This window comes from Plastoroseomonas hellenica (assembly GCF_018129085.1).
GTDB classification, from domain to species: domain Bacteria; phylum Pseudomonadota; class Alphaproteobacteria; order Acetobacterales; family Acetobacteraceae; genus Plastoroseomonas; species Plastoroseomonas hellenica.
The window spans coordinates 1-57,671 of record NZ_JAAGBB010000031.1; the positions used below are offsets into that span (position 1 = coordinate 1).

General features: G+C 66.6%; 46 protein-coding genes and 2 pseudogenes. 32 read left to right on the plus strand and 16 right to left on the minus strand.

The window, feature by feature from the left end; genetic code table 11:
- The 4 genes from GXW71_RS22570 to GXW71_RS22585 all read right to left on the minus strand — a co-directional run.
- On the minus strand, positions 1–6,369 hold a 6,369-nt coding region (locus tag GXW71_RS22570), incomplete at its 3' end, for a non-ribosomal peptide synthetase (RefSeq protein WP_211854947.1).
- Between the two features lie 85 nt (positions 6,370–6,454).
- On the minus strand, positions 6,455–7,432 hold the full coding sequence (locus tag GXW71_RS22575) for a TauD/TfdA family dioxygenase (RefSeq protein ID WP_211854948.1): 978 nt from the start codon (positions 7,430–7,432) through the stop codon (positions 6,455–6,457).
- Positions 7,433–7,500: 68 nt separating this feature from the next.
- The gene (locus GXW71_RS22580) at positions 7,501–8,241 is read right to left on the minus strand and encodes a thioesterase II family protein (protein ID WP_211854949.1); all 741 of its coding nucleotides are present in this window, start codon (positions 8,239–8,241) and stop codon (positions 7,501–7,503) included.
- Between the two features lie 4 nt (positions 8,242–8,245).
- On the minus strand, positions 8,246–8,479 hold the full coding sequence (locus tag GXW71_RS22585; RefSeq protein WP_211854950.1) for an MbtH family protein: 234 nt from the start codon (positions 8,477–8,479) through the stop codon (positions 8,246–8,248).
- Positions 8,480–8,899: 420 nt separating this feature from the next.
- On the opposite strand from GXW71_RS22585, the gene GXW71_RS22590 reads away from it, so the two are divergent.
- The gene (locus tag GXW71_RS22590; protein ID WP_246526792.1) at positions 8,900–9,994 is read left to right on the plus strand and encodes a GNAT family N-acetyltransferase; all 1,095 of its coding nucleotides are present in this window, start codon (positions 8,900–8,902) and stop codon (positions 9,992–9,994) included.
- Between the two features lie 15 nt (positions 9,995–10,009).
- Positions 10,010–11,374, plus strand: a complete 1,365-nt coding sequence (locus tag GXW71_RS22595) for a lysine N(6)-hydroxylase/L-ornithine N(5)-oxygenase family protein (RefSeq protein WP_211854951.1) — start codon at positions 10,010–10,012, stop codon at positions 11,372–11,374.
- 2,510 nt (positions 11,375–13,884) lie between these two features.
- On the opposite strand, the gene GXW71_RS22600 is transcribed toward GXW71_RS22595, so the two are convergent.
- Positions 13,885–14,112, minus strand: a complete 228-nt coding sequence (locus GXW71_RS22600) for a hypothetical protein (protein ID WP_211854952.1) — start codon at positions 14,110–14,112, stop codon at positions 13,885–13,887.
- Positions 14,113–14,669: 557 nt separating this feature from the next.
- On the opposite strand from GXW71_RS22600, the gene GXW71_RS22605 reads away from it, so the two are divergent.
- The gene (locus tag GXW71_RS22605; RefSeq protein ID WP_246526793.1) at positions 14,670–15,740 is read left to right on the plus strand and encodes a nucleotidyltransferase family protein; all 1,071 of its coding nucleotides are present in this window, start codon (positions 14,670–14,672) and stop codon (positions 15,738–15,740) included.
- Between the two features lie 370 nt (positions 15,741–16,110).
- A pseudogene (locus GXW71_RS34930) lies at positions 16,111–16,329 on the plus strand (DNA-binding protein); the annotation flags it as partial.
- Between the two features lie 120 nt (positions 16,330–16,449).
- Here GXW71_RS34930 and GXW71_RS22610 read toward each other — a convergent pair.
- Positions 16,450–17,343, minus strand: coding sequence for a LysR substrate-binding domain-containing protein (locus tag GXW71_RS22610; RefSeq protein ID WP_211854953.1), 894 nt, complete (start codon positions 17,341–17,343; stop codon positions 16,450–16,452).
- A 129-nt stretch (positions 17,344–17,472) separates the two neighbouring features.
- On the opposite strand from GXW71_RS22610, the gene GXW71_RS22615 reads away from it, so the two are divergent.
- The 5 genes from GXW71_RS22615 to GXW71_RS22635 all read left to right on the plus strand — a co-directional run bounded on the left by GXW71_RS22615 (position 17,473) and on the right by GXW71_RS22635 (position 23,712).
- Positions 17,473–18,489: a M14 family metallopeptidase gene (locus GXW71_RS22615; protein WP_211854954.1), complete on the plus strand. Its 1,017-nt coding sequence runs from the start codon at positions 17,473–17,475 to the stop codon at positions 18,487–18,489.
- A gap of 13 nt (positions 18,490–18,502) precedes the next feature.
- Complete coding sequence (locus GXW71_RS22620) at positions 18,503–19,486, plus strand: Bug family tripartite tricarboxylate transporter substrate binding protein (protein WP_211854955.1); 984 nt, start codon at positions 18,503–18,505, stop codon at positions 19,484–19,486.
- Between the two features lie 23 nt (positions 19,487–19,509).
- On the plus strand, positions 19,510–20,865 hold the full coding sequence (locus GXW71_RS22625; protein WP_211854956.1) for an MmgE/PrpD family protein: 1,356 nt from the start codon (positions 19,510–19,512) through the stop codon (positions 20,863–20,865).
- A gap of 925 nt (positions 20,866–21,790) precedes the next feature.
- Complete coding sequence (locus GXW71_RS22630) at positions 21,791–22,684, plus strand: class I SAM-dependent methyltransferase (protein WP_211854957.1); 894 nt, start codon at positions 21,791–21,793, stop codon at positions 22,682–22,684.
- Positions 22,685–22,809: 125 nt separating this feature from the next.
- Entirely contained in the window at positions 22,810–23,712 is a 903-nt protein-coding gene (locus tag GXW71_RS22635; RefSeq protein WP_211854958.1) for a WcbI family polysaccharide biosynthesis putative acetyltransferase, read from the plus strand.
- Here GXW71_RS22635 and GXW71_RS22640 read toward each other — a convergent pair.
- Positions 23,706–24,509 carry a TylF/MycF/NovP-related O-methyltransferase gene (locus tag GXW71_RS22640; RefSeq protein WP_211854959.1) on the minus strand — a complete coding sequence of 268 codons (804 nt, stop codon included), beginning with the start codon at positions 24,507–24,509 and terminating at the stop codon, positions 23,706–23,708. The two genes, GXW71_RS22635 and GXW71_RS22640, sit on opposite strands and share 7 nt — an antisense overlap.
- 76 nt (positions 24,510–24,585) lie before the next feature.
- Here GXW71_RS22640 and GXW71_RS22645 point away from each other — a divergent pair, with 76 nt between their 5' ends.
- From GXW71_RS22645 to GXW71_RS22655, 3 genes are read left to right on the plus strand one after another with little or no spacing between them, the layout of a single operon-like run.
- Positions 24,586–24,783 (plus strand): hypothetical protein, encoded by a 198-nt coding sequence (locus GXW71_RS22645; RefSeq protein ID WP_211854960.1) that lies wholly within the window; start codon positions 24,586–24,588, stop codon positions 24,781–24,783.
- On the plus strand, positions 24,770–26,611 hold the full coding sequence (locus tag GXW71_RS22650; RefSeq protein WP_211854961.1) for an HAD-IIIC family phosphatase: 1,842 nt from the start codon (positions 24,770–24,772) through the stop codon (positions 26,609–26,611). Before GXW71_RS22645 ends, GXW71_RS22650 begins: the two co-directional genes overlap by 14 nt.
- 4 nt (positions 26,612–26,615) lie before the next feature.
- Positions 26,616–27,404 carry a class I SAM-dependent methyltransferase gene (locus tag GXW71_RS22655; RefSeq protein WP_211854962.1) on the plus strand — a complete coding sequence of 263 codons (789 nt, stop codon included), beginning with the start codon at positions 26,616–26,618 and terminating at the stop codon, positions 27,402–27,404.
- A 104-nt stretch (positions 27,405–27,508) separates the two neighbouring features.
- Here GXW71_RS22655 and GXW71_RS22660 read toward each other — a convergent pair whose 3' ends face one another.
- On the minus strand, positions 27,509–31,486 hold the full coding sequence (locus tag GXW71_RS22660) for a glycosyltransferase (RefSeq protein WP_211854963.1): 3,978 nt from the start codon (positions 31,484–31,486) through the stop codon (positions 27,509–27,511).
- 374 nt (positions 31,487–31,860) lie between these two features.
- On the opposite strand from GXW71_RS22660, the gene GXW71_RS22665 reads away from it, so the two are divergent.
- Together GXW71_RS22665 and GXW71_RS22670 are read left to right on the plus strand one after the other, a co-directional pair.
- Entirely contained in the window at positions 31,861–32,706 is an 846-nt protein-coding gene (locus GXW71_RS22665; RefSeq protein ID WP_211854964.1) for a TylF/MycF family methyltransferase, read from the plus strand.
- Positions 32,655–33,386, plus strand: coding sequence for a CmcI family methyltransferase (locus GXW71_RS22670; RefSeq protein ID WP_211854965.1), 732 nt, complete (start codon positions 32,655–32,657; stop codon positions 33,384–33,386). Before GXW71_RS22665 ends, GXW71_RS22670 begins: the two co-directional genes overlap by 52 nt.
- 18 nt (positions 33,387–33,404) lie before the next feature.
- Here GXW71_RS22670 and GXW71_RS22675 read toward each other — a convergent pair whose 3' ends face one another.
- A complete protein-coding gene (locus GXW71_RS22675) occupies positions 33,405–34,271 on the minus strand; it encodes a class I SAM-dependent methyltransferase (protein ID WP_246526794.1) in 867 nt (288 codons plus the stop codon).
- Positions 34,272–34,894: 623 nt separating this feature from the next.
- Between GXW71_RS22675 and GXW71_RS22680 the strand changes: the two genes are divergently transcribed.
- The 5 genes from GXW71_RS22680 (at position 34,895) to GXW71_RS22700 (ending at position 39,584) form a co-directional block, all read left to right on the plus strand.
- Complete coding sequence (locus GXW71_RS22680) at positions 34,895–36,214, plus strand: FAD-binding oxidoreductase (RefSeq protein WP_211854966.1); 1,320 nt, start codon at positions 34,895–34,897, stop codon at positions 36,212–36,214.
- Entirely contained in the window at positions 36,211–36,960 is a 750-nt protein-coding gene (locus GXW71_RS22685) for an SDR family NAD(P)-dependent oxidoreductase (RefSeq protein WP_211854967.1), read from the plus strand. Before GXW71_RS22680 ends, GXW71_RS22685 begins: the two co-directional genes overlap by 4 nt.
- Positions 36,961–37,112: 152 nt before the next feature.
- Positions 37,113–38,543, plus strand: coding sequence for a hypothetical protein (locus tag GXW71_RS22690; RefSeq protein ID WP_211854968.1), 1,431 nt, complete (start codon positions 37,113–37,115; stop codon positions 38,541–38,543).
- A gap of 326 nt (positions 38,544–38,869) precedes the next feature.
- Positions 38,870–39,088, plus strand: coding sequence for a hypothetical protein (locus tag GXW71_RS22695; RefSeq protein WP_211854969.1), 219 nt, complete (start codon positions 38,870–38,872; stop codon positions 39,086–39,088).
- A 187-nt stretch (positions 39,089–39,275) separates the two neighbouring features.
- Complete coding sequence (locus GXW71_RS22700) at positions 39,276–39,584, plus strand: hypothetical protein (protein WP_211854970.1); 309 nt, start codon at positions 39,276–39,278, stop codon at positions 39,582–39,584.
- A gap of 182 nt (positions 39,585–39,766) precedes the next feature.
- Here the strand turns inward: GXW71_RS22700 and GXW71_RS22705 are convergent, their stop codons facing one another.
- Positions 39,767–40,690, minus strand: coding sequence for a putative bifunctional diguanylate cyclase/phosphodiesterase (locus GXW71_RS22705; protein ID WP_211855009.1), 924 nt, complete (start codon positions 40,688–40,690; stop codon positions 39,767–39,769).
- A 714-nt stretch (positions 40,691–41,404) separates the two neighbouring features.
- Positions 41,405–41,653 (minus strand): hypothetical protein, encoded by a 249-nt coding sequence (locus tag GXW71_RS22710; RefSeq protein ID WP_211854971.1) that lies wholly within the window; start codon positions 41,651–41,653, stop codon positions 41,405–41,407.
- On the opposite strand from GXW71_RS22710, the gene GXW71_RS22715 reads away from it, so the two are divergent.
- Positions 41,646–42,278 carry an exopolysaccharide biosynthesis protein gene (locus GXW71_RS22715; RefSeq protein WP_246526795.1) on the plus strand — a complete coding sequence of 211 codons (633 nt, stop codon included), beginning with the start codon at positions 41,646–41,648 and terminating at the stop codon, positions 42,276–42,278. The two genes, GXW71_RS22710 and GXW71_RS22715, sit on opposite strands and share 8 nt — an antisense overlap.
- 59 nt (positions 42,279–42,337) lie before the next feature.
- On the opposite strand, the pseudogene GXW71_RS35515 reads toward GXW71_RS22715, so the two are convergent.
- Positions 42,338–42,508 (minus strand): annotated as a pseudogene (locus GXW71_RS35515) (hypothetical protein); the annotation flags it as partial.
- 359 nt (positions 42,509–42,867) lie between these two features.
- Here GXW71_RS35515 and GXW71_RS22725 point away from each other — a divergent pair.
- Together GXW71_RS22725 and GXW71_RS22730 are read left to right on the plus strand one after the other, a co-directional pair.
- Positions 42,868–43,071 (plus strand): hypothetical protein, encoded by a 204-nt coding sequence (locus GXW71_RS22725; protein WP_211854972.1) that lies wholly within the window; start codon positions 42,868–42,870, stop codon positions 43,069–43,071.
- Between the two features lie 398 nt (positions 43,072–43,469).
- Entirely contained in the window at positions 43,470–43,892 is a 423-nt protein-coding gene (locus GXW71_RS22730; protein WP_211854973.1) for a hypothetical protein, read from the plus strand.
- Between the two features lie 119 nt (positions 43,893–44,011).
- On the opposite strand, the gene GXW71_RS22735 is transcribed toward GXW71_RS22730, so the two are convergent.
- Complete coding sequence (locus GXW71_RS22735) at positions 44,012–44,179, minus strand: hypothetical protein (RefSeq protein WP_211854974.1); 168 nt, start codon at positions 44,177–44,179, stop codon at positions 44,012–44,014.
- 427 nt (positions 44,180–44,606) lie between these two features.
- Between GXW71_RS22735 and GXW71_RS22740 the strand changes: the two genes are divergently transcribed.
- Positions 44,607–44,942, plus strand: a complete 336-nt coding sequence (locus tag GXW71_RS22740; RefSeq protein ID WP_211854975.1) for an FtsB/FtsL family cell division protein — start codon at positions 44,607–44,609, stop codon at positions 44,940–44,942.
- A 717-nt stretch (positions 44,943–45,659) separates the two neighbouring features.
- Here the strand turns inward: GXW71_RS22740 and GXW71_RS22745 are convergent.
- A complete protein-coding gene (locus GXW71_RS22745) occupies positions 45,660–46,235 on the minus strand; it encodes a DUF1349 domain-containing protein (protein WP_211854976.1) in 576 nt (191 codons plus the stop codon).
- Between the two features lie 209 nt (positions 46,236–46,444).
- Here GXW71_RS22745 and GXW71_RS22750 point away from each other — a divergent pair, with 209 nt between their 5' ends.
- The 4 genes from GXW71_RS22750 (at position 46,445) to GXW71_RS22765 (ending at position 50,564) form a co-directional block, all read left to right on the plus strand.
- Entirely contained in the window at positions 46,445–47,452 is a 1,008-nt protein-coding gene (locus tag GXW71_RS22750; protein WP_211854977.1) for a serpin family protein, read from the plus strand.
- 97 nt (positions 47,453–47,549) lie between these two features.
- Positions 47,550–47,861, plus strand: coding sequence for a hypothetical protein (locus GXW71_RS22755; protein WP_211854978.1), 312 nt, complete (start codon positions 47,550–47,552; stop codon positions 47,859–47,861).
- 592 nt (positions 47,862–48,453) lie between these two features.
- Positions 48,454–49,560, plus strand: a complete 1,107-nt coding sequence (ald, locus tag GXW71_RS22760; protein WP_211854979.1) for an alanine dehydrogenase — start codon at positions 48,454–48,456, stop codon at positions 49,558–49,560.
- A complete protein-coding gene (locus GXW71_RS22765; protein ID WP_211854980.1) occupies positions 49,557–50,564 on the plus strand; it encodes a Bug family tripartite tricarboxylate transporter substrate binding protein in 1,008 nt (335 codons plus the stop codon). Before ald ends, GXW71_RS22765 begins: the two co-directional genes overlap by 4 nt.
- A 1,058-nt stretch (positions 50,565–51,622) precedes the next feature.
- On the opposite strand, the gene GXW71_RS22770 is transcribed toward GXW71_RS22765, so the two are convergent.
- Entirely contained in the window at positions 51,623–51,982 is a 360-nt protein-coding gene (locus GXW71_RS22770; RefSeq protein WP_211854981.1) for a hypothetical protein, read from the minus strand.
- Positions 51,983–52,548: 566 nt separating this feature from the next.
- Here GXW71_RS22770 and GXW71_RS22775 point away from each other — a divergent pair.
- From GXW71_RS22775 to GXW71_RS22795, 5 genes are all read left to right on the plus strand, one after another.
- On the plus strand, positions 52,549–52,965 hold the full coding sequence (locus GXW71_RS22775; protein WP_211854982.1) for a response regulator: 417 nt from the start codon (positions 52,549–52,551) through the stop codon (positions 52,963–52,965).
- Between the two features lie 169 nt (positions 52,966–53,134).
- Entirely contained in the window at positions 53,135–53,425 is a 291-nt protein-coding gene (locus GXW71_RS22780) for an autotransporter outer membrane beta-barrel domain-containing protein (RefSeq protein ID WP_211854983.1), read from the plus strand.
- Between the two features lie 188 nt (positions 53,426–53,613).
- The gene (locus GXW71_RS22785; protein ID WP_211854984.1) at positions 53,614–53,883 is read left to right on the plus strand and encodes a hypothetical protein; all 270 of its coding nucleotides are present in this window, start codon (positions 53,614–53,616) and stop codon (positions 53,881–53,883) included.
- A 23-nt stretch (positions 53,884–53,906) separates the two neighbouring features.
- Complete coding sequence (locus tag GXW71_RS22790; protein ID WP_211854985.1) at positions 53,907–54,098, plus strand: hypothetical protein; 192 nt, start codon at positions 53,907–53,909, stop codon at positions 54,096–54,098.
- A gap of 603 nt (positions 54,099–54,701) precedes the next feature.
- Positions 54,702–56,063 (plus strand): MFS transporter, encoded by a 1,362-nt coding sequence (locus GXW71_RS22795; RefSeq protein ID WP_211854986.1) that lies wholly within the window; start codon positions 54,702–54,704, stop codon positions 56,061–56,063.
- 913 nt (positions 56,064–56,976) lie between these two features.
- Here GXW71_RS22795 and GXW71_RS22800 read toward each other — a convergent pair.
- Positions 56,977–57,591, minus strand: coding sequence for a chemotaxis protein CheB (locus GXW71_RS22800; RefSeq protein WP_211854987.1), 615 nt, complete (start codon positions 57,589–57,591; stop codon positions 56,977–56,979).
- Positions 57,592–57,671: the final 80 nt, after the last annotated feature.

Genomic DNA, 57,671 nt, shown 5'->3' on the forward strand with positions numbered 1-57,671 from the left:
GTCCAGACCCAGCCCGTCCAGCTGCGCCTGATCCAGACCCGACAGCGGCACATCCGACGGCGTCAGACCCCGCGGCGCAGTCCCGCAATGCGCCACGATCTCCTGCAGCGCCGCCCCGAACCCCGCCGCCAGCCGCTCCACCGTCGCCCGGTCATGCCGCCTGCGGCTGTAGCTCCACCCCAGCCGCAGCCGGCCCTCGCGCACCATCCCATCCACCGTAAGCCAGGGCCCGAGCGGTGCCATGGGGCTGCGGGATGCGCCGATATCCTCGTCCGCAAGGGCGAAGCGCCCGCCGTGGCCGAAGCTGCCGTCGAACTGGCCGAGATAGTTGAAGCGCAGCCGCGGCGCCGGCAGTGCTGCGAGCGTCGCCCGATCCTCAGCGCTGCCGAGCTCGCGCAGCACGCCATAGCCCAGGCCGCGCCGCGGCACGCTGCGCAGCTGCTCCTTCACCTGCCGGATCAGGGCGCCCGTGTCCGACGCGACCGGGAGCCGCAGCGGGAAGGTTGTGGTGAACCAGCCGACACTGCGGGAGAGGTCCACAGCCGCGAACAGATCCTCGCGGCCATGTCCCTCCAGCTCCATCAGCACCGCGTCCTGCCCGCTCCAGGCACTCACCGACCGCGCCAGCGCCGCCAGCAGCAGGTCGTTCACCTGCGTCCGGTACGCCGCCGGTGCCTCCCGCAGCAGCGCGGCGGTCAGCGCTGGATCGAGCTCCAGCACCACCTCTTCGGCATCGGCCAGACGATCGGGGCCTTCCGGGACGCGGTCGCTAGGCAACCCCTCCGCCACCCGCTGCGCCTGCCACCAGGCAAGCTCGCTGTCGCATTGCCCGGCCAGGGCACGCAGCCGCGACGACCAGGCGGCATGGCTCTCCGTCCGTGCCGGGAGGGCTGCGCCGTCGATGGTGGTCTGCAGATCTTCCAGCAGCACCCGCCACGACACGCCGTCCACGACCAGGTGATGGATCACCAGCAGCAGCCGCTGACTGCCATCGGCCAGATCGAAGCCCACCGCCCGCAGCAGCGGCCCCGCGGACAGGTCCAGGCTGCGCTGCGCCGCCTCGGCCACCGCCGTCATCGCCGCGCCGTCGGTGATCGCGCGCCGCCAGAGCAGCGCCGCTCCCTCCGGCACCGGCCCAGGCTCCGCCACCCAGCTGCCACCGTCCTGCCGGAAGCGCAGTTGCAGCGCCTCGTGATGCGCCACCAGCGCCAGCAGCGCCGCCTCCACCGCGGCCCATTCGAGCCGGGCCCGCGGCCGCAGCAGCATCGCCTGGTTCCAGTGGTGCCGATCCTCCGCGACCTCGGCGAAGAAGCGTTGCTGGATCGGCAGCAAGGGCAGCGGCCCGGCCGCGACCGGCGCCGCCGCCGCGCCGCGCACCGCGGTGGCCACCGGTGCCAGCTGCCGGATCGTCTGCTTCTCGAAGATCTGCTTCGGCGTCAGCCGGATCCCGCGTTTGCGCAGCCGCGCAATCACCTGCAGGCTCAGGATCGAATCCCCGCCCAACTCGAAGAAATTGTCGTCGCGCCCGACGCGATCCAGCCGCAGCACCTGCTGCCAGACCGCCGCCAGCGCCTCCTCCACCGGCCCCGGCGGGGCGGCGAAGGCCCGGTCCGGCCCGGTGGCGGGCGCAGGCAAGGCGCGCCGGTCCACCTTGCCGTTCGCGGTCAGCGGCAGCCGCTCCAGCACGACGAGCCGCGCCGGCACCATGTAGTCCGGCAGCGCCGCCGCCAACGCCACCTGCAGCGCCGCACCATCCACCTGGCCCGCCACATAGCCGACGAGCTGCTGGCCCGAGGCACCGTCCTGCGCCAGCACCACAGCATCTTGCACGCCCGGCTGCTGGCGGATCACCCGCGCGACCTCGCCCGGCTCCACCCGGTAGCCGCGGATCTTCACCTGCTCGTCCACCCGGCCGAGGAAGCGGATCAGCCCGTCGGCACCGCGGACCACCCGATCCCCCGTGCGGTACAGCCGCTCGCCCGGCTCCCCATAGGCGTCCGGCACGAAGCGCTCCGCCGTCAGACCGGGCTGGCCCAGATAGCCACGCGCCAGCTGCGGCCCGCCGAGGTAGAGTTCCCCCGCCACACCTGGCGGCACCGGGTTCAAGCCCGCATCCAGCACATGCGCCCGCAGATTGGCCAATGGCCGCCCCACCGGGATCACCCCCTCCGGCGCCGTCAGAACCTCGTGCGTCAGCACGCCCACCGTCGTCTCGGTCGGCCCATAGTGGTTGACGATCCGGCACTCCGGACGCCGCCGCCGCACCTCCGCCACCAACGCCGGATCGCAGGCCTCGCCGCCCAGGATCAGCAGCCCGCGCGGCAGCACATCCGCGCCTTCATGCGCCTGCAGCAGCCCGCGCAGATGGCTCGGCACGATCTTCAGCACATCCACCGCGCCCTCGCGCATCCGCCGTGCGAAGGCCTCCGCATCGCCGGTGGTGGCGGCATCGAGCAGATGCAGCGTCGCACCCGAGGCCAGGGCGCCGAACAGCACCGTATGGCCGAGATCCGCCGCCGGGGTGGAGACCATCGCCATCGCCCCCGCCGACGGCTGCAGGCGGTCCAGCATCGCCTGCACGTAGTTGGCCAGCGCGCCATGCGAGACCGCGACACCCTTCGGCTGGCCGGTCGAACCCGAGGTGTAGATCACATAGGCCGTCTGCCCCGGATGCGGGTCGACCGCCGGCGGCGCCTCCGGCTGCCCGGCCAGCAGCGCGGGATCCGCGAGCGCCGTCGCGGGGATGCCCGCCGCCTGCAACGCAGCCAGCCCGGCGCCATCGGCCAGCACCTGCGCAAGCCCGGCAGCCGCCGCGACCTGCGCCAGCCGCGCCGCCGGCCAGGACGCATCCAGCGGCACATAGGCCGCGCCCGCCTTCAGCACACCGAGCAGCGCCGTCACGAAGCCGGCGTTGCGATCGGCGCAAATGCCGATGCGCGCCTCGGCAGCGATGCCACGCGCCGCCAGCCAGCCCGCGATCGCGTCGGAACGCGCCCAGAGCGCGCCATGGCTCAGCCGCACCTGCCCGTCATCCACCGCCGGCAGCGGCGCGCGGCCGGCCGCAGCCGCCGCCAGCAGCGGCAGCAGCGTCGCCTGCGGGAAGGCCTGCGCCTCCACCGGTACTGGCGCCGTGTCCGGCCAGGGCAGCGCCTGCAGCGGCAGATCGGCCTCCGCCGCCACCGCGTGCAGAAGGGCGGCGAGATCCGCCGCCATGCGCCCGACCGTCCTGGGGCCGAGGATGTCCACCGCGTACTGGAAGGCCAGGTCGAGGCCGGCCTCATCCTGCGTGACATCCAGCGCGAGATCGAAATGCGCGCCGCCCTGGCCGGGCTGCTGCATCTCCGCGCGCAGCCCGGCCGCCAGATCGATCGCGGCGGGTGCCGCCATGTAGTTGAACTTCGCCTGGAACAGCGGGTTATGCGCCAGGCTGCGAGGCACCTGCAGGGCATCGACCAGCGCGTCGAAAGGCAGGTCCTGATGTGCCAGGGCATCGAGCATCAGCCGGCGGCTGCGGGCGAGCAGACCGGTGAAGCGCGCGGCACCATCCAGCCGGCCCGGGAAGACAAGCGTGTTGACGAAGCAGCCGATCAGTCGCGCGGCCGCGGCGTGCTGGCGATTCGCCACGGGGATGCCGATCCGCACCTCCGCCTGCCCGGAATAGCGATGCAGGAGCAGCTGATAGGCGCTGAGCAGCAGCATCGGCAGCGTCGCCTGGTGCTGCGCCGCCACCCGGCCCAGCGCAGCGGTCAGCACCGGGTCAAGCCTGTGGCGCAGCACCGCGCTACGATGGCTCTGTGTCGCGGGGCGCGCCCGGTCCAGCGGCAGCGTCAGCACCGGATGCTCATCGCCCAGCGTCGCGCGCCAATAGGCGAGCTGGCGGTCCTGTTCGCCCGCGCGCAGCCAGTCGCGCTGCCAGGCCGCGTGGTCGCCGAACTGGATCGGCAGCGGCGGGTTCTCCGCCTCCGGCGCGCGATAGAACGCCGCCAGATCGTCCAGCAGCACCTCCATCGACAGGCCGTCGACCACGATGTGATGCGCGGCCAGCAGCAGCGCATGGTCGTCCGCGGCGAAGCGCAGCAGCTCCGCCCGCAGCAGCGGCCCGGCGGACAGATCGAACGGCACCGCCAGCTCCGCCTCGATCTGCGCGGCGAGCGCCGGGGCGCGATCCTCCACCGCGAATGGCAGCTCCCGTCGCCGCAAGATCAGCGCGGCATCGTCCCGCACCTGCTGCCGCGGGCGATCCTCGCCGGCGTGGAAGGTGGTGCGCAGCACCGCATGCCGTTGCATGACCTGCACCAGCGCGCCCTGCAGGCGGGCTGGGTCGAGATCGCCCGTGAGGCGGATGGCGGCGGCGACGTTGTAGGCGGTGCCCGCCGGCTCCATCTGCCAGAGGAACCAGAGCCGCTCCTGCGCATGCGAGAGCGGCAGCGCCGTGCCCGGCGGAACCGCTGCCGGCGCGCTGGCAGGCGGGCCGGCGGCGGCCAGCAGTGATGCCAGCTTCGCGGCGAAATCGCCGAGTCGCGGCAGCTCGAAGAGCAGCCGCGCATCGATCGCGATGCCGAACCGGTCCTGGATGGCCGCCGCCACCTCGGCCACGCCGATCGAGCTGCCGCCGAGCATGAAGAAATCATCCTCGGGCGCCACCTGGTCACGCTCCAACGCCTGGCACCACATCGCCGCCACGACATCCAGCACCGCGGTCCCCGGCATGGTGGCAGGCGGCTCGCGCAACTTCCCGCTCTCCAGCACCGCGAAGGCGTCGAGCGTGCCATCCGCCAGGCCGGCGGCGCAGGCAGAGCGCTGCAGCTTGCCGCTGGTGGTCATCGGCATGGCGTGCGGCGGCAGCAACGCCACCAAGGCGGGGAATTCGTCGCAATGCCGCAGAACGATGCGGCCGATCGCCTCGGCCAGCGCTGCCGGGCCGGTCTTGCGTCGTGCCAGCGGGCCGATTTCAACGGCAACGCCGATGGCCTCGCGCCCCTGGGCTTCCACGGGGAAGACGGCGATGCGGCCGCGCCGCGCCGGTTCGAACGCCTCCTCGATCACCTGCTCGACATCCTGTGGGTAGATGTTCTGCCCGCGGATGATCAGGATGTCCTTCCGGCGGCCGGTGACATGCAATGCGCCGTCGCTCAGGAAACCCAAATCGCCAGTGCGCAGCCAGCGCCGGCCCGCTTCCTCGAAGAAGGCGGCCTGGCTCGCGGCTTCGTTGTGCCAATAGCCCTGTGCCAGGCTTGGGCCGGCAACCTGGATGTCGCCGATGACGCCATCGGCAACCGGCACGTCGTCGATGACGATCCGGAGCGCATGGTCTGTCCGGACTTCGCCGCATCCCACCGAGCGCAGGCCGTCTTCCGTCGGCAATGCCTCTCCCCGCCCGAGAGCGGCGGGATCGAGACTGATGATGCGCGCCCCGGTCATCGCCCTGCCGCCGGTGACGAAGAGCGTCGCCTCGGCCAGGCCGTAGCAGGGGTTCAATGCGCGAGCATCGAATCCCGTCGGCGCGAAGCGCTGCGCGAACCGGTCCAGCGTCGCGGCACGCACCGGTTCGGAGCCCGAGAAGGCCACGCGCCAGCGGTGCAGATCGAGATTGCCGAGCGCTGCGTCCGGAACCCGCTCGGCGGCCAGGCGGAATGCGAAATCCGGGCCACCGCTGATAGTGGCACCCGCATGGCTGATCGCCTCCAGCCAACGGCGCGGCCGCTCCAGGAATCGCTGGGGCGACATCAGGGTCACGGAGAAGCCGACATAGAGCGGCAGCAGCAGGCCGCCGATCAGTCCCATGTCATGATAGAAGGGCAGCCAGCTAACGCTGACATCCTCCGGCGTCGCGCCAAAGGCCGCCGCCATCGCAGCCTCGTTGGCCAGCAGATTGGCATGCGTGACGCAGACACCTTTGGGCCGGGCCGTCGAGCCGGAGGTGTATTGCAGGAAGGCGATCGCCGCCGGATCAGCCATGACGGGACGCCAGCCGGAAGGCGCGACGGGAGCCACATCCTCCACCGCCAGCAGCGGTGCATCCCCGGCGGCGCCCCAGGCTTCGATCGCCGGGAAAAGCAGACGCGTCGTGAGGATCACCGCCGGTCGCGCATCCAGCATCATGCCACGCAGCCGCTGGTCCTGGCTGACCCGGCTGCTGCCCGGCGGGTAGGCCGGTACGGCGATCACGCCGGCGTAAAGGCAGGCGTAGAAGGCCACAGCATAGTCGATGCCGCTCGGGAGCAGCAGCATGGCGCGACCGCCTCGCGGCACCAGCCCATGCAGTCGGGCCGCCAGAGCGCGGCTGCGTGCATCCAGCGCCGCATAGGCGATGTCGACCGGCGCCGCATCGCCATCGAGGAAGCGGATCGCCAGGGATGTCGGCCGCATGGCCGCGTGGCCGGCAAGCCGACCTGCCAGAGAATGATCAGACATGGAGCCGATGACCTGTGCCTGCGGCAAGCCGCGCTGCGGTTCAGTGCTGGCCGTGCGCTTCCGCCATGGCCACGATGACCTTGCGCGGCCCCTTGAACGGGGCGCGCGCATGCGCCGTCAGCATGTTGTCGAGCATCATCACGTCGCCCGCCTGCCACGGAAAGCTGATCAGATGCGCGTCCAGCACGGCGCGCACTTCGGACAGCACGCCATCGCCGATCGGCGTGCCGTCGCCATAGAGAACATTGCGCGGCAGATCTTCCTCATCGACGATCTCCAGCAGCGCCTCGCGCGTTTCCGGTTCGAGGTTCGAGACATGGAAGAGATGCGCCTGGTTGAACCAGACCATGTCCTGCGTCGCCGGATGACGAGCGACGCCCTGGCAGATCTGCCGTGTCCGCAGCTCGCCATCCTCCTTCCATTCGCATGCAATGGCGTGGCGGCGGCAATAGGCCTCGACCTCGGCATGGTCCTCGGTGCCAAAGACCTGTTGCCAGGGTAGGTCGAGCCCATTGCCGAAATTGCGCACATACATCAGGCCGCGCTCGGCGAAGCGCTCGCGGATGGCGGGGGGCATCTGGCGGTAGATGGCGCGGCTGTCGGCGATCGGGGTCTCGCCTCCCTCCGGCGCCGGCTGCATGCAGTAGAACCAGATCTTCATCGGCCAGTCGCGGGTGTAGGCCTGCTCGTTGTGCAGCGGGATGTGCTGGTGCGGTGGGTACTCCGTGGAGGTGTAGACGCCCTGCGTCACCTTGCTGCGCGGCGTCGAGCCGAATTCATAGGTCAGCAGCGGATGGCCGAAGCCGGCCGCAAAGCCCCGGAAGCCATCAGCGCCGTCGAGCGCCAGGCCGCGGAATATCAACCCGCCATAGCGGGACAGGTCGCGGTCGGCGATCTCGCGCGCCAGCGGCAGCGCCTGCTCCGTTGGCAGGCCAGGCGGCACCTCGACCAGCATCGGCAGCGGTTGCGCCTCGGCCAGGGGACGCAGGACAAAGGCATCCGGCTTCACCGTGTGCATCGCGAAGTCCCTCGCATTCGGCGGCCGCGTCGCGGCCGGACAGTGATGTCAGGAGGCCGTCCCGCCGATCAGGTCGGGACCAGCCCGGCCAGGGCGGGCGCGTGCTGCATCTCCCGCTCCAGGCTGGATTGGATGGCCTGCAGCACCGAGGCGCGCTGGTCGTGGATGAAGAAATGGCCGCCTTCGAAAATGTCGATCGTGCAGCTCGTCCCCTCACGCCCCCACGCCTCGAGCGCAACACGGCTGGCCCTGTCCTGCCGACCACCCAGCACGTGCAGGCGGCAGGGCAGCGGCGGGCGCGGTCGATAGGCGTAGTGGCCGCACATGAGGAAATCCGCCCGCAACACTGGCAAGGTCAGCCGCATGAGATCGGCATCGGCCAGCACTTCTTCAGGCGTACCCTGCAAGTCGCGCAACTCGGCCTTCAGAGCCTCGTCGCTGCGTGGCTGGCGTGAAGCGGTATCGTCGCGCACGGCCGGCGCTTCCGTACCCGAGGCGAAAAGCAGCAGTGGTGCGGGCACACCCCGCTCCATCAGCGCATGCGCCAGCTCGAAGGCGAGCAGCGCGCCGAGGCTGTGGCCGAACAGCGCATACGGCGCGCTCAGCGTCGGCGCGATCTCCGCCGCCAGGAAGGCGGCAAGCCCGTGCGGATCGGTCCAGAGCGGCTCGTCGGAGCGCTCACCCCGGCCCGGCAATTCGATCGGCTTGACCGTCACCCAATCCGGCAGGCTGCGCCGCCAGCGCGCGTAGACCGTCGCGCTGGCGCCCGAATAGGGAAGGCACAGAAGCGGGAGGCGCGTCGGCGCCATGACCCTAAGCCTCGGTCGACGATCGGGAGGCCTGCTGGTCCATATGCAGACGCAAGCTCAACGGACGCATATCGGTCCAACGCTGATCGATATGCGCCAGACACTCCTGCTTGGTGCCGGCGACACCCACCGCGGTCCACCCCGCAGGGATCTCCTTGAAGCCCGGCCAGATCGAGAACTGCTCCTCGTGATTCACCACGACCTGGAAGGTCACGTCATCGCTGTCGAAAACTGACATGGCTGTCCCTTACTGCGCACCCGCGACGGCCCGCACGGGCCCTTCGATCGGTCGAGCGTCGATCGGCAGTCACATGATAATGACTCGCACTTGCATGTCTAAGCACGGCGTCGTGATGGGCACAATCTTCGATTAGGGAATCACACGGAAGCGAGAGCTTCGCGGCCACCGTGCCAAATCCAAGGGACTGCAGGCACAGCATCGGGGCACCTGTCGCGATCGCTCTGGTGCTCTTTTCCATAGGCGGTCGCATGCACCATTGCAGAACGATGGCAGCGCGAGGGCTGTGTTCTGTTCTGAACACGGATACGGGAGCACTCCGTCCTCGACTTGACAATGCGAGTCATTCGCAGAAATGTCTGGCCGCCCTCTCGTTGTCTGTCGATGGCGTCACCCCAAGGCCCGGGAATGAAGGTCGCAATGACTGCAGAAGCGCACGTCCGTCCCCAGGACCAAGGCAACCGCTTCCTCGCAGGGCCAGGCCTTTCGCTGACCGTTGCTGTCGACGCGGGCTACCTGCAGGTGCAGCGGCGCGATGCCCCGCCTGCGGCATTCCGGCTGGACACGACGATCGGCCGCCTGTCGCCGCTCGCCTTGCCGGATGGGTTGGATGACGCCGCCATCATGACGATGGCGGCGATCGAGGCGGTGCTTGCTCGGCAACCGGCGATGCAGCGGCTGCTGCTTGATGTCGCGACGCCTCCACAGCTGCTCCAGCGGCTCGGTGAGGACGGCGTCGTGACCTTCCAGGATGATTTCCCGCTGATCCTGCCGGAGATGTTCATGCAGCAGCCCGGCCCATGGATCGGTCGGACACGGTCACCCTTCGCGCAGCGCTACGTCATGACCGGCGACAGGCGTCATCCGCAGCGCCCGCCGAAGCCATCCGGCGTGGTCTATGCGCGCTTCATTCCCTGGCTGGCCCAGACGATCCGCTTCCACGCCGCGACGCTCGAGGATCATCTGCCGCTGCTGCACCGATGGATGAATGACCCGCGCGTCGATGCCTTCTGGAATGAAGCCGGGTCGCTGGAGCATCACCGGCAATACCTGTCGACGCTGATCGCCGACCCTCACATGCTGCCGCTCGTCGGCAGCTTCGACGATGCGCCCTTCGGCTATTTCGAACTGTACTGGGCGAAAGAGAACCGCCTGGCCCCCTTCTACGACGCGGCCGACTACGATCGCGGGTGGCATGTCGTGGTGGGCGAGGATGCTTTCCGCGGGCGCGATTTCATCAGCGCCTGGCTGCCATCCTTGATGCACTACATGTTTCTCGACGACTGCCGGACCCAACGGATCGTCGGCGAGCCGGCGGCGGCCCATCATCAGCAGCTCCGCAACCTCGAACGATCGGGCTTCGCCCGGATCAAGAATTTCTCCTTCCCGCACAAGCGCGCCACACTCGTGATGCTGCTGCGGGAGCGCTTCTTCGAGGATCGACTCTGGCTGCCGGCAGAGAGCCCGCAGGCCGCTTCGAGCGGCCTCTCAGCCCGCGCCGACGCGGTGCTCTGACCCCAGGAGAATTCCATGCCCGGCGGCTCTGCCCACCGGCCGGTCTTCGATGTCATCGGAATCGGCTTCGGTCCGTCCAACCTCGCGCTGGCGATCGCGCTCGATGCCATCGCACAGCGCGGGATGCCTGCGCCCAAAGCCCATTTCATCGAGAAGCAGGAGAGCTTCTGCTGGCATCGCGGCATGCTGCTGCCGGACAGCGACATGCAGGTGTCCTTCCTCAAGGACCTCGTCACCCTGCGCGACCCGACCAGCCGCTTCACCTTCACCAACTATCTGCATCAGAAGGGTCGACTGGAAGCCTTCATCAACCAGCGCAGTTTCTTTCCAAGCCGGATCGAGTTCAACGACTATCTCGGCTGGGCAGCCACGCAGTTCGACGCGTCCTGCTTCTACGGCGAGGAAGTCGTCGCCATCGACCTGGATCGCGGCGACGGATCGCCCGCCCTGCTCCGCATCGCGTCGCAGGACGCCGCGGGGCGCATGATCACGCGGCACGCCCGCGACGCGGTCATCGCATTGGGTGGCTCGCCGTCCATTCCGCCGGTCTTCGCCTCTTTGCGGAAGGACCCACGCATCACCCACTCGTCGCGCTACCTGGACAACATCGCACCGTTCGAAGCGCGGCGATCGGCCGAACTGCGCCTGGCGGTGATCGGTGGCGGGCAGAGCGCGGCGGAGATCACCCTCGACCTGCATGGGCGCTTCCCGGAGGCCAGAATCGACCTGCTCTTCCGTGGGCAGGCCTTGAAACCCGCGGATGACACGCCGTTCGTCAACGAGATCTTCAATCCCGACTTCACCGACTTCGTCTTTGCCCAGGCGGCGGAACGTCGCCGCGACATCCTGCAGGAGTTCCGCAGCACCAACTACGCTGTGGTCGATACGGCGCTGATCGAGCGGCTCTACGCCATCTTGTATCAGCAGACGGTCACCGGTCGTCGCCATCTCGCCTTGTGCCCCCGGCGCGAAGTCTGTGCCGCGGCACCCAGCCCGCAGGGCATCGTGCTCGATATCCGCAATCTGACGACAGGAGGGTCGGAATCGACACGCTACGACGCCGTCATCCTGGCAACAGGCTATGAGCGCAATATCCGGCACACCATGCTCGCAGGTCTAGAGGACCAGGTGAAGGAGTTCGCCGTTCTCCGTGACTACCGTCTGCGCATGCAGCCGGACTTCCACCCACGCATCTTCGTGCAGGGTGCGTCTGAAAGCTCGCACGGGTTGAGCGACACCTTGCTGTCCGTTCTGGCCACCCGCGCGTGGGAGATCGCGACAGCTTTGGCCCGGCTTGCCCCCCCTCCTCCCGACATGCCCTCGCTGCCTTCGCTCTGCACGTCCCTTGCGACATATGACATCCGCCACCGGGGTGTTTGAGCAGCCTTCAGCGAGACACGGATCGCAGCCGACGGGGAGATTGCAAGCCCTGCAGGCGGTCCCGCCGCCATGCCGCGGCCGGCATACGACGTTCCGGCAGGACCGCCTCCGACTGCCGTCGAAGACAGATGACCGCGTCCGCTAGATGAGGATGCCGAAAAATGCTGCCGAGGCAGGTGGTGAATCCGCCACCCTGGAGACCGTCGCGACCGGGGCAGAGCGGACCTGATGACGCCAGGAGCAGCAACGCCGATCACGACACTCCGAGGCATTCCGGCTGGCATGTGAGCCCGCGGTTTGGTCTCCATGCTGAATTCCGGTCGCAGTGAAGGAGCCGAACGACCGAAGGAGCTACGCCGTGTGCGCTTGATGCTTGGCACCGCGTGCTGGATCGCGAGGAGCCCGACTGCGTCGGTTGGTGTCGGGGTGGTCCACGCGGGCGGGAAATCGGCGCCGGGCTGCTGGCGCTTCGCGGCATTGCCACGGGTGACGGTTATTCTGGCGGCTTGCCGGGGCGCAAATGCAAAAAAACGCTGTCGCTCTGGGGCGACGCCTTCGTGTGTATGGGAGCGGGGGACCGGATTTGATCTCAAATTGCGGTCGCAGCTTGAGGTGGTTTCGGGATTTGCAGCTATCTCAAATCGCTCGTTCGAGCTGCGGCGCGAACTGCCTTGCCAAGGTCGGGATCGAGAGTTCGAATTCCTGTCTCAGAACATTCTCTCTTCTCGAAGGCCGCGCGAGAGCGCCGGTGTCGCCGTTATTCGCGCGCGAACTTTGATGGTTTGCCCGCGAAACGAAAGAGCGTTTGGCTCTCGCCGCGCCTCTCTGTCTCCGAAGCTTGAGGGTTAGGCGATTTCACCCTCAAGGTTTAAGCAATCGATTGGTGGCATTGTAGGCGCGACGATACCGCCGATATTCAGCACGGCGATCGCTCCAGCGATTGGGCCGCTGGTAACCGCCGCGGCTTCACCCTCGAGCGTCATCGCGCCTGGTCTGTCAACAACCACAGTAAACAAAGGCTTTCTCTTGGCGAAAATGCCCCCTCTCCCGCCCGCAGGCCGCGCACCCGTCGGCGGCAAAAATGCCAGCGGCAAGACCAACCCGAAGGACGCGCGGTCCACCAGCGGCGCCGGCAATGGCAAACAGGCCGGCGTCTCCAAGATGACGCAGAGCACGCGAAGCCGGTGAGCGATTCAGAGCGGCTTCCCCCTGGCCAGGCCCCCCTCGACAAGGACCATGTTTTCGCCCGGTTCGAACGTGGCCCAGAGCTGCCGGACCGACGCGAGCAGCTGACCGTGCGGGGCCGGGCCGGCGCCACGGGCACCAGAACGGTCCAGGTGGTGCATGTCCGATCGGGCCGGTCCGCAGCCTCGCTCAGCGAGCCACGATTCGACAGACAGGTTCGCGCGGCATCGTGGGAGCATGGCTTCGCAACCAAGCCCGTCGTGCCGACAGCGGTTCTGGCCGAGGCAGCACCCTCGAAGCCGATATGCCACATGATGCCGGCGCCGGCCCGGATCCTAGCGCCACCAGAAGTCGTCGAGCCGCTCGCCGCGGCGCCTCTGTTCGCGGCTCCCGCCAAGCGTCAGGCTCGCGGCGCGTCCAGGCGCGTCGCCGATCCCTTCGACACAGCGGACGATCGTGCGAACTGCATCCGGTGCGGGTATGCGGTTGCGCCAGCGCGGGAGAAGCGCGGGTTGCTGACGTGTGCGAGGTGCGGATAGAGCTTCGCACAGGACTCAAACAATCGCTGTGCCCATCAGCGGCCGGCCGCCCTTGCCGCCCGCTCGATGCGCCCAGGCCTTGGCATCGGTGCTGGTTGGGCGGGGCAATCCGCCGATCACCGCTGATGACGTGATGGAGCTCGCCGGTGTCCAGCGCGGGACCACCAAGCCGCTGCACCGCCGCGAGCCCGCTGTGCCGGCCAAGATGATCTCGGACAACCAGCCCGAGGCACGGAGCCTACGAGCGCGCCCAGGACTGGATACACCTCATCGGCCGGGTGGTCTGGCTGGCGAGGGAAGATTTAGCGCGCCCGCTGCACTTTGACTGGCGCCCAGCCTGGCAGAACCTCAGGCTTAGCGTTGTCCAGTAGGATCAGCGCCACCTGTCCGCCATTCGGCACCCGCAGGACCCGGAAGCGATGGCCCGTCGGGAGGTTATGCCCCTTGGCGGGGCTCCATCGCTTGCGTGCACCGGCATCCATGACCTCAACGGAGTCACCAGACAGAGCGGGAATGTCGCACCGGCCAAGCAACCGATAGCCGGACCGAAGGCGCCTCAACACGTCCACGATCACAACGCTCCTCCAACCCGTGATTGTTTTCGGGCGCCCTCCTGGCACATCCACGGGTGTAAGCGTGCTCGTCGCGCCCGTTGATTGCAGTACAATAACAAGTGAGCTGACCAGGTTTCCCCAGCCGACCCTTTCCCACCCATGGGACGTGATCAGGCCCGAAGGCGCTCCAGGCATAATGTGTGCCGGTGTCGCATGGTGAGGCGGCTGCCCTTCAGGCGCGGTAATCCCGATCCAGCGCCCGTTTCACGGCAAATGCGTCCACGTAGTTCGCAAAGCTGATTGCCAGCGGGACACGCTCGCCAGAAGCCGGATCGACCTCGAGGATCTGGTACGCAGCCGCAGGGGATGGCTTGTCGACCACGGTTATGACCAGGCGCTTAGCACCGTGGTCCGAACGCCAGTCATCCGCCAAAGAGCCTTCCGAGTCTCGTAAAGCCATCTGAATCTCCCGCGGAGCACGCCGCGTAAAAATATCAGACGTGGCCCGCTAGGCTCCTTCATCTTTCCTGGAGCAATCCGGGCAGTGAGCGGCAGATCCTGAATAGATGAGCCAGCCCGCGCCTGGCGCCATAGTACGGCCGGGAACAGGCGAGTGCTCACCCCGAGAAAACGGGCCGTGGATGGCGCAGCGGCCGCGCTCTTCACCACCGGAATAGCGGCGAGAGCACCGCGGCAAGGCGCTCTGGTGCACCACGCGCCCGGACCTCTTCGCCCCCGCGCTTGCCCGGGCTGGCCTAGCGGCTGATCCTGCCGATGATCAGCGCCAGGATGACCATCGCGGGCACCAGCATGATGCTCAGCCTCCTAGCCTGCGGTGGCTGGCGCGAGTGGCCGCGACTGTCGGAGCGCTGAGTCCGGTCTCGGAATAACTTTACACACATTTCGCGGATTGCGTGTAAGGCTCCCCTATAGGTGGTACACTCTTGATAATAAAGGATTTACACACAAAGTGCAAATTGTGTGTAAGGATGGTACCATCTCCCCCAGGAGGTACCGATGCCTGCCCAGATGCCCCTGCCGATCCAGACCATGTACGCCGAGCTGGTGGAACGGGCCCACCTTGGTCGGTTGACGGCCGATTTCGATGACCCCGCTGGGATCTTCGTGAAGCGCGCCATCAGCGGCCGGGAGTACTGGTATTTCCGGCCCCCCATGGTGAATGGCTCCGCGCGGCGTGACCGCTATGTCGGACTGGACAGTCCCGAGCTCCAGCATCGGATCGCCGAGCACCGCGTCGCGAAGGACAGCTACAAGCAGCGCCGCGCCTTGGTCTCGGCGCTCATCAGGACCGGCATGCAGGGGCCTGATGCGAGGACCGGGCGCATCTTGGAGGCTTTGTCCGACGCAGGCGTCTTCCGGATGAGGGCCGTCGTTGTCGGGACGACTGCATACCAGACCTATTCGGGGCTTCTTGGGATGAAGCTGGGAAGCACCAACGTCCGGACCGACGATCTCGACCTCGCTCAGTTCGAGGCGATCTCGATCGCGGTGGACGATCAAGTCGACCTGCCATTCCTCGAAATCCTCCGGCGCGTGGACAAGCACTTCGAGCCCATCCCTGAGGTGTTCGCGCCCGGCCGAGCGTGCCACTACGCGCTCGGAGACAGGTACCGGGTGGACCTGCTGACGCCCAACCGTGGTCCCGATGACGAGTCCCCGGTGGCGCTGCCCGCCCTGCAAACCGACGCGCAGCCTCTCCGGTACCTCGACTTCCTCATCTACGAGGAGGTGCAGGCGGTTGCGCTCTTCGGCGCCGGAGTCGCCATCAATGTGCCTTCGCCGGAGCGCTATTGCCTTCACAAGCTCATCGTGAGTCGCATGCGGATCCAGACGCCGGGCAGCCAGGCGAAAGCGCAAAAGGATCTCCGACAGGCTGGCGAGCTCCTGACAGTGTTGTGCGACCAGCGCCCTTACGAGATCCGCGACCTTTGGGAGGAATTGAACGAGCGCGGCCCGAAATGGCGCGAGAAGGCTATCGAGGCGATCGAACTGCTCGATGCGGCGGGCCACGCCACCGCCAGGGAAAAGTTGGAGAGCCTTGTCGGCAGCGTGGGCCCGAAGCCTTGACCTGTTGCCGCTTCGACCTGGGCTCACATCAGCCCTGAGCGGAGCCGCGGCCTTCCGGCGCATCCAGGCCGTGGCAGTGCCCGTGGACGCTGACCTCACCGAAGCTCAAGAAAGCCCGATGGTGCGCGCGCCAGAGAGGGCGGCGCAGAGTGAGAGAACGGAACGGAGCTCCGTGACGGGTTTGCAGGCACAGAGAGAGGCTCGCGGCCGGCCCGTTATGGAGACGCAAGCCCGGCGGCCGGCGCGGAGGTGCCAAGTCTCACTCCGGCCGCCCCTGCGGTCGAATCAGAGTGAGAGGGCCGAGGCGGTCTTCGTGACGGGTCGAGGGTCGGGAGAGAGGCTCCCGGCCGGCCCGTCATGGAGAAGCTCCATGTCGACGTCCGTCCCCATGATCGCGCTCTCCGCCTCGCGCGACATCCCCTTCAACCGTCTCGTGCTCAGCCAGGCGAATCTCCGGCGCATCAATGCCGGCGTCGCCATCGAGGAGCTGGCCGAGGACATCGCCCGACGCACCCTGCTGCAGAGCCTCACCGTCCGGCCAGTGCTGGACGAGGATGATGCCGAGACCGGCCTGTTCGAGGTGCCCTCGATCATGGGATGTGGCTCGCCGCTCCATCTCTGGCGATGCTGCAGAAGTGGCGAAGTCGAGGTGCCTCACGCAATCCGGGCAGAGGTCCCATTGCAGTCGGCTTCACTCTGTGAAGACCGTTCACGCCGTGGAGGCGGGAGGCAACATCGCGGCCAGCCGGCGCGCCAGGGGCGAGGCCAGCTCCCCCGGCAGATGGCAGATGACGAGGTCGCGCACCGCCCAGGCATCCGTCAGCTCCAGCGCCCGCACGCCGCTGTCGCGCAGGGCCCGCGTGACGGTGCTGGCCGACACCACCGCCACGCCGACGCCCGCGGCCACCATCCGCGCGACGGCGTCGAAGTTGCGCAGGCGGATGCGCGGCGCGAGCGCAACGCCGAGAGCCTCCGCCTGCCGCGCAATGTAGGTCTGGATCGCGGCGTTGGCGTCGAGCGCCACGAAGGCCTCGCCCAGCGCCTCGGCGAAGGCGATCTGCCGCCGAGCCGCGAAGCGGTGCCCGGGCGGGAGGATCAGCACCAGCCGCTCCCGCTGGAAGGGCAATACCTCGAGCCCCTCCAACTCGGTGCCGCCGATCACCACGCCGAGGTCGGCGCTGCGGTCCCGGACGGCGCGCAGGATATCCGCGGTCAGGGCTTCCCGGAGATCGACAGACACTTCGGGGTAAGCGGCCAGGAACCGCGCCAGAGCATCGGGGAGCAGGCGGACGATGGCCGTCGAATTGGCGAGCAGCCGGATCTCGCCGCGCGCATGACCGCGCCAGGCCCTGACCGCCGCATCCAGACGATCGGCCTGCAGCAGCACCGCGCGCGAATGCGCCAGCAGATCCTCGCCCGCCGCGGTCAGGGTCGAGCCGCGCGCCCCGCGCGCGAACAGCGCCACGCCCACATAGTCCTCCAGCGCCTTGAACCGCTCGGAGAGCGCAGAGGTCGAGAGGTTCGCGCGGCGGGCCGCGGCGGCGATCCCGCCCGCTTCGGCTGCCGCCACCAGCAGCCGCAGATCCATCAGATCAAACCGCATCACCCCCTCCATGGCGTTCGGCAAACCCGAAGCCTCCCATCGCATAAGACGGTTACGCCGGATGTTCCACCTCATGCCACGCTGGCCAGGAAGGGGCGGTTAGGCTGCCCAGGGCGTTTGCGAGGTGGGATGAAGGACTTCGACGCAGCATTTGCCGAGGCATCGCCCGGGACCCGGTTCCGGGCGCGCATCCCTTTCGGCCAGACCGCCTCCGGCCTTCCGCTCGGCATCCCAATCGTCGGCCTGCGCGGACGGCAGGACGGCCCCTGCCTCTGGATCAACGGCCAGGTCCATGGCGACGAGATCAACGGCATCCTGGCCGCTTTCGATTTCATCAACGGTTTGGACCCGGCAGCACTCCGCGGCAGCGTGGTGCTGTCCACCACCGCCAATCCGCTGGCGCTCGACGCGCGCACCAAGAAGACGACGCTCGACGACGAGGATCTCGACCAGGCCTTCCCGGGCCGCGCCGACGGCTTCGCCACCGAGCGCATGGCGGCGGCGCTGTTTCGCCCGATCGCCGCGCATGCCGACGTCACCGTCAACATGCATTCGCACGGCACGCGCTACGACAGCGCGCCCTATGCGGTCTACAAGCTGCATCCCAAGGCGGTGGTGGCGGAAGCGGCGCTGCTGCGCCTGACCGCGCATTTCCATCCGATGGCGACCTGCCGCATGTCGGTGATGCCCGGGCAGGGCGAGCTGCCGGGCAACATCGCCGGCGCGCTCGACTATCAGCTCCTCGAACACGGCCGCGCCGCCTTCATGATCGAGCTCGGCGGCGGCGGCCGCGCGGAACCCGCCTTCATCGACCAGGCGGTGCGCGGCTTCCGCTCGCTCGCGGCCGATCTCGGCCTGCTGCCCAATGCGCCCGTCGATCTGGCCGCGACGCTGCGCCGGGTGACCGCGCGCGGCCACGTCACCGCCGATCGCGGCGGCTTCGCCCGGCAGGCGGCGGCTATCGGCACGGTCGCCGCCGCAGGCACGCCGCTGCTCCGCCTCTGCGACGCCTATGGCGAGGCGCTGCCGCCCATCTGCCTGCCGCGGGACGTCTTCATCCTGGGGTTGCGGCGGGATCCCGTCGTCCACACCGGCGACCGCCTCGCCTATGTCGCCCGCGAATGGGACGAGGTCCGGATTTCCTGATGTCGGAGGCTGCATGATGACGCTTCGGCGGCGCGCATTCCACGGCCTGGCGGCGGCATCGCTGCTCGGCACCGGCTCCGCGGCGCGCGCGCAGGAGCGATGGCCGGCGCGCCCGATCAGCTTCATCGTCACCTATGCGCCGGGCGGCTCCGCCGATCTGCTGGCCAGGGCACTGGCGCCGGGCATGGCCGAATTCCTGGGCCAGCCGGTGGTGGTCGAGAACCGGGCCGGCGCCGGCGGCAATGTCGGCAGCGCCATCCTCGCTCGCGCGGCGCCGGACGGCTACACGATCGGCATGGGCGCGACGGGCTCGCACGCCATCAACAAGGCGCTGTTCGGCGCGCGCCTGCCCTACGACCCGGAGGCCAGCTTCACGCCGATCTCCCTCATCCAGCAGCAGCCGAACCTGGTGCTGCTGGGCAATGCGGTGCCGGCGCGCGGCGTCGCGGAATTCGTCGCCTGGGCGAAGACGCAGGTCGGCGTGCAGTTCGGCACCTCCGGCGTCGGCTCCTCCCCGCACCTGACCGGCGCCATGATCGGCGACGCCTTCGGCATCGCCATGGAACATGTGCCCTACCGCAGCGGCGGCGAGGCGCTGACCGCGCTCGCCGCGGGCCAGGTGCCGGTCGTCATCGACAACATTATCACCGCCGCGCAGTTCGCGCTGGATGGGCGCGCCCGCGCGCTGGCCGTCAGCTCCGCCGCGCGCTCGGCGCTGCTGCCCGCGGTGCCGAGCTTCGCTGAATCCGGCGCGCCGGGCTTCGACCTCGTCTCCTGGCAGGCGCTGTTCGGCCCGGCCGGCCTGCCTGCCCCGATCGCCACGCGGCTGGGCGAAGCGCTGCGGCACGCGCTCCGGACGCCGACGGTGGACCGGCTGCTGCGCGAGGGCGGCGCCGAGCCGATCGGCGGCACGCCGGAGGCGCTGGCGGCCTTCCTGGCCGCGGAGATCCCGAAATGGGCCCGGCTGGTGCGCCTCTCCGGCGCCGCGATCAACTGACGCATGGCAAGCAAGGGAACCATATGACCACCAAGGCACTGGCCGATTTCGTCGCCACGCTCCGGTATGAGGATTTGCCCGAAGCGGTCGTCAGCCAGGCTTGTCGGCTCATCCTGGATGCCGTCGGCTGCGCGGTCTCGGCCTGGACCGAGGATCCCGAGAAGGCCCGCATCGCCCGCGACATTGCGACCCTCTACCCTGCTTCGCCTGGCGCTGGCGTCATCGGCGCTCCAGACGTTGTGGCGCAGCCGGCCTTCGCGGCGCTGGCCAACGGCATCCTCATCAACGCCGCCGACAACGACGACACCCACAAGCGCGCCCTCCTCCATGTCGGATCCGTCGTCGTGCCGACGGCGCTGGCCCTCGCCGAGACCGAGCGCCTCTCCGGCCGCGACCTGATCGTCGCCCTGGTCGCGGGCTATGAGGTTGCGGTGCGCGTCGGCATGGCCGTGATGCCGACGCATTACCGCTTCTGGCATTCGACCGCGACCAACGGCACCTTGGGCGCTGCCGCGGCGGCGGCCAAGGCGCTTCGCCTCGATGCCGCGGCGACCCGCATGGCGCTCGGCCTCGCCGGCACTCAGGCCGCCGGCCTCAACACCTTCTTCGAATCCGGCGACATGACCAAGAGCATCCATCCCGGCAAGGCCGCGCTGAACGGGGTGCTTTCGGCGCAGCTGGCCCGCCTCGGCGCCACCAGCCCGCCGACAATTCTGGAACACCCGAAGGGCTATCTCAACGCCTTCTCCCTGGAGCCCAAGCTGGAGGCCCTCACTGCCGGCCTCGGTGCCGAATGGGAGATCCTGCAGAACGGCTTCAAGTTCTTCCCCTCGATTCTCGCCAGCCATTCGCCAATCCAGGCGACGCTTGCCATCGTGCAGCGTCACGCGATCGATCCGGCGCGGATCGCGCGCGTCACCAATGAAACCTACACGACGGTGAGCACCCACTTCTCATCCAAAGAGGTGGGCTCGGTCATGGCGGCGCGGGTCTCGGTGCCCTATTGCATTGCGGTCGCGGCGGTGGACCGGGTGCTCACCCAGGCGCAATTCGCGCCAGCGCGCATCCACGATCCGCTGGTCCGTCAGGTGCTGTCGCGCACCGAGGTGATCGCCGATCCGGCGCTCGACGCGCTCTACCCGGCGAAGTTCCCGGCCCGGGTCACCATCACGCTTGATGACGGCCAAGCCTTCAGCGAGACGGTCCTGTTGCCGAAGGGTGATCCCGGCGCGCCACTCAGCGACCAGGAGATTGATGAGAAGTTCCAGGCCAATTGCGCGGGACTCTTGAGCGCGAACGCCGTCGATCGGCTGCGCGCCGCTATTCTTGGGCTGCCCGAAGCGGCTGCGACTGCAGGCTTTCCGGCTTTAACGCGCTAATCGGAGCGGGCCGGGCCGCTCACCGCAGCAATCTGATCTCCGCACGATCTGCACCGATGGGTAGCAGTTTGCCTGACAGTGATGACGGTCGCGCCTGAGACGGATCAGGAGAACACGGCCGCAAGAGGCGAGATTGATTGATGCGAGTTCGCGACCGACGGCATCCTTTCGCCATGTGGCCGCGCCCCTGAGCGCCACCAACCGCGCGGATCGGCGCGCCGGCGGCACAGACGAAGAGGAAGGCGATGTCGCCGGCGAAGCCGAGATCGAGCAGCGATCGAGAGCGCCTCCATCACCGCCCGCATCAGGGCGGCGGTTTCGCAGCGTGCCGTCCGCGGCGTAGCGCTCCGTCCAGATGGAGCCCTCAGCGGCGCCAACGAGGGTCGCGCCTTGATGAAAGGCATTGCGCAGTGCGAGGCCGGCGGCGGGCCGCGGCAGCAGGTCAGGCGAGAACAGCCCGGTGGCCATCACCGAGCGCGCCCGCAGTGGCACGCGTCGGCGCTGCACCGCCGGGTTCGTGCATCCCTGCCGGCCCTTGTCCCCTCTCCCGGAGCTGCCAATTCGATGAGCGGGCGCTCCAGCCCTCGGCGAGGCCGACCGTGCCCGCTAGGACCATCCAGCGCGCCATCCAGGCCTATGACGGCAGCGCCAGGACGCCAGCCTGAACGGCTCAGGTGCCCAGCCAGAGGCGCGGATCGGATGCGAACGGATCTGTCGACAGGACGGCTGCCTCGGCGCACGTGAATGCCGCGGATTCAGAAGCAGATTGGTCGCTGCTGGCGCAATTGCCCGCTCTGACCGTCAAAGCCCGACAGCGGCCCTTTACGGCGAGAGCGATCTCCCCAACCATGACCATTGGCGCGCTCGGGCTACGACGGTTCGGCCGGCACCGGCCTCGGGAGCGCTAATGTCGATGGAGACAAGGGTGCGTTTTGACTTCTACCTGAAGAATATCGACGCAGTCGAAGGCTGGCTTACTCCTACCACTGCCTTCATTTCCTATTTCTTGATGATTCACCAGACCGAACTTGGTATCCGCGGCAATGCCTGCGAGATCGGTGTCCATCATGGAAAGTACCTGATCGCCCTCGCTTGTGCCCTAGCCGCAGAAGAATCGGCTCTTGCCGTGGATCTGTTCGAAGACCAGGATCAAAATATCGACGGATCAGGCTGCGGAGACCGCTCCATTTTGACGCGGAACTTTGGCCATTTCCTTCCCCCGGACAGTCTTGTCGTAAAAAAAGCGAATTCGCTCGACCTCGGTCCGGCTGACATTACAACCTATGGGATGCCACGCTTCTTTTCGGTCGATGGCGGCCATACTGAAGCGGTTACGTGCCACGACCTCCGCCTCGCAGAACAGTCCGTTTGCCCAGGCGGCATCGTGGCGCTTGACGACATCCTGAACTACCACTGGACCGGTGTCCTAAGCGGCTATGCCCGATACAAGTACAATGGGGGAGGGCTGAAAGCCTTCGCGCTTGTGCCAAACAAACTCTTACTCTCGGATGCCGCCTTCGCGCCTAGGTATGGCACTTTCATGCGCGATCGCTTTCCCCTTTTTGCGGAAAAGTTCGGCAAGGAAATGCTATCAGACCTGATCGACGTCTATGGCGATCGCCCGGACCTTCTCGAGATGCCGCTTCAGAAGATCGACCGACTGCAGCGGGACCTCGCCGCCGCCAACGAAAAGGCATCTCGCATGGACGCCGATAACGCCGAATTACGCGGCCAACTGGCCCTGATCCTTCACTCGAAGCGGTATCGGCTCGCCTCGAAGTTCGCCGGCCTTTATCGCAGGGTGCTCGGCGGTGGCTGATCGGCGCGGCATCACCGCACAGCACACCCCCGTATCCTCAGAGGCCCCCCGCGGTCGCACGATCTGCCACTCACGTCGCGGCGGCTGATCGCACCTTCTGTCACGCGTGGTAAAGGGATCCCGACGTGTCGCGTGTATTGGCCTACGGCAGCAAAGGCATCGATGCGCGGCGCGTGCTGGTCTACGGCAATTGCCAAAGCCCCTATCTCGCCCGCCTGCTGAGCGGCATCGAGGGGCTCAACGACGACTATCAGTTCGTCTATGTGCCCAACCACGCCGCGCCAGGTGAGGACGTCGCCGAGCTGCCCGACTGGTGTTTCGAGAACGTCGCACTGCTGATCGAACAACACGACGACCGCGCCGTTGTCCCGGTGCGGGAGCACATGCGATCGCGCCTCAAGGCCGGCTGCCGTAAGATCACGCATCCGACGTTCCTGCTGGCGTCGCTGTGGCCCTTCGAGTGCCCAGACCCTCGATCTCGCCCAGAGGCCGACCTCCTCTGGGGACGCTACCCACATGGAGACATGATAGGGTTGAAAGTCGCCGAGATGGGACTTCACGGTGACGCTGCCGTCGACGCCTATCTGAGCCTCTCCGCCCGCAAGATGCCGGACCTCATGGTGCGGCTGCAGCGCGATGTCGACAGGATGCGCCACTACGACCGCTGCTGCGACATCGCTCTCGCTGACTATGTACTCGACCGCTTCAGGCGCGAACATACGTTCTGGACCTGGGGGCACACCGCCACCGCACCACTGGCGGAGCTGACACAGCGTCTATGGGCCGCGGCGCAACCGGTGATCGGGGGCAACGCACAGGAGGCCGAACGCGGTATCGGGAGGATAGCCAGTCAGTTCGAGGGGATCGGCGAGCTTCAACTGCCGATTCATCCGATGGTGGCCGCGGCGCTCGACCTCACGTTCTGGTCGCCTGATAAGCGCTACCGGTGGTACGGGCAGCACTGGACCTTCCACGAGTACATCGCCCACTACATTAGCTACGATACCGGCTGGTCGGCCGTTCAATGACTTCGCCTCCAATACCAGCACTTCGTGTCGACGGGCATCATGGCATCCGTGATCCCGCGCTCGCGTCGGAACGTGTCGACGGCCTCACGGCAATACGTCCAATCGTCCTCGCCGTAATCGTCAATGATGATATAGCCGCCGGGCGACACGCGATCATACAGATGCTGAAGCGCAACCATGGTTGAATCATGGTAATCCCCGTCCAACCGCAAAATGGAAAGCCGCTCGATCGGCGCCGCCGGCAGCGTATCCTCGAACCATCCTGGGAGAAATCGCACCTGCTCGTCGAGAAGACCGTAGCGCTGGAAATTTGCCCGCACCTCGTCGATGCCCGCCGCGAGGTGGCCGAATGCCTCTTGCATGACCGGACTGTGATGCGCTTTTGCTTCCTTCGGAAAGCGCACAGGGTCCGGCTCAGGCAAGCCTTCGAACGAATCTGCTACCCAGACGTGACGGTCGACGACGCCATAAGATTTCAAGATCGCGCGCATCAGGATGGTGGCGCCGCCGCGCCATACGCCGGTCTCGATCAGGTCGCCCGGAACGGCGCGCGCCAACACGTCCTCGACACAGGCCTGCAGATTGTCGAGACGGATCAGGGGAAGCATCGAAGCGGCCCGGCCCTGGATGTAATGCCTGCGGAAATCCAAGATGAAGCGAGGCCCACCGACGGCCGCATCCGGCTCGCCAGCATGCAAGGTATCCGTAAGCGTCTTTTTCAGGAGATCGAGATACAGAGCGGCCGCCGGTCCCCCCACGTCGTCCATGCCGCGGCTGACCGACTTGTTCTTGTTCACCGCAAGCTCCCCTTCTCCGTTCCGAGCCATGGCGAGAATATCCCACATGCCTTGTCTTAGATCATTGATCGCATCCGTGATGCAGGTGGATGCGGCATCGCTCCGCGAGGAGGATGGCGTGGAGACCATGGCCATCTGGGACAGCCTGCGGGTGATCACGCTCGCTTCGATGATCGAGTTCCACTACGACATCGTGCTCGCCAACGCTGACATCGAGAATCTGACGAGCGTGCAGCGCGTGCGAGACGTGGTCGCCCGCTATGCTCAATCCTGAGGACATCGCCAAGGAGGTCGCGACGCTGCGCCAGCGGCTTGCCGGCCCGAAGCTCACGCTCGCCGATGTCACAGCCTGCGGGCAAGCGGCGAACCGCCTCGCCGAGGCGGCCGAAGCCGCCGCCCAGCCGGTGGAGCGCATCGCCCTCGCCGGCGATACCACGCTCGACCTGCTGGCGCAGGCGGTTGCTTGCGCGCTCCTCCAGGAAGGGATGCTAGCGCGAATCTTTGTGGCGCCTATTGGCACCGGTACCCAGCAGATCCTGGACAGCGGCTCCGACCTACACGCCTTCAGACCGGGCATGGTGCTCCTGGTGCCTGACTGGCGCAGCGCTATCGCGCCGCTGCCGACCGACAGCATGGCCGCAGCCGCGGCAGCGGATGCGGCTCAGATCGATATGTACCGGTCGCTGTGGGGCACTCTGACGGCGCGGCGTTATCGGGTCCTGCAGCAGACGCTCGTGCCGCCGCCCTGGACGCTGCGCGGCGTGGCCGATCGTCGCTCCCCTGCGTCGGTCGTGCGGCGGGTAGAGGCACTGAACGAAGCGCTCATCGACGCCAGCGACGGTCAAGTCACCTGGCTGGAGGCCGACCGTATGGCGGCGCAGGTCGGCCTTCATGCCTGGTCCGCTCCGCGCTTCCACCATGCGGCGAAGCTCGGCTTCGATCCGCGCTTCCTGGTCGACTACCTGCCATGGTTCAGGGGCGCTTGGCGCGCCGCCACCGGCCGAGCGAAGAAGGTGCTGGTGGTCGACCTCGATGATACCCTCTGGGGCGGCACGATTGGCGATCTGGGGGTGGATGCCGTGGCACTCGGCCCGGCGCACGGCGCGGCCGGCGAAGCCTTTGCGTCGTGGCAGGACTATCTCGCCATGCTGGGCCGCCGCGGCGTGATCCTCGCGGTCTGCAGCAAGAATGCGCCGGAACATGCACTCGCCGGATTCGACCACCCGCATGCAGCGCTGCGCCGCGATGACTTCGCGTCCTGCGTCTGTTCATGGGATGACAAAGCCACGGGTCTGCGACGCATCGCCGCGGAATTGTCGCTCGGCGTCGATGCCCTGGTCTTCGCCGATGACAACCCGGCGGAGACAGCGCTCGTACGCCAGGTTCTGCCGGAGGTGGAGACCGTGGACCTCGGCGTCGATCCGGCGCAATTTGTCCAGCGCCTGGAAGCCGGGCATTGGTTTGACCTGCAAGCGCTGACCGAGGCCGATCTGCACCGGCGCGCAGCCTATGCCGGTCGTCGGCTTGCGCTCGAGACCCGGACCAGCACGGCCGATCTCAGCAGCTACCTGTCGGGTCTGCAAATGGCCGGACGGCTCGATCCGGCCCTGGTAAAGGATTTGCCGCGCATCGCGCAGCTCGAGCTCAAGACGAACCAGTTCAATCTCACGACGCGCCGTTATTCCCAAGCCGAACTCGCCACCTTTGCGGCCCGGGAGGACCGCCTGCTGCTCACCTTCTCCTTGCGCGACAGATTCGCCAATCACGGCCTCACCGCCGCGATCGTCGCGGCCGCCGAAGGCGATACCCTCCGGATCGACAGCTGGGTCATGAGCTGCCGGATCTTCAGCCGCTCCGCCGAGCAATTCATCATCGTCAGGCTTGCGGAACTGGCCCGGTCGCGCGGCATTGGCACGCTGATCGGCGAATATGCTCCTACGGCCAGGAACGACGTGGTCGCCGATCTTTATCCGCGTCTCGGATTCTCCCCCTCTGGCAGCGGCGGCTTATGGCTCCGCCCTCTGGATCGCCCGCTCGATGATCTCGCTTGCTGGATTGCGGTTGAATCAGACCCGGCTACCCACCTCGATTCGAATGGATGAGACCATGCCGCACGCCGAGGCAACGCCGTCCGGCGCCGCGCCGGACGCGGACAACCGCGAAGCGACGCCGGCGCGCGACGAATGCATCTTCTACCACGTCATCGATCTGCCTGACGAAGCCGCCACGCCGGGATCCTGGGATTTCCGGGACACTGAGGTCGAATACCACGGCGGCTTCGAGTTCGCCGGGAAGCGAGTGCTCGAAATCGGCACCGCGACAGGTTCGCATGCATTCTGGATGGAGCGCCAAGGCGCCGATGTGCTGCCTTACGATCTGACGCCGCGCCACAGTTGGGACCTGCTCCCGGCACCCGTCCAGGACTCCCGCCAAGTCGACATGCGGATGCGGAAGCTGATCGGGGAGATCAACGCCGGCTTCCGGTACTGCCGAGACCGATTGGGCTCCAAGTTGTCGCTGCATGGCGGCACTGCGTATGATATCCCGACCGCGCTGGGCGAATTCGACGTCATCGTCTTCGCATCGGTGCTCCTGCATCTCCGTGATCCGATGGGCGCGCTGCAGCGCGCGGCCTGTCGGGCGAAGACGATCATCATCTGCGATCGCTACTGGCCGTCGCTGGACAATGCGCGACCAGACGCGCAGTTCGCGCCAAGGCTCGGAGATGAGCTTCCCTGGGGGGGCTGGACCTGGTGGTACGTCTCTCCCAAGGCCTACGAGGCCATGCTGCAGCTTCTTGGCTTCACCTCCTTTCGGACTACGGTTTCAGGCCATCTCCACATTCCGAGCCGCGATCGCATCGCCCTGTACACCCTGATCGCTTCTCGCTCCTGACTCGCCCACCCGTCACCGCATGTCAGTCTGCTCAACGACCCTGCCGCCCGAGGAAACCCATTCGAGCGGACGAACCCGCCACGGGGTTTAGGGCTCTGCAGCGATCAGCTGCGCCAGTCCGCGAGCATGAGGTTGGCAAAGCCTGTCGCCATGGTGTCGCCGCGCCAGCTGAGGGTGCCGCCCATGGCTTGCAGCACATCGCGGTACGTCTCGTGCAGCGGGAGCGCGACCTCTGTCACGAGAGATTCCGAGAAGGCCGCCCGCATCTCGTACCGACCACGCACGACCACGAGCCGCGGTGGCGCGAAGACTATTGTCGCTGTCCCATCGGCAGCGATCGTCGGCAGGCGCTGCGTCAGCGTCGCCAGGCCCGCCGCGTCGGTCGCGTCGAGGATTGCAACCACACGCCCTGCGGTGTTCGGTGCGCTCGCCAGTTCTGCAACCGTCCATCCCTCGACCGCGGCTTCCGCCAGTTCCCGAGGCACGACGAGCAGGCCGCTGCCGCCAGGCAGCGGACGCTCGGCGGCCTCCAAAAGGAAGCGCACGTCCCGCAGAATGCCCGGTGTGCCCAGCGCGGCATCGTCATCCCCAGCCATCGGGTCATGCCTCAGCACGCTCAGGCCGAGCTGCTGAAGAACGTCCCTCACAATCCCAGCGCCAACTCGGCGGGACGCGGTTCTCGCGACGAAGTAGAGACCCGCCCAGCGGAGCCGATCCCAGAGATCCGGATCCGAGTAAAGGCGCTCCACCGCTCGCGCAAATCCGGCCGGGTCGTCCGCGATCAGGACCTCCTTGCCGTCGACCAGACCGATGCCTTCGGCGCCGATGCTTGTGGTCACGACCGGCAGGCCGTGTGCCATGGCGGTGAGGATCTTGCCCTTAACGCCGGCGCCATAGCGGAGCGGAACGACCATCACGCGAGCGGAGTGCAGAACTGGCGAGATGTTCTCAACGAACCCGACCACGCGAACGTTGCGGGAGGCGATGCGATTGAATCTCGGTGGCGGATTGCTGCCGACCGCGTGGAAGACGAGATCCGGCATCCTCTGCAGCATGTCGGGCAAGATATCCGCGGTGAAATACTCAACCGCATCCACATTCGGGTGGTGGCCATAACCACCAAGAAACGCGAGGTCGGTGCGATCCTCGAAGCGCTTCCCGGGCCCACGTGCGTCATAGACCCACGGAAAGGTCACGACCTTTGCACCAGGCGCCAGGGCCGCAAGAACCTCCTTCTCGTGATGGGAGTGGACGATCGTCAGGTCGGTCGCGTTAACGATGCCAATCTCTCTCGCCCGTGTCGTCGCCGACGGAACACCGGCAGCTGCATTTCCCCTCAGCGCGGCTTCGCGCTCTTCGCGCAGGAAATGCAGGTCCGCGACATGGAAAATGATCTTGGCACCCGGCGCACGCTTCCGGACTAAATCGAGGTACGCCGATGCGGTTCTCTCTCTGAGGATGACGACTGCGTCGTATATATTCCCGCGCTGCTCCAGCAATTCGTCGACCGATTTGAACCAAGGATACAGCACGGATTCAATGCCCAGACCCGAAAGCAGGTCGGTATAATCCGGCATGTAGGTGAAGTTCGAACACGGCACAAAGGTGATCTTGTAGCCGGCGTTGCGTAGCTCCCGCATCATTTCCAAAGTCGCGAGCGATCCGGCGTCCTTGTCCGGCTCCGGCGTTATCTGATCGATGACCAGAATCTGTCCGAGGCGCGCGCGATCCGCGGCTCGCTCCGGCTCCTCGCCGTTCCTGCCCTGGCCGCTCAGGACCGGTGCCCAGCGCCGGGCGAGCTTGGTCAGGTTGATGGGCTGATGCTGCTTCGCACCACGGGTGATGTCAGTACCGGATGACACCCCTTCGAGATGGATGACCTCCGAGAGCGGCTGGTAGATCACGGCGAGGCCGAGCGCGCGCACTTTGAAGGCGAGATCTGCATCCTCCCCATAGGCGGGGGCGAACATCGCGTCGAAGCCGCGGAGCACGGTCATGAGCGCGCGCGGAACCATGAGCGATGCACCCGAGCAGTAGTCGGCATGCCGCGCATAACAGAATTTTGGCGCTCCAGGATCACCGTCGCGGCCCCAATTCCAGGCGGAGAAATCGTCCCAGACGATCGCGCCGGCTTCCTGCAATCGGTCGCACGAAAACATCAACTTGGAGCCGGCCAGGCCCACATTCGGGTGCATCTCGAAGGTATTGACCAGCGCAGATAGCCAGGCCGGCTGCACGATCGTGTCGTTGTTCAGGAAGCAGAGATAGGTATGTCGAGCTGCGGCGGCCCCCGCATTGCACGCACCGACGAAGCCGATATTGGCGGCATTTCGAATATAGACGATGTCCTCACGGGCAGTCAGTGTCTCCGCCGTCGCATCCGTCGACCCGTCATCAACGACGATGATCTCGTATTCTAGTTCCGCCGAATGGCGATGCACTGCGTCGAGGCACCGCAGGGTGTGCTCGATATGGTTGTGCACTGGTATGATGATCGAGACGCTGCGCCCGGGCATGATGTCGGGCGCGCCGCTGGCCGCGCGGGACAGAGCAAGGTAGCGATCACTGCGGATGCGCGGCTGGTTTGTCGGCGTGCCGGAGGCGTGACGGCCGGCCGGCGCAGGCGCGACACCAAGCCAGGGCAGGACACGGCGCCCAATCCAGAACTTCAGCGTAGCCCGATGCTGGGGCGGCAGCGGAAGAGCATGGAATCCAAGCTTGCCCATTCGAAGCACGAAATTCCGGCTCCTGCGCGTGGTGGTCGACAGTCCACTGCGCAGTTGCGGAGCGAGAACCGCGGCGCGGTTCTGCGCGGCCGCGGTGAGATTCCGACGCGCGCGGCGGAGACGCCCGCGCAGGCCGACCGCAGAGACGGCAAAAGGACTGCGCCCTAGGGACTGGTCACCGCCCAGCGCATCGATCCTCGCCTGCATGGCATCGAGAACCTGCTGCCCCACGGTTCGCACCTCGGTCAGCTCAGCGTTGAGACGCTGGATCTCCGCCATGGCCCGCTCACGATCCGACAGGATCTCGGCATTCAGCCGATCGATCTCGCTCTTGGCCACGCCGCGGTCCATCGCAACGAGCGCATTCAGGCGGTCGATTTCGGTAGAGCTGCGTCCACGATCGTTCGCCAGTAGCGCTTCGAGACGCTGAATTTCCCGACCTCGCCGCTGAAGCTCGGCCTCGCCTTCCGCCATCCGGCGTTCTGCCAGCGCTCGCTCCCGCTCGCGTTCAAGCTCCCGCTGACTGGCCGCCTCGAAGCGCTGGACCAACTCCGCCGTGCGGCGGCGCTCTCCGAGAAGTTCGGCCATGTGCCGCGCCGTGGTGACCTCGAGCGCGGCGGCGCTATGCCGGGCGGCAATTCGGGCGGCGAAGCCTTCCCCTAGTGCTTCGAACAGCTTCGCTTCCGGTCCTTCCGCGCCGAGCAGATCCAGAAGCTTCCGGAATGCGGGAGGGGCTTGCGCGCCGACACACAGAACTCCGAGCCCATGGCCATGAGAGAAATTATAGGACGGGCGCCCGGCGCTGATCTCCGCCCAAAAGCGATGCACGCCGAAATCGGCGCGCGTCACCATCGTGTCGTGGAACAGCACCACGGCCCGCTCTGACAGGCGCCCTGCCCAGCATTCGAAATCGGCGCGCACCGCCTCGTAGGTGTGCAGCCCGTCGATATGAAGGAGGTCGATCGAGCCAGGTGCGAACTCTTCCACGGCTTCGTCGAAGCGCCGCCGGATCAGAACCGAAGCGGGTTCATGTCGGTGATGGCGCGCACGCAGTTCCGCCAGCACCCCCTCGCCGTCGTAGGTCCCGGCATGGGGATCGCCCTCCCAGCTGTCGATCCCGAAGGCGCACCCGCGTACCTCGAACCGCTCCATCGCGCGCACGAAGCTGAGATAGGAATCGCCCTTGTGAACGCCGAGCTCGACGAACAGGGATGGTCGCAAGAAGTCCACCATCGTGTAAGCGAAGGGGATATGGCCGTGCCAGCTCGGGACATCGGAAACCTGGTCCGCATCGGCGACCGAGGCGGCAGCGACGGCGCGCATGAACAGATCGCCGGCGTCCGTGTTGCTGGTCATTGCGGCACTCCCGGTGATCGCTTCAGCTGATGCAGCAGCGGCGCATTGGTTGTCCGAGCTTGGGGACGCGGCGCAAACACCGGTAGTCTCCGCCTCGCGGAAGCGCCGGTGCGCCCGCCATCAGCGGCGCTCTCGACCGTGCGGGCGAAGCGGCGGGGCCGATCGGCAGACGATGCCCCGGCTGCGGGTGTACCGGACCAGCGATCGCGACATCCCGCATCTGCGCACGTTCGATTCTCTGCAGTCCTGCAATTCGGAGGGTCCAGGCTAGGCCGTGCGTCGAAACGATGCCAGACTTTGACCGATGAGACGGTGAATAAGCGACCATCCATGGGCTGTCCAGCGGGCCGCTGCCGGAATCGCTGAGGCTGTGAATGAGTGGAGAGGAGGATCGCTGGCTGACCCATCAGCGGAAGCTGTTGACGGAGTCCTCGGCGGAGATGCGCATGACAAACCCCGGCCCAAGCGCCTCGCCAACACGCCTCTACACTGATCTGCTGATCCGCTGCATCGCGAACACCATCTACCGGGACGCGCCGCAGGATCCCTGGTCTGGGAGCAGCTATTCGGACACCGTCCGGGCCGAGGGCCGCGACTGGCCGTCGCGCGCCCACTCTATGATCGGCGTGAAGCGACTCGAGAATCTACGATGGGCGGTCGAGACGGTGATCCGCGAGGCCATCCCCGGCGACCTGATCGAGGCCGGCGTCTGGCGCGGTGGCGCCTGCATCCTGATGCGCGGGCTGCTCGCCGCACACGGGGAGGCCACACGGCAAGTGATCGTCGCGGATTCGTTCGAGGGACTGCCCTGCCCTGACCCCACCAGATTTCCGCAGGATACTGGCGACACGCATCATCAGTTCAGCGAGCTCGCTATTCCGGTCGATGAGGTGAAGGAGCACTTTGCGGCGTACGGCCTTCTCGACGCGCAGGTGAAGTTCCTCAAAGGCTGGTTCCGGGACACCCTCCCCACGCTCAGGGGCCGGCGCTTCGCCCTCGTTCGACTTGATGGCGACATGTACCAGTCAACGATGGAATCACTGGAGAACCTCTATGATCGCCTGTCGCCCGGTGGGTTCCTCATCGTGGACGATTACGGTGCCATCCCGGCCTGCAAAGCAGCGGTCGACGATTTCCGCGCAGCGCGCTGCATTGCGGAGCCGCTGCAATGGGTGGACTGGACGGGCGTGTGGTGGCGCCGGCCACGCGACGGCGCCTGATGACGTCCGGGCGTTGCGCGGCAGCCATGGCGGATAGCCACTTCGGCGCAACAGCGCTGCCCCCGGACGTGATCAGGACGCTGCAGCAGGGGATCATGAACTGGTCGTACCGCGGGCGCCCGACCTGGAAAAGCCCCATCGACCTCGCCCTCTACACGGACCTGCTCTGGGAATTGCGGCCCCGTACCATCCTCGAATTCGGGTCCAACCGTGGTGGAAGCGCTCTGTGGTTCGCGGATATGATGACGACTTATGGCGTCACCGACGGCCGTGTCTTCTCGCTCGACATCCATCCGGTCGACGATCTCGAGGATCCGCGAATTGTATTTGGGCATTGCGATGTGGCGCGCCCCCAAGATGCCCTCAGCATCGCGGATCTACGGAATCTTCCGAAGCCGCTGCTGGTGATTGATGACGCATCGCATGTCATGGAGCACGTCCTCTCCGTCCTGCGCTTTGTCGACAAGGCCCTGGTGGCAGGCGACTATCTGATCGTCGAGGACGGGATACTCACCCATCTGGGCTCGGATGAGCACTATCGCGGCGGGCCGTTGGCGGCCCTGCAGATCTTCCTCGCGGAATCTGGCATGCGCTACGCTGTCGATCGGGCGCGCTGCGACGCCTTCGGTCGCAATGTCACCTGGAACCCCGAGGGCTATCTACGCTGCATCAGGGATTGAGGAGCACTCCGAATGGAGTCAGCGGACCGCATGGAACAGGCATTGCGGATCGCCGAGGTAGCCAAGGTCCCATGACCAATACAGATGGCAGGCAGCCTCGGAGAAACCCGCCATGCGCATCGCGTCCAGGATGTCCCAGCCGAAATGCCGGAAGCAGAGGATCCCACCCTCCCGCAGCGGATCGCCATGATATTCGGGCTCCGCCAGATGCTCGACCTCCCCGGCCGCGTCGATCCTCGCGCGCACCAGCGTCTCACTGAGGTCCATCCGGAACGGGAAGGAGGCGGTCAGATGCCCGCCGGGCCTCAGCACGCGGCGCAGTTCCCGCAGCCCGGCTCGATAGTCATGAACATGCTCCAGCACCTCGAAACACCCGACGAGGTCGAAGATTCCGTCGCTGAAGCTCAGCGCCGTGACGTCCTCATGGCGCAGGCCGCCGACATTGTGACCACCTGGCGGTGTGCCGTCGCGAAGGAACTCGCTGCCGACGAGGCAGTCCGAGCGTTGCCGCATCGCCGCGTAGAAGGGCGTTGCCTGCTCGGTCAGGTAGATGAGGCTGCTGCGCTGCAGGCCGGCTCTGGCCTGCATGAAGTGCAGCGCGGCGCGTAGGCGATTGTTCAGTCCGCAGCGATCGCACACGAGGCGTTCGCGCCAGTTCGGTTCCTGGCGCCCATCGGGATGCGAGAACGCGGCGTGCCAGTCGCAGGTGAACCTGGCCCTATCACCGCAGAACGCACAGAAGCCCCAATAGTGAATGGCGTGCCCGGACTGCGCGAGATCGAGCTGGCGCTGCTGCCGGACGAGAAAAGTCTCAGCTAACGGCGCTGCCATGGCGCGGAATGCCGCTTCCGAAGCGAGCCGCACGGATTCGAACCCGACGCTCATAGGGAGCGTCTGCCGGACGGATGCCAAGCCCGCCCCGGTGCCGCGGCGCAGACTGCGGCCCGCAGCGTAGCGCCCGCAGCGATCGCCCATGCGCTATCGCTCCGCCTTGCGCTGCCCATCCTCCGCTCGATGCTCCTGGCTGGTTGATGCTGCTGCACAATGCGGCGTCACCCCAGGCTTGTCACTGGTCGTGCGGCTCCAACCAACCGGCTTTGGCCCACCATGCGCTATCGCTGTGGGCGGAAGCAGCCTTCCTCCAGCTACGGCGCCGCGATCCACGCGATGGCGCATGCAGGGCTTTCCGCTGAGCAGACGTCCGGCGGCTTCTCTGCTCCGCATCTCCTGATCATTGCGGGACGTGCGGACGCCTGCCGCGAACGCCATCTGCCGGCGCCCCGCTCGTGAGCGTCTGACATCTCTCCACCATCGCTATGGCTGCTGAGCGCAGCATGCCGCATTCTGCGCGCGACGCCTTCAGCCAGTGGTCGAATGTCCTTAGGTTTCGCTTGCCTCGACCCGTCCGGTTCGTGCCCCGGCGAGGTTCCGAGAGAGCGAGATCGAACCCGCCAAGGGAGCCTCGCCTTGCCAGTGCCGACCAACGCCTTCCTCGACCGCATAGCCGCATGGTGATGTGGCGATCCATCGAGCGGGCCGGTTGGGGCGGTGTCGCTGCCGAACGGATGGAGGCGGCTCGACCCGAGCGTATAGCCGCGCTGTTGGCGACCTTGCGGGAGCCAGGTGCGCGCGGATTGCTCGCGGTCGGCGCGGGTTGCAGCTATGGCGATGCCGGCCTCAACGGCGGCGGTCGGGTCCTACTCACCGAGCGTCTCGATCGGATCCTGGAATTCGACGCGCAGACCGGTCTCATGGTCGCCGAGCCCGGGGTTTCCGTGGCCGATGTCATCGCGCACTTTCTCCCGCAGGGCTGGTGCCTTCCCGTCGTGCCCGGCACCGGCAGCGTCAGCCTTGGCGGTGCGGTGGCAAGCGACGTGCATGGCAAGAACCAGCATCGCGTCGGCAACTTCGGCGACCACGTTGCCTGGCTGGATCTTCTCGACGCCGACGGCAACGTCAGGCGCCTCGGGCCTGGTCAGCAGGGGGCGCTCTTCGCCGCCACGATCGGCGGGATGGGGATGACCGGCGTTATCACGCGCATTGCCATCTTCCTGCAACGCATCCCGTCGAGCACGATGATGGTGCTCCGGGAAAAGGTCGCAAGCCTCGACGCCCTTATCGCATGCCTGGCGGAAAGGTCTTCCCGCTCGGAGTTCTCCGTTGCCTGGATCGACGGGCAAGCCGCCGACCCGGCGCTCGGCCGTGGGGTCGTCGAGAGCGCGGACTGGAGTGATGAGGATGCCCCTCCGCAGCCTGTCTCGCCATTTCGGGTTCCATTCACCCCACCCGCCTCCCTCGTCGTGCCACTCGTGATGCGGCGCTTCAATCATCGCTATTGGCATGCGGTCCCTGACCGGCGAGCCGCGGTCCCTCGCCGGGCACAGGCTTTCTTCTTCCCTCTCGATCGCGTCGTTGGATGGAACCGTCTGTACGGACCGCGCGGCTTCCTGCAGTTCCAGTGCGTGGTCCGCGACGCCGCGGCGCTGGCACCCATGCTCCGGGCCTGCAGAGCGATCAGCCCGACGCTTGTCGTACTGAAGGCGATGCAAGGCACAGGCCGGGGCCTGATGTCCTTCGGCATCACGGGCTGGAGCCTCGCGATGGATTTTCCGGCGGGGCCGGACACCATGGCATTGCTGCAGCGGCTGCATGCCCAGACGGCCGAGGCCGATGGACAGATCTATTTGGCCAAGGATATCGCCATGACCGCAGAGAATCTGCCGCGAATGTATCGCAAGCTGGACAGGTTCCGCGGCGCCCTCCGCGACGTGGACCCAAGGCTCTCTTGGCAGAGCAGCCTGTTCCGCAGACTGAAGCTGTTCCCATGAGGCAGGCTGAGACTTGGGTGATCCTTGGCGCATCGTCGGGGGTTGGCCGCGCGCTGGCCAGAGAAGTCGCTGCCCGGCTGTCCGCCAAGATCATCCTGGCAGGCCGCGATCTTCACGACCTGGAAGACACCGCGACCGATCTCCGCATCCGGCACGGTGTCGATGCGGAGGTGATTGGCTTCGACGCGGCAGCACCCGACACCCACGCCGAATTCGCGGCACGCACGACGCGGCGGGCAGAAGGCCTGATCACGGTATGCTTCCTGAGCGCGATCATGCCAGCGCAGGACGCGGTTGAGGTGCAGCCGACGCTGGCGGCAGAGATGGTGATGGTCAATCTCGCTGGAGCCATGGTCGTCCTCCTGCATCTCGCAAACGCTCTCGAGAAACGGCGCGGGGGCCGAGTGGTCGTCGTCGGGTCGGTCGCCGGGGATCGCGGCCGGCGCAAGAACTTCGCCTATGGTGCGAGCAAGGCAGGGCTGCACGCCTTCACGGAAGGGTTGGCGGCGAGGCTGCGACCGCAAGGCATCCTGGTCACCCTCATCAAGCCGGGACCACTCGACACGAGCATGACCTGGGGCTTACCCGAAAGTGGATTAGCTCTGGATCCGCGCCGCGCCGCGGGAGCCATCCTGCGCGCGACGCTCCGGGGGCGCGGCACCGCCTATGTCCCAGCCATCTGGGGGCCGATCATGACCGCTATCCGGATGATTCCAGCCGCGATCTTCAGGCGGCTAAGGTTTTGAGTACAGCGCCTCCAATGCGACGCGGCTCACGGCTCGACGGAAAGCCGGAGCCGCAGCCAGACCCGCCGATTTCCGCATCTGCCGAGACACGCCGAGGCCCGATCTTCTCGCGGCTGGACCTTGCAGCCGCAGGCGGCCTCGTCCTCGCCGTCATGGCGGCCCTCGCACTCTTGCTGGGCGACCTCTTTCCCTTGACGGAGTTTCGCGATTGGAGCCCCGCACTGATCGAAGGTTGGGTGGGAACCGATGCGGCAGGGCTACTTTGGCAGGGCTTTACCCGACAGATCGCCTACGCGCGCACCCTCCCGCTCGCCTATGCGGCGGCGGCGAACGGGACCTGCGGGCCGGCGCCGCTGTGCCTCAACCTCGCCGTCTCCCTGCCGGTCGCACTGAGCGCTGGCTTATTCTATCTTCTGGCCCGCCGGCTTGGCGCCCATGCCTTCCTCGCCGGCATCGGCGTGGTGTTCTGGCTACTGTCCGCGCCAGTCGCCCAGGCCTTGACTTGGCAGGCGACGATCCTCGACCGGATGGCACTGCTATTTATCCTGGCAAGCATCCTCGTCTATCTGCGCTTCACGGCAACGCCGCTCGGCAAGACGCAGCTCGTCATGTGCAACCTCGCAGTGGGCGCTCTGACCGCGGCCGCCCTGATGTCCAAAGAGGTTGCATTTCCCTTGCCGGCCATTCTGTTGCTGTTCGGGCTGGCCGAGACTGGTCACCGTGCCGCGCGACTACGCCGCCTGTCCGCGCTCGGGCTGCCGCTGGCCTATGGACTGTTTGTCGCGGTCACGTACCTCCGTGACTATATGAGTATAGCTCCGGCCTGGGCGGACCACACGCTCGGCGGCGATATCGTGGCCAATGCCATCTCCTTCGCATCGAGCCTCGTGCCCGTGGCAGATCGGCCAGGCAAGGCGCTGATCGTGGGGCTGCTGATGCTCGCCGCATTCGGCATCTGCTATGGTTGGGTGGTGCGCGGGCCGCGCACGACCGGAGAGCATAGCGCCCAGGCCCGGGCGGCCGCGGTGCTGCTTCTCGCCGGGCTCGCGCTTGCAGTGCCGGCGTTGCGCACCCGCTTTGCCTGGCCGTTCTACTTCTACGCGTCACATGCCGTCCTCACGTTGAGCTATGTCGTCCTTGCCAGCGCGGTGGCGAAGCGATTGCCGGGCCGCGGCTGGGAATGGCCGGCCCTTGCGGGGGCGGCGATGGCGCTGCTCCTCATGGCAGGGCTTTTCCTGACCAATGGCATCGCCGTCTATAGAGGTGGGCTCATCGCATCCGACAATTTTCGCCACGCGCTGGCGCGGTTACGCGCGCTGACGCCGACGGGGAGCGATGTCGTGGTCGCCGTGCTCACGCCGGCGGCCTTCCCGCCGCACATGTTCGTTGATGGAAGCCTTCGCGGTCTCTGGCGGTACATCGCGCCGGACACAGCCGCGGGGATCCATTCCGAGAACCGCGTTTCGCTGATCTTTGGCCTCGCGTGTCCCGACACGCCGTGGCGCTACTGCCTCCGCTTCGATCAGATGATGAACCTGACGGAGCTCAGAGCCACGCCTGAGCCGGCAGGACAACGAGATTAGCCAGACGCCGGATCTGTCCTTGCCTTGAGAACGGCGCGAAGCCTGAGTCGCTGAAACGGCACCTGATCGCTGCGGTCGGAGCCTGCACCTCGGCGACAGCGTCGACGTCGAATTTGCCACCTGGCAGCAGAAAAGCCGCGCGGAGCTCGTTTGCCAGTGGCGGGAAAACCTCCAGCCCGGCCGGGGCGAGCGCGGCCCTAGCAGTCCATCTCGCGTCAGCGCCGCCGCAAGCAGCCCCGCCAGGGCGCCGGAAAACACCTTGCGGGCTTTCGCAGCGGGCCGCTCCACGATAAGCCCCGACGGTCCCTATCAGGGGGTCTATATACATGCCGCCGCGCTGGCAGCGCTGGCTCCCCTTCGACATGGAAAAACCCACGGTCGCGGAGCTGGCACGCACGGAAACGCGCGAGGTGCTGGACAGCAGCTGGGTTTTCGAGCGGGCTGCGGCCGACGAGGGCGGCGGCGTCATCTGGAGGCTTGTGAATGGCTACGTCAGGGTCGGGTACGGAGCGCGCTTCCACGCATCCCAAACCCGCCTGCCATAGAATCGCCGCCGAGCCGATGAGGCCCGCGTCCCCCCTCAAACGCGCGGCTGCTCCATCCTCGCGATGAACACCAAGAGCAGCTCCTCACTCGGCGCATCACGTCATGCCATCGCCTTCGAGACCAGCCCCCACGGCTCGTCCAGATAGTCGTGTGCAGTTCAGCCAACCATGCCGAATCGAGGTGTCCATGAGGATCGCGCTCTTCCGCAGGAGACCTCTCACGAAGGCCGGCAGGTTCATGGCGATGACCCCGGCTCAGACTTGGCAGATGCGTGCCCAGTCAGTCGCAATCGCGGTCGCGCTGTACTTCGCCCTCCGGCCGGTAACGTGGATCGATTATCTCTGGCCGTATGGCGTCGTGTTGTTCGTATTCTATTGGGCCAATCGGCTGCTCTGGAGGCTTTACGCCATCTGGAAGAACGGCAAGCTCGTGGGGCTGCACCTCTACGTCGCGGGGAAGCGAGCACCTGCCGCCCCACAGCAGCCAGAGGATTGAAGCGCCTCCGGAAAACCCGATGCCTCCCAAGCTTCCAGTGAGTTGAAACGGAGCTGCCGGCCAGGAATGGAAACCACCCTGTTCCGAATCAGCCAATACGGTCACGATTGGGCTTGTCGAAGGGGAGCAGCACTGTTGCGGGAGCCGGCGCTGCACCTTTGACCACGATCTCGGAGCCCCACTCATCGTCGGCCGGCGAACCGCTCTATCGCAATTGGCAATATCGCAACCTGCCATAGACACGGGCCATATATCCCGGATCGGTTAGAAGAAGGGGGCTTGGTCGCCATCGACCAGGCGAAGCCGCTGCACCAGCGGCCCCGGGAGTAGTCATGGCCGTACCGAGCGGCGGTCTCGTTTAGCGCGCCGCCGGCTGATCGACGTCCTGGGCCCAGGGCGACGAGACCGTCATCCCGCAAGAGCTGGCCCGGCGCAGCGGAGCAGCAGCCATCGCTCAGGACGAGGCTGTGGGTGACGAAGTAGGCTCCGATCTGCTCGGCAGGCATCGGCCTGCCGGTGTGATAGCCCTGGATCTCCTGGCAGCCCTGGTCACGCAGCAGCGCCTCCTCATGCGCAGCCTCAACGCCTTCGGCATTGGAGCGGATGCCGAGCGAATGGCAGAGCGCCAGGACCGCGCTGACAATCGCCGCCGCGTCTTCCCCCTTCGCCAGCTCATGTACGAAGGACCGGTCGATCTTGATCTTGTCGAAGCGGAACTTCAGCAGATAACCGAGGCTCGAATAGCCGGTGCCGAAATCGTCCATCGCCAGCGAGACGCCGAGCGCCCGCAGCCTGCCGAGGGTGACGAGCGTCTCATCCGTGTCGGTCAGCAGGATGCCTTCGGTCACCTCCAGCTCCAGGCGCCCGGGCTCGAGCCCGGACGCCAGCAAGGCCTGCTGCACGCGTTCCACGAAAGCCGCCTCGCGGAACTGGATTGGGGAGACATTCACCGCGACCCGCAGCGGGGCCGGCCATTCCGTCGCCTGGCTGCAGGCTTGGCGCAGCACCCAGTCCCCGATCGGGATGATGAGCCCGGTCTCCTCGGCAAGCGGGATGAACGCCTCCGGCAGGACGTCGCCCCGCGTCTCGTGGCGCCAGCGTATCAGCGTTCAGGACGCGCCGGCGGCCCTTCTCGTACGGCCAGACCTAAGCAGGCGGCACGGCCGGTGTGTTTCTCCGTGCACCATTACTCCCCAGCTGGTTTGAGAATGAGCCTTCCACCGTGAAGCCAGCGCATCTGGCCGCGCGCTGGATAGCGCGCCTGATGCTGGGTTCGGATGGTGTCGAGCTGGAAGGGCATGCCCTGCAGCATCAGGGTGGCGCCACGGGCGTCGTAGACGAGGCACCGGACCCGGGTCAGCCCACCGCCCTCAAATCCCCTCGGCGCAGGGCTCATGCCAAGACGCATATGCGGCGAGGATCGCTTTGCAGGTCGCCGCGGCAGGGGCCGCGGACGCGCCATGGCCGCCCTTGTGGCTTCGCGCGCTGGAGGTTTGGCCATACGTTCAACGGCCGCTCTGGGTCGGCCGGCCGCGTGACCAGATAGCCGAATAGCCGATTGGGATCGCGACCTGCGGATCCTCGAGCGCGGCGACCAGGACGCGAAGGGAGCGCCAGCCGAGGCGGCGGACGGGCCATGCGCAGATCTTGTTAGTCTGCCGCGCCGGGAGAAGGGATCGCAGCCGCTGCACGATCGAAGCGGGCGGCGAGCTGGGGCAAGAGTTCCAGCAGGTCCTTCACCTCGGCCAGGACGTGGCGGGTCGTCAGCGTGATCGCTACGGCGACTGCCGTCCCCGGGGCGGCAACGATTTCTGCCCCTCTCACGGCAGCCGCCTTGGCGGGCGGCTGAGCATGATCGTATTGAAGCCGAGCGAATGGGCGATGCTCCACAGCCATTCCTCCGCCCCCGCCTCAGAACCGAACGTCCTGACCCCGTGCTTGGTATCTTCACCATCCACGCCCTGCTTCCGGATTACGAAGGAAGCTCGCCACGATCCCGGCTCGGGTTCCTCAATGCTGGCCTCGAAGCTGGTATCGTCGCTCGCTGCGAACAGGGGTTCCTTGGCCACGGCCATCTCCATTCACGTACAGCGCGGCTTCGAAGCCTTCGAGGCAGCGCCTCGCGGCCGGCGCAGTCGGTCAGATCAGGCGTCCGAAACCCACGAGCCCCGAGCAAAGTTGCTACTCGGCCATGTGCCGTCCGGCACGGCTGACGCGACGCTGGAGGCACTGGTGAGGCACGAGCCGACATCTGCCGTATTCGGCGCGATGCTGAGCGACATCGGTCCGACGCCCATCACGCTCGATCACGTGCTCCACAAGCCAATATCCCCGCGAAGCCTCGCCCAGCGGCGGTTCGAGCCACGCCGCCTGCGGGCGATCGTAACCCGTGTTGTGCCCGTCCTGCGCTGGCTTGAGCGAATTGTCCGGCCGCGCTGGACCACACCGTTCCAGACGACGAAGCGCGTGGTCGGGGCCGCAGTCGCTCTTCTTGCACTGGCTTTGCTGGTGCCGGTGCCGCTCAGCAACTTGGTACCGGCAGTCGCTATGGGCTTGGTCGCAATCGCCTACGTGGAAGAAGACGGTTTGCTGCTGAGCGTCGCACTCATGATCGTGGCCGTTCTGCTCGCAACGGGCGGACTCCTCCTGTGGGAGGCCGCCAGCACGACTGGCTGGATCGAAAGCGCGTTTTAGTTGCCTCGCCCCGTTCCGGCTAACATCGCGCAGCCGCCTCCGCCCCAGGCAGGCGTCCTCTAAGCGTGCTCGCCCTTGGCGCTCGCCAAAGTAGTCCACTGCCTATTGCGCGTTTGAGACGGCAGTGAAGATTGCGAGTTGTCGCCCTTCAGCGCGCTTAGCCAATCGGCAATGTAGCGCGCATGATCCGGGCGAGGCTCCAAAGCGAGGCGGAGATCGGTCGAGACGAAGGCCGCGCTAACGCGGCGACCACTTCTTCCATCGCATACCCCTGATCACCCCACCGCTTCACGCCGAAGCTCCGGTTCAGTCGTCGTGAAAGCAGCATGGAAGCGGGCTCCGCCACCGGCGCCCGAAGGACATGGCCTGCACGAAGTCTGTCGGCGCCTGCCTAGAGAGCGGGTCGCGAAAGCCGGAAAATAGACATGCCGGACCCAAGGAGACGGTGGTCCCGCCGTATCGTCGTCTGCTCGGCGGTGCTCTGGAGAGGAACATCTGCAACCACTGACCGGCTGCGACCTTAGGTGGGAGCCCCGTCCGAAGTTTCCGCTGGCTAGGCACTCCTGGCAGGGGCTCGCTGGGAGGTTCCATGCTCGATCTGCTGAAGTTGGCGGTCGCCTTCGGCATTGGCATCGGCACCGTCATGGTCGCCGTGGGTCTTGGCGCTGGGTACGCCGATCGCAGAAACCTCCCCTCAAAGCTCAAAGCGCGCGTGACGACCGTGTCCTGGCTCGGCGGGATAGCCCTCGCGGCCGGGATAGTGAGTTTGGTCTTTTGGCTCCTCGGCTGGTAGGCGATCCGCCCGGACCCGGTAGACCACCTCTCCGCTCTTGGGCCCGACGAATGCTCAAACTGCTTCACAGCCGCCGGCTATGAGCCAGATTGAACGGCTCGCGCTCTAGACAACAGAGTCGCGTGGCCCTGCATGCGATCGGATGTGATATCCAGCGCCGTGCTCCAAAGGCTCATACCCCCGCCGGCGGCGCCGAGTGCCAGGTTCCGCGCGCAGCGGCACTAGCCGGACTTCGGCGGCGCGATGGCTGCGCTCCACCGGCGTCCCGCCGCGGCGGTGACATCGCAGGGATCTTTGGCTGGCAGCTCCATGTGCGCTCGGCCAGGAATGACAGCGATGCGCGTCACTTGACCGGCGTTAAGCTTTTTCCCTAGCGTCCAAATGTCCGGAGAACTGCCATGCAACGCATCATTGTCGCCCTCGGTGTCCTGTTGGGCAGCGTGACCGCGTCGACGGCTACTGATTTCACGGATCGGAACGGCCGATATGGCGGTACCGTCAGCCGGGGACCAGACGGCGCGGCCAACATCTATGATCGCCAGGGTCGATACGTGGGCGGAAGGCAACGCGCTCCGAATGGCGGCACCACCCAGACCGACGCAGCGGGCCGCTACTCCGGGACAATCCAGCGCCGCCCAGACGGGACCACCACGCGCACGGATGCCGCCGGCCGGCATGCCGGCACCAGCCGGCCCGGCGCCAATGGCGGCACCGAGTTCTACGATGCCGCTGGACGATATGCGGGCCGCACGGTCCGCCGCCCGGATGGCACGACCGAGCGCTACGATGCGGGCGGGCGCTACATCGGCAGTAGCCGCTGACGGCGACCTGGGAGCGTTACTCATGAACCGGGCAATGCAAATTGCATTCGCCCGGAGCACAGCGGATGGGGAATTGCCTACCTATAATCCCGGCTCTTCATCCTGACCTTCCCGCTTCGCTAGCCCGGATCCAGCCGGCGCACCTCATCGGCGCGGCTGAGCGCGTGATCCGCCCAGCCCAGCCGGTCCAGCCCCTCCGCCTCTTTCAGGCTGTCCAGCAGGTCGGACCGGCCGATCAGGCGCCGCACGATCAGGTGCACCAGCGGCACCTCCGCGTGCTCTTCCACGCGCTCGATGCGCCCTTCCGCAGCCGGCAGGCGGGAGGTCAGCAGCTACCGTCGGTCACGTAAGCCGATCTTGGCGTAGACGACCAGGTTGGCATCGCCGAATTCGCCCTCAACTGTGACGAAGACCACTCCTTCGCGGTCGCCGGTCGCTAGCGTGGCGCTACACGCCGCAGCGGCCACTGCGGTACAGTTCGTCGACTCGTTGGAGAGGATACCCTCCAGACTCAGGCGGCAGGCGTGCCGCAGGACGAATTCACCCGGAGGCGTCGAACTCCAACGAAGCGCTGACGGCGCCACGGGTCTACGGTTGCCTCAGTGAGAGGCTTGCGCACCGCGCCCGAACGTCAATGCAGGACTTGGGCGCATGCGCGGCGAAACCGAACTGAGCGGTTGACGTTGGAACAACCGTCCCAGCGAGGAGACAGCCATGGCCGATACGCCGAGTGCGGATGATGCCCGCAAGGATCTCGAAAAGCAGATAGCTGACCTCAAAAAGGAGGTTGCAGCGCTGAGCAAGCAGTTCTCTGCGCGCGGCGAACGACTATACGATGATCTCCGCGACAGTACAGAAGATGGGTATGAAGCTGTCGCCGGCCGCGCGCGCAGCGCCGCCAAGCACATTCGTGAACAAGCCCAGGCGGTGTCGGGCGCCATGAGGGAGAACCCCGGCACGACAGCGACGGTGCTGTCTTCAGCGGGGCTCGTGGGGTTCTTGGTGGGGCTCTTCGTCGGTCAACTCCTCAGCGATAACCACCGTCGGTAACCCGCGGCGGCCGAGCAGAGCTACCGGCCAGGGCAACCCGGCCGGTCCAAGGAGCGCAGGGACCGCGAGTGCGCCGCTAAAACACCGACGACCGCCGACGGTGATGCCGCTTGGGCCAAGTGGCGCACGGAGCGGCTTCGGGGACTTTGTGGCGGCTTGTAGACGACGCGCTCTTGGGCCGGAGCGATCGAAGGCCAGTATCCTCATATCGGGCGCGATCGCCAGCCGCCCGCCCGGTACGAGCCGCGTCGCGAGCTGCTGCGGACAGCTGAGGTCGGCGAATGGGGCGGCCCGAGGTATATGTACGGAGGTGCGGCAATATGCCGCAAACTGGTCGGGCGCGTCTGCGGCCTCGCGCTGGAGGGGCGCCGTGGAGCGCAAAGACCTCCTCGCGTCCCGGGCACAATGACTCACGTCGTAGACGTTTGGCTGAATGAAGGCCGACTACCGGTGTGGGCGAAGCGCTGACGGAAGCGGCTGCTTCAGGTGAGGCAACCCCGCGGCGCGCCCACGATCGGTCCGGGGCGGAAGCGGTGTGCCCTAGGCCGTGAACCCATAAATTCGCCGGGCGGACGGCTTGGGAGGTCTGCTATGTCCCGATAGCCGATATATTGTTGCACACGACGCTATTGGCCAAAGTCGGAAGTCGGCGTCAGGTCGGGCCACTTTCCGCTTAGAGTTCGCCTGCGGGCGTCTTCTGGTTTCATCCGCGCTGTCTCAGCTGAGATCGTGCAGTTCTTTGCCTAAAGGCGCGCCTAGGCTGAAGTCCGAGAAGCCGACGCTCAGACCGCTGCGCTGGGGCGTGCAGGCCATCGGCCCGACGAGATAGGAAGTGGCCACGGGAAACGGCGCCAAGCGAACGAGCGGCCAGAGCTTGCCGTCAGCAGAGACCTGCAAACGAAGAACGCCCCGGGCAACGGTGGCGCGCATCCAGAAATCCCGATGATCGTTCTCATAGGGACTTGTCGCCCAGTCCGATTGTCCATTGGTCAAGACGCTGCTCAGCATGGCCCGGCCATCGGAAAGCTCGACACCCGCCTTGACCCAGCGCGTCTCGTCAACACGCACCATGATGCCGGCCTGGTCATAAAGTTTGGTGTATTCCCCACGAATGCGCAGTTGCGCGGTGAAGGCGTCGGCCGTGGTCACTCCCAGGAAATGGCCGTTGTCGCGCTTGAAGCCGTACAGCGTCTCCTGCCAGAAATCTGTGCCCTGATCCGTGACCATCTCCAAGTAGCCATTGTCTTGCAGGGACCAGCTAGTTGGTTCGTTCAGCCACGTTCCGTTCTTCATCCCCAAAGCCTCTATTTGTGCCGCAACCCTAGGTGCGTCTACCGGTGTTGGGCCGCCAAGCGATTGCTGCCAGGTTGAAGCAGGCTTGATCCCGGGTTCTGCCGTCAAGGCGCGACGTAGCGCCTCTGTCTAGCGTTGGATGCGCGCAACCCAATATCGACTGGCAGCCTGCCGCACTGGCCGAGGCGCCGGCGAGCCTGCCCACCAGGGTGAATGGCCTCGGCGAGCGGCTCCTCGCCGAGGACGCCGTCCTGATCTCCCCCCTCAGCCTGCTCGACGCGGTGGCGCTGCTGGCCCTCGGGGCGCGCGGCGAGGCGCTGCGGCAGATGAACGGCCTCCTCGGGTCCGACCACCGCGCCGCCTATGCCGCGCTGCATGCGCAGTTGGCGGGCGCGACGGCGCTGCGCCGGGCGAGCGGCGCCTGGCTGGCGGGCGGGGAGGCGCCGATGCCGGACTACCGGGCGGCGCTGACGGCGCTCGGCGCCGAGATCCAGTCGGTCGATTTCCGCGATCCAGGCGCGGTCAGGCTGATCAATGCCTGGGTGGCGGCGCGGACCGGCAACCTGATCCCCTCCCTGCTCGACCGCCTGCCGGCGAACACGGCCCTGGTGCTCACCGCCGCCCTGCATTTCGCCGCGACATGGCAGCAGACCTTCGATCCCGCCGCCACCCGGACGGGGCCGTTCCGCCGCGCCGGCGGCGGCACCGCCGAGGCGCGCTTCATGACCGGCGTGGTGACCGCGCGCTTCGCGCGGGGGGAGGACATCCACGCCGTGCGCCTGCGCTACACGACGCGGGATTTCGAGCTGCTCCTGCTGGCGCCGCGGCCCGAGGGCAACCCGTCCGCCGTCAGGACCCTGGTCGGCCAGGGCAAGATCCTGGAGACGCTCTCCGCCCTGCGCTTCGCGGAGGATCAGGTCGGCGTGACGCTGCCGAAATTCGAAGCCAGCCACGGCGGCGAGCTGCTCCCCGCGCTCCGGCGCATCACGCCGGCCTTCGACGCCAGCTACACCGGCATCACCGGGCGCGGCGTCGTGGTCAGCGAGGTGCGCCAGAAGGCCGTGCTCAAGGTGGATGAGCGAGGCACCGAAGCGGCCGCGGCGACGGCGATCATCGCGCAGTGGGGCATCTCGATGCGGCCGGTCTTCCACGCCGATGCCCCCTCCTTGCCGTCGTGCTGCATGTCCCAACCGGGCTGCACATCGTCTCCGCCCTGATCAACCTGCCGCGGTCGGCGTGATGCGCCTCGCGCGCCGGTGCATGGCCGCCGCCAGGATGATAAGCAGCAGCATGACCCACTTTGCAGGAGGCCTCATGGCGTCACGCCGTCTTCTCCTAATCCTCGGCCTGCTCAGCGTCGCCCGGGGCGCGGAGGCCTGCGCCGTCGCGACGACCATCCGCGTCGAGAATGGCGCCAGCGAGGTGGTTCGCACGCTTCAGGTTCTGTCGCCTTCTCCGGGATCGAACCAAGCGCCGCAAGGTGGCGCCGCGCCGGGGCAAGCAGTGTCGATCACGCTGCCATCCTGCATCGGCGTCTACGGTCTGCGCGCGACCTTCGCCAGCGGCCGCGCCGTAGATCACCCAAACCTCGACGCCCGGACAATCCGGGGTCTCGTCCTGCGGTGACGATCGCCGCAGGGTGCAGCATTGCGGGTTCCTGGATATTCCTGCCGCGCAAGCGCCCTTCGGAATCTCGATGGATTTGGCATCTCTCGTCGCCACCAGGAACTCGCCTACGGCGATGGCCAGGTGCGGTCCGGTGCACACCTACGCACTATGGGCGCCATCCACACGCTCGGCTTGGCAACCATACGTCTGACCACCGCGGCCATCTTCACGACGACCACTTCCTTCATGGCCGCTACGCATCGCGAGATGGCATCGCCACCTGCATTGCCGCGGTCGCGACGATCTCGGCCGGCACCGTCGTGGAGCCGTCGAACCCGCCCTTCTCGCCACGGGAGCACGACCATGACGTCGCTGCTGAAAGGGCAATGGCCAACAGTGGACCTGTGGCCTTGGTGCTGGAACGTCGGTCAGGACTGCTCCGTTCGGCTCCCCAAAACAGCCCGCGCCAACTCGTGCGGCCAGCCGAACTCCGCCGGTGGCGGTGCGAATGTCACGGGCTGGCGGAAAGTTACGAACGCAGCGTACGCTAGCGCGTCGTTCAATCTGACGCCTTCAGAGCCAGTGTTGAGCCCGCGGGGAGGAGATCGCCATGCGCATTGGCGTGCCAAAGGAAGTCAAGATCCACGAGTACCGCGTTGGGCTCGTGCCAGGATCTGTTCGGGAGCTTGTCCTGCACGGTCACGAGTTGCTGGTCGAGACCGGCGCCGGCGCGGCGATCGGTTTCCCTGACGAGGCCTATGCCGCCGCAGGTGCGCGCATCGCCCCGGATGCCGCATCAGTCTTTGCTGAAGCCGAGCTTGTCGTGAAGGTCAAGGAGCCGCAGCGCGATGAATGGGCGCGGCTCAGGCCGGGGCAGGTTCTTTTCACATACCTTCATCTCGCCCCGGACCCCGAGCAGACCAAGGGGCTGATGGAATCCGGCGTGACCGCCATCGCCTACGAGACGGTGACGAACGCTCAAGGCGGGTTGCCGCTGCTAGCGCCCATGAGCGAGGTTGCGGGCCGCATGGCTGTACAGGTCGGCGCCCGTTGCCTCGAGAAGGAGGTCGGTGGCGCCGGCATCCTGCTCTCGGGTGTACCGGGTGTGCCCTCGGGGCGCGTGGCCATTATCGGCGGCGGGGTGGTGGGATCGAACGCGGCGCGCATCGCGCACGGCATGCGCGCGCAAGTCACGGTGCTCGACCGCAATCCGCGTGCCCTTGAGGCGCTCGACGTCGAGTTCAATGGCATGGTGGACACGCTCTTTGCGACGCGCGACGCGGTGGAACGAGCAGTGCTGGAGGCCGACCTCGTCATTGGCGCCGTGCTGGTGCCCGGTGCGGCAGCGCCGAAGCTGGTGACGCGGGCGACGGTCGCGCGCATGCGCCCAGGCAGCGTCCTGGTCGATGTCGCGATCGACCAGGGTGGCTGCTTTGAGACATCGCGCCCCACCACGCACGCGGACCCGACTTACGTCGCGGACGGCGTGGTGCACTACTGCGTCACCAACATGCCGGGCGCAGTCGCGCGCACTTCGGCGGTTGCGCTCAACAATGCGACGCTGCCATTTACGGTCGACATTGCCGAGAAGGGTTGGCAGCGCGCAGCGGCGGAGAACCCGCACCTAGCCGCGGGCGTCAATGTACATGCCGGAGCGGTGACGCATCCCGCCGTCGCAAAGGCCCTGGGCCTGCCGCTGGCGGAGTTGCCGCGATGAAGCCGACATACCGCATCGGAGCGCCGCACCGCCGTGACTTGTTGAAGGCAGCCTTTTCATCGGCTGCGCTCGGATTGGTCGCCGGAGCTGCTTCGGCGCAGCAGACGTGGCCAGCTCGCCCGATCCGCTGGATCCTGGGCTTTGCGCCTGGCGGCGCGGGCGACATCACCGCTCGGCTCCTCGCGCCGCGGCTGCACAACCTGCTGGGTCAACCCGTCCTTATCGAGAATCGGCCGAGTGCCGGCGGGATCGTCGCAGCGGAGGCTGTCGCCCGAGCCGAACCCGACGGCCATGTCCTCTTGCTCGTGACCAGCACGTCACCAACGGCAGCAGCCTTCTACCGAGCCCTACCATTCGACACCGAACGCGACTTTGCTCCGGTCGGGATGATTTCGACCTTTGGGCATGCCCTGCTGGCCGCGGCCACCTCGCCGTGGCGCAACCTGGCTGAGGTCATCGCTGCCGCGAAAGCGCGACCTGGCTCGGTGAACCTCGGCTCCATCTCGGTTGGCACAGCGCAGCACTTCGCGGCCGAACGCTTCAAGCTCATGGCGGGGATCCGCGCGGAGACGATCACCTACCGCTCGACACCTGACTTATTGAACGCAATCGCCACCGGTGACGTGCATCTCGGCTTCGAGACGCTACCGCCCGTGATCGGACAAATCGGCCCGGGAGGACGGGTGAAGGCGCTTGCCATCTCATCGGAGGAGCGCTTCCCCGCCCTCATGGAGATTCCAACCGTGACGGAGGCGGGTTTGCCTGGATACGTGGCCGAGTCCTGGAACGGTATTCAGGCGCCGGCGCGCACGCCGGGCGCCGTCGTTGAGCGGCTGAATCGAGAGCTGAACCATTTACTCGCACTACCGGATGTCCGTGACCGTCTGCTGACCCTTGGACTGGTGCCACAGCCCAGCGATCCGCGCGCGCTACAGGAGCGTCTGTCGCGCGAGACCGCGATTTATCGCCGCGTAATGGAGGAAGCAGGAATCGCGCAACAGTAGTCCTTCAATCCCGCTGCACTGCCTTCGGGTGCGCACTCGTTCTGCCTGGGCGAGCGCTTCCATCATGCCGGTCGCGCCAGCCCATTAAGCCGGCCCCGGGGGCAATCGCCGGTCGACGGCCCAAACCACGCGTGCCGTCGATGCCTGCCCATGATCGGGCACCTCGGGGCGAGCTCTCCAGTGAGGAAGCGGCGTTGTCGGCTGCCGGCCGCCCGCCCAGCGTCGCCTCAGCTGCACGAACCCATTGCAGCACTGGCCCGGCTAATCATGATCCGGCCGCCGCGCGGTAGACCTCGCTGAGATGGCCGAGGCCTCTGGGCACCCGGATCCCGTTGCAGAGCACGAAACTGACGCGCGCGCGCTTCGCCACGCCAGTTCCGTCGCGAGGCCGAAGCGGGGACGTGATCGCGCACGTGATCCGCCACAATGCCGCCTGGCCGCCGCGCTGCCATCATCGGCAAAGGTGATCGCATCGCCTGAAGCGGTGGCTGTCCAAAGCGAGAGAGCATGACAGGAGCTGTCCATGATCGCGCGTCGCACCTCCAACCTCGCGGGGCCTGCCGCCCCATTGGCACCCACCTTGGCGCGGACGGGCTGTGCGGACCGGCCCATACCGCCTCCTCACGGTCATGCGCTGCGTCATCGCCTGCCTGCGCGCCTTCTTCCGCGCCTCCGGCGGTAGCGTCGGCCAATCCTTCGAGCTTGGCGTCGAACTGCTGCAGCCAATGACCAGCACACAGGCCGAGCACATTGCCATCGCCGCATCGGCGCGAAGGGCTGCTCGACCAGTCGACATCGATCCTGCCCTGCCGATCAGCGGGCCTCGGGCATGAAGCTGCAGGGCACCGGCCGCTGGCCCGCGCAGCTCGGAGCGGCAGCCGCCGGCTGAGCGCCGGGCGACGCGTGTGCGGTCCGGTGAGAGATCGCGCAGGCCTACGCGCTGCCGCATGGCGGCAATACCTGTCGCGGCGCGCCGGAGTGGCCAGCGCAATGCTGGACGGCAGCGATCCGATCGTCCCGGCTGGGACCGAGCCGGCGGAATTACGCGCGAGCGGGCCTCAGGTTTCTACTTTCGCAGCAGCGCGATCTGCGGCGGTAGCGACTGCGGCGAACGCGACCGCCATGAGGGCTGCACCAAACAACCAGCCCGATGCGGCTGCACGACGTGTCCGCCAGACCACGCGCGGCAAGCTGGTACAGTCCGGAAGTTCCTGCAGCATCCGCTCGCGGCGCCAAGCCGGATAGCTGGACGGAATCCGCGCGATGAGGAGCGTGCGCACGGCGTAGCATTCATCAACGGCAAGCCTGTCGGCCTGCACGCGCTTCGCCTCAGGCACTGCCTGTAGGAAAAGCAAGCACGCGCAGAACGCGAGCAGGAGCGCGGAACCTTTCGCCAAATTGGAGAGGATCGTTAGCATTTTGCATCCCTCCCTTCCAGTTCAGTTAACTAACGTGCTTGTTGGCAGTGCGGAAGGCCTCAACTTCGGCTGCGGGTTGACTCGTGCCATCGCTCTCGTCACTTCGCGTGCGTTCCATCGTATGAGCAGGAGATCTCTGCAACACGCCCGCATCCCGCCTCCCGGGTTTTGGTGCGCGTTCAGCGACCCCCTGTCTAAGCGGAAGCGGCAGGATGTAGCCGGCCGTGGCGGAACCCTGATGCGAATCCGTTGCGGCAGTCACATGACGGCAGCGGCGGGGCGGCGACGTCTGGTCCTGGATTCCCAATCATGCGCCCCATCGCGACCGCGCTCTGACGATCGCTCACGTGATGGCCCGCCGGCCGGCGATCAACCGAGCATCAGACGACCGCGCCAAGCCGGCACGGAGCAATTGCCTGTTTGCGCGCGCATTCCTTCCGGAATCGCGGAGGGCTTCCATGAATTCTACAAACGCGTACGCGCGTTTGGAGCCCGTCAACGCAAGGCCGCCTCGACCTTCGCTCACTGCCGGCTAGCGTCGCGTCACCAGAATCGCGGGATAGGCTATGGAATCGGCACTTCGCGTTCTCGTCCTGGAGGACGAGTGGCTGATCGCGACTCAAATCGCGGCAGCATTGGAGCGCAGCGGGCATCGTGTGATTGGGCCGTTTGCTTCGGTGCAGCACGCGGAAGAGACGATCCAGGCCGGAGAACTCGACGCTGCTCTTCTCGATGTTCGACTTGCGGAGGGACATAGCTTTGCGGTTGCAGATGCGTGCCTCGAGGCGGGAATCCCGTTTGCATTCGTGACGGGTGTGGGCAGCGTCGATCTGCCGGTTCTCTTCGCTTCCTGTCCGATCCTGCGGAAGCCATTCTCGGAGGCTGCATTGGTGGCACAGATCCAATCGCTCGCCGGCGAAGCGCCCAGTCGATCTGCTGCCCCCTGTCAGAACGAGCCGGGCTCAGATGCCAGCGCCAGGTGACTGGCAGCCCGCTGACGCTGGGGCGCGTCGCGCGCGCGGATGTCCTTGCTGTCGTTGCTATACGGTCCAGTGACGCCACCCGCCGCCGGGCTCTGCGCCGATTTATAGTTCGGCGTGCACGCTCCCTGGCCGGCCGGTGCCTGAGCCTAACGGGACGGCGTCACAGCTGGTGAGCAGCGCCAGCTGGGTCCGTACGCCGGCGCTGTTGTCAGGCGTGGACCCGCGCGGTCAGTTCCCTGACTGGCACGCCTTCTCGGGCAGCGACCGGATCCGCTTCGGCAGCAGCGCGCCGATCGAGAGCAGCTTCGGGGAGACGGCGCTAGAGGTTGGCGCGGGGATCGCCGCGCGGGTGAACCAGACCACCAGCGTCTATGCGCATGCCGACTACCGCTGGTCGCTCGGCGGCGACAGCCGCCAGACCGCGACGCAAGGCACCATCGGCATCCGCTTCAACTGGTAGCCGATGCGGCCAGGCTTGCGCGTCTGTGGCGCGCGAGCCGACCCGCGCACCGACGCGTGCGCGTTCACGCTTGCCAAGGCGATTGCCATCACCATGACAGATAAACGGGCCGAAGGCGGCGAGCCTCGGCACCGCAGGAAACGCGACGCCTTCAAGATCGCACCCGTCTTCCGGGAGGCGGCGCTGGTGTGTACCAGCTCGTCGAGATCCGCGCTGACGGCTCGCGCGAGCCGCTGCGGATCGAGTTCCCCACGCGGTTCGAAGCCCTCGAAGCGCGCGAGGCCATGGAGAATCTGAACGCGGTCGCGCGGCTGCGCGAGGTGTTCGGGATGGCGCCGGAGCCTGAGGCCGAGGAAGTGCTGCGTCTCTGGCGCGTCCTCGGCGAGGTGGACCGGACGTCGGTGCTGGCGATGATGCGGACCGCCGCGTCCCGGCGTGCATGTGACGCCGAGGCCTGAAGCCGCTGGGGGTCACCGCGCAGGTGCCGCTCGTCGTTGCCGGGATCTCCGCCGAGCAACCCGTGCGGCAAGTCCGACGTTGCCTTGACGGTTGGGCTCATATCGGGCCGTCCAATGGGAGGAATGAAGCGATGCTGCGTGGTGGTCTGCTCTGGCTGATCGGGATTCCGCTGCCGATCATCCTGCTGCTCTGGCTCTTCGGCGCCTTGAACTGATCTGCGGCGCGCGGCGCGGAAGCCTGTCAAGGCGCCAAGCCAAATCCTGCGCGCAGTTCCTATAGCCGCGCCACTTTCATTCACTGTCTCAGTCTCTACGCTTTGGCCACTTTCCAGCGACGGCTTCCTCGGACTTGGGCTGCGCCGAGGAAGCGCCGGAAAGCAGCCTCATTGAATCCTGAGGCATCACGGCGTGCATCGGCACGCGTTTCGGCATGGTGGCCCTGGGTTGTGGAACCATCTGCATAGGCCGTCGTCGGCGAAGTGCGATCGCCGCTTGAGATGATCGCGGGATCGCGGCCATCTGGGCGGTAACGCGCGGAATGCCAGGCGTTTCGGATGCTGCCACCACCTGCCGCTCGGGGAACGCTGGATTGGGCGAGGCTGCGCCGGCGACGCCGCGTTTCCACTTGCTGCAATTCTGAGAAGCGGTCCTGCGAGATGCGATCCGTAGCGTCACCATGATGGTGACTTCGTAGGCTTTTCCTGGGCTGATTTACCTGGGCATTCTTCTGGGCGACTCTCTGTCGTCCCGACCGGTTCGGCTGGGCGTTTCCCACCTCACTGCGAGATTCGTATCGAGGGCCTGATGAGCCGGCACACATGACCGCGTTTGATGGAACCCATGCCGGACGACGTCGATGGGCACTCGCGACGGTCTTACTGACCCTCGGCGTGGCGGTGCTGGACAGCAGCGCTACAAATGTCGCCCTGCCGTCCATAGCAGCAACCCTTCGGGCAAACCCCTCCCACGCCATCTGGGTCATCAACGCGTTTCAGCTTGCGCAATTGGTTGCGCTCCTTCCATTGGCCGCACTCGGCGAGATCCATGGCTACAGACGCGTGTACCTGGGCGGTGTCGTCACCTTCGCGCTTGCATCACTCGGCTGCGGCCTTGCTGAGTCGCTGCCGCAGCTCGCGCTCGCAAGGCTGGCCCAGGGGGTCGGCTCAGCGGGCATCCTGAGTGTCAATCTAGCGCTCATCCGCCACATCGTTCCCCGGGACAGGCTTGGCCGTACCATTGGGATGAATGCCATGGTGGTCGCAATCGCCTCCACCATTGGGCCCAGTTACGCGGGCTTGGTGCTCGGCTTCGCGTCCTGGCCGTGGCTGTTTGCACTCAACGTCCCGCTCTGTGCCCTGTCATTCATGGTCGGGGTGCGCAACTTGCCACAAACCACCCGGGCAGCGCGGCGGTACGACTGGGTCGAAGCATTGACCACCGCGACCACCGTCGGGCTCACGGTGATGACTTTGGTCGCGGTCGGCCAGGGCCTTGCCTTAACCGCCATCGCCGCGTTCGCTGTGGCCGCCATGGCGGCCATGACGCTGCTGCTTCGGCGCATGTCATACCACGCGGCACCGATGCTTCCGCTCGATCTCCTTAGGACAGGCGCGTTCGGCCTGACGGTCGCCACTTCGGTCGCCTCCTTTGCCGCGCAGATGATGGCGCTGACCGCTCTGCCATTCCTGTTCCACGACGGCTTCGGCTTCTCGCCCGGCTTGATCGGCCTCGTGATGGCGCCGTGGCCCCTCACATTGGCGGTGGCGGCGCCGCTTGCAGGCCGGCTTGCCGATAGCATCCCCGCCAGCTGGCTATGCGCGAGCGGCCTAGCGATACTTGCCGTCGGACTGCTAACGCTCGGGCATCTGCCGGACCACCCTGCCATTTGGGACATCGGCTGGCGCATGGCGGTGTGCGGCGCGGGCTTCGGTCTGTTTCAAACGCCCAATAACCGTGCGCTGGTCCTTGCGGCCCCTGCATCGCGTTCCGGGGCGGCCAGCGGCATGATGAGCACTGCCCGACTGTTTGGTCAGTCCATGGGCGCGGCGGTTGTGGCGCTGCTGCTCCGGCTGGTTCCTGAAACCGGCCCGATGCTGGCGATTGTCGCGGCGGGCGCATTCGCGGCATTGGGCGCGCTCCTCAGCCTCCTGCGACCGCGCGGTTCCGCTGAGCATCAATGATCGCCGAAGGGCGCTGCTTTCGTCCGGAATAGTGCTGTGGCCTGCCTTGGTATGTATGCGGCGCGGCCCCTTCCCGCGACCGCACCCCAAACCCACGACTTGGTGCTGCGCGGCTCAGTCCATTGGGACGGCGCGGGAACTCGTGTTGGCGGCTGCGGTCGTTTGGGACAACGCGCTGGCCCTTACCTACAACTGCGCGCGGACGATAGAGCGTCTCCAGTCGTTCCCGATCGTCATTGGCGCGCTCGGCCATCGCGGAGCGCGCTATCCTTTGGACCACCCCTCACGGTCCACAGCACGCCCGAGATTGGCAGCTTCGACCAGCACGCCGGCCGCAAGCGATCCAAACTCCTGTGAGGCAATCACCCTCGCATCCTCACCCCCACTCCGGCGCCGCAGCTCCGCCGGTCTGGCAATGACGAGGCCTCCCTGCGCTCGGGCATGGCTGCGCTATGCCGGCGCAGGCTGACTGGCTGGGGTAGTCAGTGCACCCCGAGGTCAGTGTGTTCCCGCCAGCCCGCCGGATTGCCCCCGCATTACGACGGCTGGCCGTGAGGGAGGATCCGCGAAGACTCTGGTTGAGCCACTCGCCGCAACAGATTGCGAGACTCGGCTACGAGGCGGATAGTTTGGACACGCCTAAGTCTACACTCAGCCGCCGCTTGCAATGTCTGCTCGATCAAGCTTTTAGCCTGCGTTCTTAGTCGCTCGGCCTCCGTCGGAGCTTTCTCCACCGCCCACCGCCCTATGCGTGAATCGCTGAAATTTCTCTGGGTCAGTACGCTCCGACCTTGGCTCGAAAACTTCGACAAAATGGATGCCTACTGTTTGATGAGGCTTATTGTCGGCCGCCTACCGCTTTGTCGCTCCCAGGACAGGTGACCGACCGCGGCGGGCCCAGTGCTACGGTCCATCAGAGGTCAGCTGACCTGACCCGCTGTGCAATCTCGCGGGCTATCGTCGCACCCGAGCCCATAACATCAACGGGGCCGTCGTAGTGGGCTGCATTCCAGGGCATGCCCTGCTCCGGCAGCCCGGCCTTTGTGATCACCATTGTGGTGCCGCCGGCATTGGCAATGGCTTCCAAACCACGCGAACCGTCATCCAATGAGCCCGAAAGCACGACGCCGATGCCGCGTTGTCGCGCGTATTTCGCGACCGAACCGAAAAGGAGATCGATTGTACGGTTCCGATGGCTGTTGTTCCCGCCTTCGACCAACCGCACGTCGCTCCTCGCAGCCAGGGAGAGATGGGCATCCGGCTCGCCGATATAGCAGCACCCGGTGCAAAACCGTTCCCCCTCGCTGGCAACAAGCACGGGCATTTTAGACGCTCGCGAAAGAACCGCCCTCAATTCGCTCAGCCGATCACTCGGCCGATGCAGGACGATGAGGACGACCGCGGCCAAACCAGAGGGCAGATCGGCAAGCAAAGTCTTAAGGTCGTCCAGCCCTTCAGCGCCCGACGCGCCAACAGCGACGACGAATGGGTGCTCGTCTGCCTCACGAGGCGTTGGCCCGGGCGTCATGAATCTAGCGTAGCGCAAAGCACCCTCGCTCGAGAGACAAAAGTCCTGCGCACCGGCAACAAAGCGCTGCACAACGGCAC

Bases quoted from the DNA above. Each gene is read 5' to 3' on its own strand.
- GXW71_RS22575 (WP_211854948.1), bottom strand. From the start codon at position 7,432: ATGCACACGGTGAAGCCGGATGCCTTTGTCCTGCGTCCCCTGGCCGAG.
- GXW71_RS22580 (WP_211854949.1), bottom strand. From the start codon at position 8,241: ATGGCGCCGACGCGCCTCCCGCTTCTGTGCCTTCCCTATTCGGGCGCC.
- GXW71_RS22585 (WP_211854950.1), bottom strand. From the start codon at position 8,479: ATGTCAGTTTTCGACAGCGATGACGTGACCTTCCAGGTCGTGGTGAAT.
- GXW71_RS22590 (WP_246526792.1), top strand. From the start codon at position 8,900: ATGACTGCAGAAGCGCACGTCCGTCCCCAGGACCAAGGCAACCGCTTC.
- GXW71_RS22595 (WP_211854951.1), top strand. From the start codon at position 10,010: ATGCCCGGCGGCTCTGCCCACCGGCCGGTCTTCGATGTCATCGGAATC.
- GXW71_RS22600 (WP_211854952.1), bottom strand. From the start codon at position 14,112: ATGGCTTTACGAGACTCGGAAGGCTCTTTGGCGGATGACTGGCGTTCG.
- GXW71_RS22605 (WP_246526793.1), top strand. From the start codon at position 14,670: ATGCCTGCCCAGATGCCCCTGCCGATCCAGACCATGTACGCCGAGCTG.
- GXW71_RS22610 (WP_211854953.1), bottom strand. From the start codon at position 17,343: ATGCGGTTTGATCTGATGGATCTGCGGCTGCTGGTGGCGGCAGCCGAA.
- GXW71_RS22615 (WP_211854954.1), top strand. From the start codon at position 17,473: ATGAAGGACTTCGACGCAGCATTTGCCGAGGCATCGCCCGGGACCCGG.
- GXW71_RS22620 (WP_211854955.1), top strand. From the start codon at position 18,503: ATGATGACGCTTCGGCGGCGCGCATTCCACGGCCTGGCGGCGGCATCG.
- GXW71_RS22625 (WP_211854956.1), top strand. From the start codon at position 19,510: ATGACCACCAAGGCACTGGCCGATTTCGTCGCCACGCTCCGGTATGAG.
- GXW71_RS22650 (WP_211854961.1), top strand. From the start codon at position 24,770: ATGCTCAATCCTGAGGACATCGCCAAGGAGGTCGCGACGCTGCGCCAG.
- GXW71_RS22655 (WP_211854962.1), top strand. From the start codon at position 26,616: ATGCCGCACGCCGAGGCAACGCCGTCCGGCGCCGCGCCGGACGCGGAC.
- GXW71_RS22660 (WP_211854963.1), bottom strand. From the start codon at position 31,486: ATGACCAGCAACACGGACGCCGGCGATCTGTTCATGCGCGCCGTCGCT.
- GXW71_RS22665 (WP_211854964.1), top strand. From the start codon at position 31,861: ATGAGTGGAGAGGAGGATCGCTGGCTGACCCATCAGCGGAAGCTGTTG.
- GXW71_RS22670 (WP_211854965.1), top strand. From the start codon at position 32,655: ATGGGTGGACTGGACGGGCGTGTGGTGGCGCCGGCCACGCGACGGCGC.
- GXW71_RS22675 (WP_246526794.1), bottom strand. From the start codon at position 34,271: ATGAGCGTCGGGTTCGAATCCGTGCGGCTCGCTTCGGAAGCGGCATTC.
- GXW71_RS22680 (WP_211854966.1), top strand. From the start codon at position 34,895: ATGGTGATGTGGCGATCCATCGAGCGGGCCGGTTGGGGCGGTGTCGCT.
- GXW71_RS22685 (WP_211854967.1), top strand. From the start codon at position 36,211: ATGAGGCAGGCTGAGACTTGGGTGATCCTTGGCGCATCGTCGGGGGTT.
- GXW71_RS22690 (WP_211854968.1), top strand. From the start codon at position 37,113: ATGGCGGCCCTCGCACTCTTGCTGGGCGACCTCTTTCCCTTGACGGAG.
- GXW71_RS22695 (WP_211854969.1), top strand. From the start codon at position 38,870: ATGCCGCCGCGCTGGCAGCGCTGGCTCCCCTTCGACATGGAAAAACCC.
- GXW71_RS22700 (WP_211854970.1), top strand. From the start codon at position 39,276: ATGAGGATCGCGCTCTTCCGCAGGAGACCTCTCACGAAGGCCGGCAGG.
- GXW71_RS22725 (WP_211854972.1), top strand. From the start codon at position 42,868: ATGCTCGATCTGCTGAAGTTGGCGGTCGCCTTCGGCATTGGCATCGGC.
- GXW71_RS22730 (WP_211854973.1), top strand. From the start codon at position 43,470: ATGCAACGCATCATTGTCGCCCTCGGTGTCCTGTTGGGCAGCGTGACC.
- GXW71_RS22740 (WP_211854975.1), top strand. From the start codon at position 44,607: ATGGCCGATACGCCGAGTGCGGATGATGCCCGCAAGGATCTCGAAAAG.
- GXW71_RS22745 (WP_211854976.1), bottom strand. From the start codon at position 46,235: ATGAAGAACGGAACGTGGCTGAACGAACCAACTAGCTGGTCCCTGCAA.
- GXW71_RS22755 (WP_211854978.1), top strand. From the start codon at position 47,550: ATGGCGTCACGCCGTCTTCTCCTAATCCTCGGCCTGCTCAGCGTCGCC.
- ald (WP_211854979.1), top strand. From the start codon at position 48,454: ATGCGCATTGGCGTGCCAAAGGAAGTCAAGATCCACGAGTACCGCGTT.
- GXW71_RS22765 (WP_211854980.1), top strand. From the start codon at position 49,557: ATGAAGCCGACATACCGCATCGGAGCGCCGCACCGCCGTGACTTGTTG.
- GXW71_RS22770 (WP_211854981.1), bottom strand. From the start codon at position 51,982: ATGCTAACGATCCTCTCCAATTTGGCGAAAGGTTCCGCGCTCCTGCTC.
- GXW71_RS22775 (WP_211854982.1), top strand. From the start codon at position 52,549: ATGGAATCGGCACTTCGCGTTCTCGTCCTGGAGGACGAGTGGCTGATC.
- GXW71_RS22795 (WP_211854986.1), top strand. From the start codon at position 54,702: ATGACCGCGTTTGATGGAACCCATGCCGGACGACGTCGATGGGCACTC.
- GXW71_RS22800 (WP_211854987.1), bottom strand. From the start codon at position 57,591: ATGACGCCCGGGCCAACGCCTCGTGAGGCAGACGAGCACCCATTCGTC.